The sequence below is a fragment of the Rhizobium sp. 007 genome, from assembly GCF_015353075.1.
GTDB lineage: Bacteria > Pseudomonadota > Alphaproteobacteria > Rhizobiales > Rhizobiaceae > Rhizobium.
Genome location: NZ_CP064189.1, coordinates 173,015 through 230,685, shown reverse-complemented (window position 1 = coordinate 230,685; position 57,671 = coordinate 173,015). Strand labels below are relative to the sequence as shown.

Annotated in this window: 11 protein-coding genes and 6 pseudogenes (2 of these 17 running past the window's edge); 14 read left to right on the top strand and 3 right to left on the bottom strand. The window is 63.5% G+C overall.

Annotated features, from left to right (window positions below; genetic code table 11):
• From ISN39_RS37730 to asnB, 12 genes and pseudogenes are all read left to right on the top strand, one after another.
• Positions 1-4,638, top strand: a pseudogene (locus ISN39_RS37730) (amino acid adenylation domain-containing protein); its annotated part reaches 11,180 nt to the left of the window's first position; the annotation flags it as partial.
• Between the two features lie 57 nt (positions 4,639-4,695).
• Positions 4,696-21,844 (top strand): annotated as a pseudogene (locus ISN39_RS38080) (amino acid adenylation domain-containing protein); the annotation flags it as partial.
• 97 nt (positions 21,845-21,941) lie between these two features.
• The gene (locus ISN39_RS38075) at positions 21,942-22,244 is read left to right on the top strand and encodes a hypothetical protein (RefSeq protein ID WP_348652031.1); all 303 of its coding nucleotides are present in this window, start codon (positions 21,942-21,944) and stop codon (positions 22,242-22,244) included.
• Positions 22,220-30,418, top strand: coding sequence for a non-ribosomal peptide synthetase (locus ISN39_RS38070; RefSeq protein WP_194732117.1), 8,199 nt, complete (start codon positions 22,220-22,222; stop codon positions 30,416-30,418). The genes ISN39_RS38075 and ISN39_RS38070 overlap by 25 nt, the downstream gene beginning before the upstream one ends.
• A 16-nt stretch (positions 30,419-30,434) precedes the next feature.
• A pseudogene (locus tag ISN39_RS32615) lies at positions 30,435-44,327 on the top strand (amino acid adenylation domain-containing protein); the annotation flags it as partial.
• Complete coding sequence (locus ISN39_RS32610) at positions 44,324-45,859, top strand: hypothetical protein (RefSeq protein ID WP_194732116.1); 1,536 nt, start codon at positions 44,324-44,326, stop codon at positions 45,857-45,859. The pseudogene ISN39_RS32615 and the gene ISN39_RS32610, both read left to right, overlap by 4 nt.
• Positions 45,860-46,029: 170 nt before the next feature.
• Positions 46,030-46,431: a ParB N-terminal domain-containing protein gene (locus ISN39_RS32605; protein WP_022719483.1), complete on the top strand. Its 402-nt coding sequence runs from the start codon at positions 46,030-46,032 to the stop codon at positions 46,429-46,431.
• Positions 46,432-46,713: 282 nt separating this feature from the next.
• A complete protein-coding gene (locus ISN39_RS32600; RefSeq protein WP_028740323.1) occupies positions 46,714-47,373 on the top strand; it encodes a hypothetical protein in 660 nt (219 codons plus the stop codon).
• A 62-nt stretch (positions 47,374-47,435) separates the two neighbouring features.
• On the top strand, positions 47,436-48,140 hold the full coding sequence (locus tag ISN39_RS32595; RefSeq protein ID WP_194732115.1) for an IS6 family transposase: 705 nt from the start codon (positions 47,436-47,438) through the stop codon (positions 48,138-48,140).
• Between the two features lie 327 nt (positions 48,141-48,467).
• The gene (locus ISN39_RS32590) at positions 48,468-49,655 is read left to right on the top strand and encodes a 3-deoxy-7-phosphoheptulonate synthase (protein WP_194732114.1); all 1,188 of its coding nucleotides are present in this window, start codon (positions 48,468-48,470) and stop codon (positions 49,653-49,655) included.
• 135 nt (positions 49,656-49,790) lie between these two features.
• Positions 49,791-49,949, top strand: coding sequence for a hypothetical protein (locus ISN39_RS37055; RefSeq protein WP_246763547.1), 159 nt, complete (start codon positions 49,791-49,793; stop codon positions 49,947-49,949).
• The gene (asnB, locus tag ISN39_RS32585) at positions 49,946-51,643 is read left to right on the top strand and encodes an asparagine synthase (glutamine-hydrolyzing) (RefSeq protein ID WP_246763546.1); all 1,698 of its coding nucleotides are present in this window, start codon (positions 49,946-49,948) and stop codon (positions 51,641-51,643) included. The genes ISN39_RS37055 and asnB overlap by 4 nt, the downstream gene beginning before the upstream one ends.
• A gap of 187 nt (positions 51,644-51,830) precedes the next feature.
• Here asnB and ccrA read toward each other — a convergent pair.
• Positions 51,831-53,113 (bottom strand): annotated as a pseudogene (gene ccrA / locus ISN39_RS32580) (crotonyl-CoA carboxylase/reductase).
• Positions 53,114-53,652: 539 nt separating this feature from the next.
• Between ccrA and ISN39_RS32575 the strand changes: the two are divergent.
• The gene (locus ISN39_RS32575; protein ID WP_194731190.1) at positions 53,653-55,026 is read left to right on the top strand and encodes an ISNCY family transposase; all 1,374 of its coding nucleotides are present in this window, start codon (positions 53,653-53,655) and stop codon (positions 55,024-55,026) included.
• 9 nt (positions 55,027-55,035) lie between these two features.
• Here ISN39_RS32575 and ISN39_RS32570 read toward each other — a convergent pair.
• Positions 55,036-55,766: pseudogene (locus tag ISN39_RS32570) on the bottom strand (hypothetical protein).
• A gap of 416 nt (positions 55,767-56,182) precedes the next feature.
• Here ISN39_RS32570 and ISN39_RS32565 point away from each other — a divergent pair.
• Positions 56,183-56,506 (top strand): annotated as a pseudogene (locus ISN39_RS32565) (helix-turn-helix domain-containing protein); the annotation flags it as partial.
• Between the two features lie 398 nt (positions 56,507-56,904).
• Here ISN39_RS32565 and ISN39_RS32560 read toward each other — a convergent pair.
• Positions 56,905-57,671, bottom strand: partial view of a sulfatase-like hydrolase/transferase gene (locus ISN39_RS32560; RefSeq protein WP_194732112.1) — the 3' portion only. The gene runs 712 nt beyond the window's last position; 767 of the gene's 1,479 nt are visible here — the last part of the coding sequence; its start codon lies beyond the right edge, outside the window — the gene reads right to left on this strand; its stop codon occupies positions 56,905-56,907.

The following is a 57,671-nucleotide window of genomic DNA, read 5'->3' as shown; positions in this document are numbered from 1 at the left end:
TACCTACACGCCGAGATCGTCGTCCGTGGTTTCCTCTTCACTGGCCTTCGACGCCACGGTGAACAGCCTGTTTGCCCCTCTGCTTCATGGGGGCCATGCCCTGCTTACCAAGGAGGGAGATGAGGTTGACGGATTAAAGGCAGAGATCGTCTCTCCGCGCGGGCTCGTCAATATCACCCCGAGCCATCTGGATGTGCTTGGGCAACAGCTATTGTCGGCTTCGGACACCAGCCAGGTTGGCCTGTTCGTCATCGGCGGCGAGGCGCTGTCGAGTTCGACGGTGGCAATGTGGCGCGGGATCCAGCCGCAGGTGCGAATGGTCAATGAGTATGGCCCGACCGAGACCGTGGTGGGCTGCGCCTTCTACGACATTCCGGAGGAGCTTTCCGGATCGATGAACGTCCCGATCGGCCGTCCGATTGCCAATACGCGGGTGTATCTTCTTGACGGTCATGGTGCGCCCGTTCCGTATGGAGCGGTCGGGGAGTTGTATATCGGGGGTGCCGGTGTAGCGCGTGGCTACCTCAACCGCCCCGAGCTGACGGCGGAGCGTTTCCTGGCCGATCCGTTCAGCGATGAGGCAGGGGCCCGGCTGTACCGGACCGGCGACCTGGGGCGCTATCTGCCGGACGGCAATCTGGAGTTCCTCGGCCGTAACGACGAGCAGGTGAAGATCCGCGGCTTCCGCATCGAGCCGGGCGAGATCGCCGCACGGCTTGGCGAGCATGCCTGGGTGCGCGAGGCGGTGGTGGTGGCGCGCCAGGACCGTGCCGGCGACAAGCACCTTGTCGCCTATGTCGTGTGTGGACCCGAGGCAGGATCGGACGACGACGATGGAGGCGGGCTTGCCGGCGCCTTGCGGGCGCATCTGAGCGGGCGGCTGCCGGACTACATGGTGCCGTCGGCGTTCGTGCGGATCGAAGCACTGCCCTTGACGCCGAACGGCAAGCTCGACCGCAAGGGGCTGCCTTCGCCGGAGGACGACGCCTATGCGCACCGCACCTATGAGGCGCCGCGCGGCGAGATCGAGACGGCGCTGGCAGAGATCTGGGCGGAACTGCTCGGTGTCGAGCGGATCGGCCGCCACGACCACTTCTTCGAACTCGGCGGACATTCCTTGCTGGCGGTGCAGCTGATGGAGCGGCTGCGGCGGCTGTCGCTCGGGGTGGAGGTGCGCACCCTGTTCGCCAGGCCGGTGCTGGCCGATCTTGCCGCCAGCCTTGGCAGCCATCACGAGGTGGCGGTGCCTGCCAACCTGATCACCAAGCAGAGTACGGCGATTACGCCGCAGATGCTGCCGCTCGCCGAATTGACCCAGCCGGAGATCGATCGGATCGTGGCGACGGTTCCCGGTGGCGTCGGCAATATCCAGGACATTTATGGCCTGTCGCCGCTGCAGGACGGCATTCTGTTCCACCATCTGCTGGCAACCCGGGGCGATCCCTATCTGCTGGTCTCGCAGATGGCGTTCGCCGACCGTGGCCTGCTTGAGCGCTATCTTGGCGCGGTTCAGCAAGTCGTGGCCCGGCACGACATTCTGCGCACCGCCTTTGTCTGGGAAGGGCTGTCCAACCCGGCGCAGGTGGTCTGGCGCACTGCACCGCTGGATGTGGTCGAGGTTGAGCTGGATGCAGATGGGGGTCCTGGCCATGAGCAGTTGAAGCGCCGTTTCGATCCACGTCAGCATCGTATTGATCTCGGCCGGGCGCCATTGATGCGGTTCGTGATCGCCGTCGAACCAGATAGTGACCGTTGGCTGCTGCTGGAGCTGCAGCATCATCTGATCGGGGATCACACGACGTCGGAGGTGCTGCATTCCGAGGTCGAGGCGGTGCTGGGGGGCCGAGGGCATGAGCTGGGCACGCCGCAGCCGTTCCGCAATCTGATCGCACAGGCCCGACTGGGGGTCGGTGTGGAGGCGCATGAGCAGTTCTTCCGATCGCAGTTGTCGGATATCGACGCGCCGACGACGCCGTTTGGGCTGAGCGAGGTCTATGGTGATGGCATCGGGTCTCACGAGGCGCGGCGGATGTTGCCGCAGGCGCTGCACGACCGGCTGCGCAGCCAGGCACGACGGCTCGGGGTGAGCCTTGCGAGCCTTTGCCATCTGGCCTGGGGGCAGGTGGTGGCGCGTGCAAGCGGCCGTGAGCAGGTGGTGTTCGGCACGGTGCTGTTCGGCCGCATGCATGCGGGTGCCGGCGCCGACCGGGCGATGGGCCTGTTCATGAACACCCTGCCATTGCGTCTGGATCTGGACGGGACGGGGGTCGAGGCGAGCGTTCGGGCCACACATGCGCGGCTGGCTGAGCTTCTGGCGCACGAGCATGCCTCGCTGGCGCTGGCACAGCGCTGCAGCGGGGTTGCCGCACCGGCGCCGCTGTTCAGCGCGCTGCTGAACTACCGCCACAATGCGCCGGCGGCCGTGTCGGGTGCTGCCGCTGCGGTGGCTGATGTTCTGTCCGGCGCGGAATGGCTGGGCGGCGAGGAGCGCACCAACTATCCGCTGACCCTGTCGGTGGAGGATTACGGCCAGTCGTTCGGTCTGACGGCGGAGGCGGCCGAGCCGATCTCTGCGGATCGGGTCTGCGGTTATATGCAGCAGGTGCTCGAGCATCTGGCCGATGCGCTGGAGCGGACGCCGGACATGCCGGTGCGGGAACTGGAAGTTCTGTCATCCGACGAGCGGTCTTATCTGTTGGAGGATCTGAACCGGACGGCGGCGGCCTATCCGTCGGAGCGGTGCATCCACGAGCTGTTCGAGCAGCAGGTGCAAAAAGCGCCGGAGGCGGTGGCGGTGGTCCATGAGGACGAGCGCCTGAGCTATGGCGAGCTCAACGCGCGGGCCAACCGGCTGGCCCATCACCTGATCGGGCTGGGTGTCAGGCCGGATCAGCCGGTGGCGATCTGCCTGGAACGCAGCCCGGCGATGGTGGTGGGTCTTTTGGCGATCCTCAAGGCGGGCGGCGCCTATCTGCCGCTGGATCCGGCCTATCCGTCGGCGCGGCTGCGGCAGGTGCTCGAGGATGCCGCGCCGCGGCTGTTGCTTTGCGATGCCGCCGGACGCGCAGCACTCGGCCCGGAGGCGACGGCCGATCTGACGGTGATCGATCTGGAGACGGCGACCCCGGCCTGGGCCGAACTGCCGGCCTCGGACCCAGACCCGAGCGCCCTTGGCCTGAGCCCGCGCCATCTCGCCTATGTCATCTACACCTCAGGCTCCACCGGAACCCCAAAGGGCGTCATGGTCGAGCATGCCAGCACCGTCAACCTGCTGCATTGGAGCAGCGGCGTGTTTGCGGAGTCAGAGATCAGCCGCACGCTGTTTTCTACCTCGATCAGTTTTGATTTGTCCGTCTATGAGTGCTTCGTTCCGCTGTCGCAAGGAAGCACGCTTTATCTTGTCGAGGATGCACTGGCGCTGGCGCAGACGCCCTTGGATGTCTCCTTGATCAACACGGTCCCCTCGGCGATCGCCGCTCTGGTCGACAAGCAAGCCGTGCCGGCTTCGACAAGCGTCATCAATTTGGGGGTGAGCGGCTGAAGGCAGATCTGATCGAGAGGGTCTTCGAGAGCAGTGGCGTAGAGAAGATCTGTAATCTGTACGCTCCATCCGAGACGACGACGTACTCGACCTGGATTTGCATGCCGAGGGGAGAGGCTGTCGTTGAGACGATTGGCCGTCCGATTGCCAACACGCGGGTGTATCTGCTGGACGGTCATGGTGCGCCGGTTCCGTATGGAGCGGTCGGGGAGTTGTATATCGGGGGTGCCGGTGTAGCGCGTGGCTACCTCAACCGCCCCGAGCTGACGGCGGAGCGTTTCCTGGCCGATCCGTTCAGCGATGAGGCAGGGGCCCGGCTGTACCGGACCGGCGATCTGGGGCGCTATCTGCCGGACGGCAATCTGGAGTTCCTCGGCCGCAACGACGACCAGGTGAAGATCCGCGGCTTCCGCATCGAGCCGGGCGAGATCGCCGCACGGCTTGGCGAGCACGCCTGGGTGCGCGAGGCGGTGGTGGTGGCGCGCCAGGACCGTGCCGGCGACAAGCAGCTTGTCGCCTATGTCGTGTGTGGACCCGAGGCAGGATCGGACGACGACGATGGAGGCGGGCTGGCCGGCGCCTTGCGGGCGCATCTGAGCGGGCGGCTGCCGGACTACATGGTGCCGTCGGCGTTCGTGCGGATCGAAGCACTGCCCTTGACGCCGAACGGCAAGCTCGACCGCAAGGGGCTGCCTTCGCCGGAGGACGACGCCTATGCGCACCGCACCTATGAGGCGCCGCGCGGCGAGATCGAGACGGCGCTGGCAGAGATCTGGGCGGAGCTTCTCGGGGTCGAGCGGGTCGGCCGCCACGACAACTTCTTCGAGCTCGGCGGACATTCCTTGCTGGCGGTGCAGCTGATGGAGCGGCTGCGGCGGCTGTCGCTCGGGGTGGAGGTGCGCACCCTGTTCGCCAGGCCGGTGCTGGCCGATCTTGCCGCCAGCCTTGGCAGCCATCACGAGGTGGCGGTGCCTGCCAACCTGATCACCAAGCAGAGTACGGCGATTACGCCGCAGATGCTGCCGCTCGCCGAATTGACCCAGCCGGAGATCGATCGGATCGTGGCGACGGTTCCCGGTGGCGTCGGCAATATCCAGGACATTTATGGCCTGTCGCCGCTGCAGGACGGCATTCTGTTCCACCATCTGCTGGCAACCCGGGGCGATCCCTATCTGCTGGTCTCGCAGATGGCGTTCGCCGACCGTGGCCTGCTTGAGCGCTATCTTGGCGCGGTTCAGCAAGTCGTGGCCCGGCACGACATTCTGCGCACCGCCTTTGTCTGGGAAGGGCTGTCCAACCCGGCGCAGGTGGTCTGGCGCACTGCACCGCTGGATGTGGTCGAGGTTGAGCTGGATGCAGATGGGGGTCCTGGCCATGAGCAGTTGAAGCGCCGTTTCGATCCACGTCAGCATCGTATTGATCTCGGCCGGGCGCCATTGATGCGGTTCGTGATCGCCGTCGAACCAGATAGTGACCGTTGGCTGCTGCTGGAGCTGCAGCATCATCTGATCGGGGATCACACGACGTCGGAGGTGCTGCATTCCGAGGTCGAGGCGGTGCTGGGGGGCCGAGGGCATGAGCTGGGCACGCCGCAGCCGTTCCGCAATCTGATCGCACAGGCCCGACTGGGGGTCGGTGTGGAGGCGCATGAGCAGTTCTTCCGATCGCAGTTGTCGGATATCGACGCGCCGACGACGCCGTTTGGGCTGAGCGAGGTCTATGGTGATGGCATCGGGTCTCACGAGGCGCGGCGGATGTTGCCGCAGGCGCTGCACGACCGGCTGCGCAGCCAGGCACGACGGCTCGGGGTGAGCCTTGCGAGCCTTTGCCATCTGGCCTGGGGGCAGGTGGTGGCGCGTGCAAGCGGCCGTGAGCAGGTGGTGTTCGGCACGGTGCTGTTCGGCCGCATGCATGCGGGTGCCGGCGCCGACCGGGCGATGGGCCTGTTCATGAACACCCTGCCATTGCGTCTGGATCTGGACGGGACGGGGGTCGAGGCGAGCGTTCGGGCCACACATGCGCGGCTGGCTGAGCTTCTGGCGCACGAGCATGCCTCGCTGGCGCTGGCACAGCGCTGCAGCGGGGTTGCCGCACCGGCGCCGCTGTTCAGCGCGCTGCTGAACTACCGCCACAATGCGCCGGCGGCCGTGTCGGGTGCTGCCGCTGCGGTGGCTGATGTTCTGTCCGGCGCGGAATGGCTGGGCGGCGAGGAGCGCACCAACTATCCGCTGACCCTGTCGGTGGAGGATTACGGCCAGTCGTTCGGTCTGACGGCGGAGGCGGCCGAGCCGATCTCTGCGGATCGGGTCTGCGGCTACATGCAGCAGGTGCTCGAGCATCTGGCCGAGGCGCTGGAGCGGACGCCGGACATGCCGGTGCGGGAACTGGAAGTTCTGTCATCCGACGAGCGGTCTTATCTGTTGGAGGAGTTGAACCGGACTGCGGCCGATTATCCGTCGGACGTTTGCGTCCACGAACTGTTCGAGGCGCAGGTGCAGCGTGCGCCGGATGCCGTGGCGGTGGTTCATGAGGACGAGACGCTGAGCTATGGGGAACTGAATGCCCGTGCCAACCGGCTGGCCCATCACCTGATCGGGCTGGGTGTCAGGCCGGATCAGCCGGTGGCGATCTGCCTGGAGCGCAGCCCGGCGATGGTGGTGGGACTGCTGGCGATCCTCAAGGCGGGCGGCGCCTATGTTCCGCTGGACCCGGCCTATCCGTCGGCGCGGCTGCGGCAGGTGCTCGAGGATGCCGCGCCGCGGCTGTTGCTTTGCGATGCCGCCGGTCGCGCAGCACTCGGCGCCGAGGCGCTGGCGGCCGTGAGTGTGGTCGACGTGGATGCGGCAATACCCGCCTGGGCGGATGCGCCATCTTCCGACCCCGACCCGCAGGCGCTCGGCCTGACCGCACGCCATCTCGCCTATGTCATCTACACATCCGGTTCAACCGGAACACCAAAAGGCGTCATGATCGAGCATGGAAACTTGGTGAATTTCTTCCATGCTCTTTCACATGTAATGAGCATCTCAGAGCAGGATTCGTTCCTAGCTATCACGACCATTTCGTTTGATATCGCGGGGCTGGAGCTCCATCTTCCATTGAGCACGGGAGCCACTGTCGTCCTAGCTAGCAGCAAGGATACTACGGATGCCATGGCGTTGCAGCGTCTTCTTGCTCATCACAAGATTTCTGTAATGCAGGCCACCCCAGCGACGTGGCGCATACTACTGGATGCCGACTGGCAAGGGACACCGCACTTAAGAGCGCTGTGTGGAGGTGAAGCGTTACCCGCCAATCTGTCGTCGCGTCTTGGTAGAGGAGTGAAGTCTCTTAAAAATCTTTACGGTCCCACCGAAACAACGATCTGGTCATCCAGTTTTCCTATTGACGTAAGGATTGGGGTACCTCAGCAAAACGTTCCGATCGGCCGTCCGATTGCCAATACGCGGCTTTATGTTCTTGACGGCCATGGTGCGCCCGTGCCGTTCGGGGCGGTGGGCGAGCTTTACATCGGCGGGGCAGGCGTAGCACGTGGCTACCTGAACCGCCCCGAGCTGACGGCGGAGCGTTTCCTGCCTGATCCGTTCTGCGGCGCGGCTGGGGGGCGGATGTACCGGACCGGGGATCTGGGGCGGTATCTGCCGGACGGCAATCTGGAGTTCCTCGGCCGCAACGACGAGCAGGTGAAGATCCGCGGCTTCCGCATCGAGCCGGGCGAGATCGCCGCGCGGCTTGGCGAGCATGCCTGGGTGCGCGAGGCGGCGGTGGTGGCGCGCCAGGACCGCGCCGGCGACAAGCAGCTTGTCGCCTATGTCGTGTGCGCGCCCGAGGCCGGATCGGACGACGAGGATGGAAGCCGGCTGGCCGGCGCCTTGCGCGCGCATCTGGGCGGGCGGCTGCCGGACTACATGGTGCCGTCGGCGTTCGTGCGGTTGGAAGCACTGCCTTTGACGCCGAACGGCAAGCTCGACCGCAAGGGGCTGCCTTCGCCGGAGGACGACGCCTATGCGCACCGCACCTATGAGGCGCCGCGCGGCGAGATCGAGACGGCGCTGGCAGAGATCTGGGCGGAGCTTCTCGGGGTCGAGCGGGTCGGCCGCCACGACAACTTCTTCGAGCTCGGCGGACATTCCTTGCTGGCGGTGCAGCTCTCGAGCCGGCTGTCGCAGGCTGTTGGCGTCGCGCTGCCGCTGACGAGGCTGTTCGCCAGGCCGGTGCTGGCCGATCTGGCGCTGACGATTGCGGCGTTGAGTAGTTCCGATTCACAGCGACAACCGGCCATCGCCCCAATCGGGCGTGATGGGCCGCTTGTGCTGTCGTTTGCGCAGCAGCGGCTATGGTTTTTGGCGCAGCTGGACGAGGGCAGCACCAACTATCACATTCCGCTGGCCTTGCGGCTGCGTGGTGGGCTCGACCGCACCGCCTGGCAGCGCAGCCTTGACCGTTTGTTTGCCCGTCATGAGGCGCTGCGCAGTGTCTTTGTCGCACCGGAGGGCAAGCCCCGGGTTGAGGTTCTGCCGCCGGAGGCGGGGTTGCCGGTGCTGGAGCACGATCTGCAGGGCCGGCCGGATGCTGAGGCGGCGCTTCTGGATCTGTGCCATGAAGAGGCGCGCACGCCATTCGATCTTGCGCGCGGGCCGCTGATCCGCGGGCGTCTGATCCGGATGTCGGATGCGGAGCACGTCTTCCTGCTGACCCAGCATCATATCGTCTCGGACGGCTGGTCGATGGGCGTGCTGATGCGTGAACTCAGTCAGCTTTACCGGGCGTTTGCGGCTGGAGAGGACGATCCTTTGCCGCCGCTGGCGATCCAGTATCCGGATTATGCCGCCTGGCAACGCCAATGGCTGTCGGGGGAACGGCTGCAGAGCCAGGCGCAGTATTGGCGCGACGCCCTGTCCGGCGCTCCGGCCCGACTTGCCTTGCCGACGGACCGTGCGCGGCCGGCCCAGCAGTCGTTTGCCGGGGCCAGTGTGCCTGTTGTCATCGATGCGGACCTGACGCGGGGGCTGAAGCGGCTGAGCCGGCAGCATGGCACGACCTTGTTCATGACGGTGCTGGCGGCCTGGGCGGCGGTGCTGTCGCGTCTGTCGGGGCAGGACGACCTTGTGATCGGCGTGCCGAGCGCCAATCGCGGCCGGCGCGAGATCGAAGAGTTGATCGGCTTCTTCGTCAACACCCTGGCGCTTCGGGTCGACCTGTCGGGCGAGCCTGATGTGTCGGAGCTTCTGGAACGGACGCGGCGCACGGCCCTGGCTGCGCAGGAGCATCAGGACCTGCCGTTCGAGCAGGTGGTGGAGATCGTCAAGCCGCCCCGGCATCTCGATCACACGCCGCTGTTCCAGGTGATGTTGGCCTGGCAGAACAACGCCGTCGGGTCGTTCGACCTTGCCGGGCTGAGCGTGGAGGCGGCCGGGGACGGGCTCGATCAGGTCAAGTTCGATCTGGAGCTGAACCTTGGTGAGCATGGCGAGGTCATCGCCGGGACGTTTGGCTATGCCACGGCGCTGTTCGATGAAGCGACGATCGAGCGGCAGCGTGGTTATCTGCTGGCGCTGCTGCGGGCGATGGTTGCCGATGCCGACCAGCCGGTCGGCCGCATCGACATCCTGCCGGCCGCCGAGCGCAGCTATCTGCTGGAGGATCTGAACCGGACGGCGGCCGATTATCCGTCGGACGGTTGCGTCCACGAACTGTTCGAGGCGCAGGTGCAGCGTGCGCCGGATGCCGTGGCGGTGGTTCATGAGGACGAGACGCTGAGCTATGGGGAACTGAATGCCCGTGCCAACCGGCTGGCCCATCACCTGATCGGGCTCGGTGTCAGGCCGGATCAGCCGGTGGCCATCTGCCTTGAGCGCAGTCCGTCGATGGTGGTGGGACTGCTGGCGATCCTCAAGGCGGGCGGCGCCTATGTTCCGCTGGACCCGGCCTATCCGTCGGCGCGGCTGCGGCAGGTGCTCGAGGATGCCGCGCCGCGGCTGTTGCTTTGCGATGCCGCCGGTCGCGCCGCACTCGGCGCCGAGGCGCTGGCGGCCGTGAGTGTGGTCGACGTGGCTGCGGCAATACCCGCCTGGGCGGATGCGCCATCTTCCGACCCCGACCCGCAGGCGCTCGGCCTGACCGCACGCCATCTCGCCTATGTCATCTACACATCCGGTTCAACCGGAACACCAAAAGGCGTCATGATCGAGCATGGAAACTTGGTGAATTTCTTCCATGCTCTTTCACATGTAATGAGCATCTCAGAGCAGGATTCGTTCCTAGCTATCACGACCATTTCGTTTGATATCGCGGGGCTGGAGCTCCATCTTCCATTGAGCACGGGAGCCACTGTCGTCCTAGCTAGCAGCAAGGATACTACGGATGCCATGGCGTTGCAGCGTCTTCTTGCTCATCACAAGATTTCTGTAATGCAGGCCACCCCAGCGACGTGGCGCATACTACTGGATGCCGACTGGCAAGGGACACCGCACTTAAGAGCGCTGTGTGGAGGTGAAGCGTTACCCGCCAATCTGTCGTCGCGTCTTGGTAGAGGAGTGAAGTCTCTTAAAAATCTTTACGGTCCCACCGAAACAACGATCTGGTCATCCAGTTTTCCTATTGACGTAAGGATTGGGGTACCTCAGCAAAACGTTCCGATCGGCCGTCCGATTGCCAATACGCGGCTTTATGTTCTTGACGGCCATGGTGCGCCCGTGCCGTTCGGGGCGGTGGGCGAGCTTTACATCGGCGGGGCAGGCGTAGCACGTGGCTACCTGAACCGCCCCGAGCTGACGGCGGAGCGTTTCCTGCCTGATCCGTTCTGCGGCGCGGCTGGGGGGCGGATGTACCGGACCGGGGATCTGGGGCGGTATCTGCCGGACGGCAATCTGGAGTTCCTCGGCCGCAACGACGAGCAGGTGAAGATCCGCGGCTTCCGCATCGAGCCGGGCGAGATCGCCGCGCGGCTTGGCGAGCATGCCTGGGTGCGCGAGGCGGCGGTGGTGGCGCGCCAGGACCGCGCCGGCGACAAGCAGCTTGTCGCCTATGTCGTGTGCGCGCCCGAGGCCGGATCGGACGACGAGGATGGAAGCCGGCTGGCCGGCGCCTTGCGCGCGCATCTGGGCGGGCGGCTGCCGGACTACATGGTGCCGTCGGCGTTCGTGCGGTTGGAAGCACTGCCTTTGACGCCGAACGGCAAGCTGGACCGCAAGGGGCTTCCGGCTCCGGAGGGCGATGCTTATGTGCGCCGCACCTACGAGGCGCCGCAGGGCGGGATCGAGACGGCGCTGGCCGGGATCTGGGCGGAGCTCCTCGGGGTCGAGCGGGTCGGACGCCACGACCACTTCTTCGAGCTCGGCGGCCACTCCTTGCTGGCGGTGCAGCTCTCGAGCCGGCTGTCGCAGGCTGTTGGCGTCGCGCTGCCGCTGACGAGGCTGTTTGCCAGGCCGGTGCTTTCCGATCTGGCGGCAAGCATCGTCGAGGCGTTGAGCCGCGCCGGTCCGCAAGAGCTGCCGGCGATTGCGGCCGTGTCGCGTCATGAGCCGCTTGTGCTGTCGTTTGCGCAGCAGCGGCTATGGTTTTTGGCGCAGCTGGACGAGGGCAGCACCAACTATCACATTCCGCTTGCCTTGCGGCTGCGTGGTGGGCTCGACCGCACCGCCTGGCAGCGCAGCCTTGACCATTTGTTTGCCCGTCATGAGGCGCTGCGCAGTGTCTTTGTCGCACCGGAGGGCAAGCCCCGGGTTGAGGTTCTGCCGCCGGAGGCGGGGTTGCCGGTGCTGGAGCACGATCTGCAGGGCCGGCCGGATGCTGAGGCGGCGCTTCTGGATCTGTGTCATGAAGAGGCGCGCACGCCATTCGATCTTGCGCGCGGGCCGCTGATCCGCGGGCGTCTGATCCGGATGTCGGATGCGGAGCACGTCTTCCTGCTGACCCAGCATCATATCGTCTCGGACGGCTGGTCGATGGGCGTGCTGATGCGTGAACTCAGTCAGCTTTACCGGGCGTTTGCGGCTGGAGAGGACGATCCTTTGCCGCCGCTGGCGATCCAGTACCCGGATTATGCCGCCTGGCAACGCCAATGGCTGTCGGGGGAACGGCTGCAGAGCCAGGCGCAGTATTGGCGCGACGCCCTGTCCGGCGCTCCGGCCCGACTTGCCTTGCCGACGGACCGTGCGCGGCCGGCCCAGCAGTCGTTTGCCGGGGCCAGTGTGCCTGTTGTCATCGATGCGGACCTGACGCGGGGGCTGAAGCGGCTGAGCCGGCAGCATGGCACGACCTTGTTCATGACGGTGCTGGCGGCCTGGGCGGCGGTGCTGTCGCGTCTGTCGGGGCAGGACGACCTTGTGATCGGCGTGCCGAGCGCCAATCGCGGCCGGCGCGAGATCGAAGAGTTGATCGGCTTCTTCGTCAACACCCTGGCGCTTCGGGTCGACCTGTCCGGCGAGCCTGATGTGTCGGAGCTTCTGGAACGGACGCGGCGCACGGCCCTGGCTGCACAGGAGCATCAGGACCTGCCGTTCGAGCAGGTGGTGGAGATCGTCAAGCCGCCCCGGCATCTCGATCACACGCCGCTGTTCCAGGTGATGTTGGCCTGGCAGAACAACGCCGTCGGGTCGTTCGACCTTGCCGGGCTGAGCGTGGAGGCGGCCGGGGACGGGCTCGATCAGGTCAAGTTCGATCTGGAGCTGAGCCTTGGCGAGTGCGATGAGGTCATAGCCGGAACGTTTGGTTATGCCACGGCGCTGTTCGATCAGGCGACGATCGAGCGGCAGCGTGGTTATCTGCTGGCGTTGCTGCGAGCGATGGTTGCTGATGCCGGGCAGCCGGTCGGTCGCATCGAGCTGCTGTCATCCGACGAGCGGACCTATCTGCTGGAGGATCTAAACCGGACGGCGGCCGATTATCCGTCGGACGTTTGCGTCCACGAACTGTTCGAGGCGCAGGTGCAGCGTGCGCCGGATGCCGTGGCGGTGGTTCATGAGGACGAGACGCTGAGCTATGGGGAACTGAATGCCCGTGCCAACCGTCTTTCCCATCACCTGATCGGGCTTGGTGTCAAGCCGGACGACCGTGTGGCCATCTGCCTTGAGCGCAGTCCGTCGATGGTGGTGGGACTGCTGGCGATCCTCAAGGCGGGCGGCGCCTATGTTCCGCTGGATCCCGCCTATCCGTCGGCGCGGCTGCGGCAGGTGCTCGAGGATGCCGCACCGCACCTGCTGCTTTGCGATGCGGCCGGCCGCGCAGCACTCGGCCCGGAGGCGACGGCCGATCTGACGGTGATCGATCTGGAGACGGCGACCCCGGCCTGGGCCGAACTGCCGGCCTCGGACCCAGACCCGAGCGCCCTTGGCCTGAGCCCGCGCCATCTCGCCTATGTCATCTACACCTCAGGCTCCACCGGAACCCCAAAGGGCGTCATGGTCGAGCATGCCAGCACCGTCAACCTGCTGCATTGGAGCAGCGGCGTGTTTGCGGAGTCAGAGATCAGCCGCACGCTGTTTTCTACCTCGATCAGTTTTGATTTGTCCGTCTATGAGTGCTTCGTTCCGCTGTCGCAAGGAAGCACGCTTTATCTTGTCGAGGATGCACTGGCGCTGGCGCAGACGCCCTTGGATGTCTCCTTGATCAACACGGTCCCCTCGGCGATCGCCGCTCTGGTCGACAAGCAAGCCGTGCCGGCTTCGACAAGCGTCATCAATTTGGCGGGTGAGCGGCTGAAGGCAGATCTGATCGAGAGGGTCTTCGAGAGCAGTGGCGTAGAGAAGATCTGTAATCTGTACGCTCCATCCGAGACGACGACGTACTCGACCTGGATTTGCATGCCGAGGGGAGAGGCTGTCGTTGAGACGATTGGCCGTCCGATTGCCAACACGCGGGTGTATCTGCTGGACGGTCATGGTGCGCCGGTTCCGTATGGAGCGGTCGGGGAGTTGTATATCGGGGGTGCCGGTGTAGCGCGTGGCTACCTCAACCGCCCCGAGCTGACGGCGGAGCGTTTCCTGGCCGATCCGTTCAGCGATGAGGCAGGGGCCCGGCTGTACCGGACCGGCGATCTGGGGCGCTATCTGCCGGACGGCAATCTGGAGTTCCTCGGCCGCAACGACGACCAGGTGAAGATCCGCGGCTTCCGCATCGAGCCGGGCGAGATCGCCGCGCGGCTTTGCGAGCACGCCTGGGTGCGCGAGGCGGTGGTGGTGGCGCGCCAGGATCGCGCCGGCGACAAGCACCTTGTCGCCTATGTCGTGTGTGGACCCGAGGCCGGATCGGACGACGACGATGGAAGCGGGCTGGCCGGCGCCTTGCGCGCGCATCTGGGCGGGCGGCTGCCGGACTACATGGTGCCGTCGGCGTTCGTGCGGTTGGAAGCACTGCCTTTGACGCCGAACGGCAAGCTGGACCGCAAGGGGCTTCCGGCTCCGGAGGGCGATGCTTATGTGCGCCGCACCTACGAGGCGCCGCAGGGCGAGATCGAGACGATGCTGGCCGGCATCTGGGCGGAACTGCTCGGTGTCGAGCGGATCGGCCGCCACGACCACTTCTTCGAACTCGGCGGACACTCGCTCCTGGCGGTGCGCTCGTTCAGCCGGCTGTCGCAGGCCGTAGGCGTCGAGCTGCCGCTCAGGACGCTGTTCTCCAAGCCGGTGCTGGCCGATCTGGCGCTGACGATTGCGGCGTTGAGTAGTTCCGATTCACAGCGACAACCGGCCATCGCCCCAATCGGGCGTGATGGGCCGCTTGTGCTGTCGTTTGCGCAGCAGCGGCTATGGTTTTTGGCGCAGCTGGACGAGGGCAGCACCAACTATCACATTCCGCTGGCCTTGCGGCTGCGTGGTGGGCTCGACCGCACCGCCTGGCAGCGCAGCCTTGACCGTTTGTTTGCCCGTCATGAGGCGCTGCGCAGTGTCTTTGTCGCACCGGAGGGCAAGCCCCGGGTTGAGGTTCTGCCGCCGGAGGCGGGGTTGCCGGTGCTGGAGCACGATCTGCAGGGCCGGCCGGATGCTGAGGCGGCGCTTCTGGATCTGTGTCATGAAGAGGCGCGCACGCCATTCGATCTTGCGCGCGGGCCGCTGATCCGCGGGCGTCGGATCCGGATGTCGGATGCGGAGCACGTCTTCCTGCTGACCCAGCATCATATCGTCTCGGACGGCTGGTCGATGGGCGTGCTGATGCGTGAACTCAGTCAGCTTTACCGGGCGTTTGCGGCTGGAGAGGACGATCCTTTGCCGCCGCTGGCGATCCAGTATCCGGATTATGCCGCCTGGCAACGCCAATGGCTGTCGGGGGAACGGCTGCAGAGCCAGGCGCAGTATTGGCGCGACGCCCTGTCCGGCGCTCCGGCCCGACTTGCCTTGCCGACGGACCGTGCGCGGCCGGCCCAGCAGTCGTTTGCCGGGGCCAGTGTGCCTGTTGTCATCGATGCGGACCTGACGCGGGGGCTGAAGCGGCTGAGCCGGCAGCATGGCACGACCTTGTTCATGACGGTGCTGGCGGCCTGGGCGGCGGTGCTGTCGCGTCTGTCGGGGCAGGACGACCTTGTGATCGGCGTGCCGAGCGCCAATCGCGGCCGGCGCGAGATCGAAGAGTTGATCGGCTTCTTCGTCAACACCCTGGCGCTTCGGGTCGACCTGTCGGGCGAGCCTGATGTGTCGGAGCTTCTGGAACGGACGCGGCGCACGGCCCTGGCTGCACAGGAGCATCAGGACCTGCCGTTCGAGCAGGTGGTGGAGATCGTCAAGCCGCCCCGGCATCTCGATCACACGCCGCTGTTCCAGGTGATGTTGGCCTGGCAGAACAACGCCGTCGGGTCGTTCGACCTTGCCGGGCTGAGCGTGGAGGCGGCCGGGGACGGGCTCGATCAGGTCAAGTTCGATCTGGAGCTGAGCCTTGGCGAGTGCGATGAGGTCATAGCCGGAACGTTTGGTTATGCCACGGCGCTGTTCGATCAGGCGACGATCGAGCGGCAGCGTGGTTATCTGCTGGCGTTGCTGCGAGCGATGGTTGCTGATGCCGGGCAGCCGGTCGGCCGCATCGATATCCTGCCGGCCGCCGAACGCAGCTATCTGCTGGAGGATCTGAACCGGACGGCGGCCGATTATCCGTCGGACGGTTGCGTCCACGAACTGTTCGAGGCGCAGGTGCAGCGTGCGCCGGATGCCGTGGCGGTGGTTCATGAGGACGAGACGCTGAGCTATGGGGAACTGAATGCCCGTGCCAACCGGCTGGCCCATCACCTGATCGGGCTCGGTGTCAAGCCGGACGACCGTGTGGCCATCTGCCTTGAGCGCAGTCCGTCGATGGTGGTGGGACTGCTGGCGATCCTCAAGGCGGGCGGCGCCTATGTTCCGCTGGACCCGGCCTATCCGTCGGCGCGGCTGCGGCAGGTGCTCGAGGATGCCGCGCCGCGGCTGTTGCTTTGCGATGCCGCCGGTCGCGCAGCACTCGGCGCCGAGGCGCTGGCGGCCGTGAGTGTGGTCGACGTGGATGCGGCAATACCCGCCTGGGCGGATGCGCCATCTTCCGACCCCGACCCGCAGGCGCTCGGCCTGACCGCACGCCATCTCGCCTATGTCATCTACACATCCGGTTCAACCGGAACACCAAAAGGCGTCATGATCGAGCATGGAAACTTGGTGAATTATTCACGGTGGTCAGATGACAGCTATTACCAAGGAGCAGTGAATGGTTCACCCATACTACATTCACTAAGCTTCGACGGCATTATTACAACCCTATTCGGCCCCCTATTGGCGGGTGCCAGACTTCATCTTCTAGAGCCAACTGCTCAACTTGATGCACTTGTCACTATGAAGGATGGCCAACCCTATGATCTCGTTAAACTAACGCCTTCACATCTGAGCATGCTCAACAAGCGCCTTCAGGGGTACGTAGGACCACCGCCGACGAGCGCACTGATGGTTGGTGGTGAAGCGCTGATTCCCGAAGACATAAAGTTTTGGCAAGAGCGCTTTCCAGATGTGCGTCTAATCAATCATTTTGGTCCGACAGAAGCCACGGTTGGATGTGCCACATTCGAAATATCGAATGTTATCAAAGGGCTCAATTCGATCCCGATCGGCCGTCCGATTGCCAACACGCGGGTGTATCTGCTGGACGGTCATGGTGCGCCCGTTCCGTATGGAGCGGTCGGGGAGTTGTATATCGGGGGTGCCGGTGTAGCGCGTGGCTACCTCAACCGCCCCGAGCTGACGGCGGAGCGTTTCCTGGCCGATCCGTTCAGCGATGAGGCAGGGGCCCGGCTGTACCGGACCGGCGACCTGGGGCGGTATCTGCCGGACGGCAATCTGGAGTTTCTGGGCCGCAACGACGACCAGGTGAAGATCCGCGGCTTCCGCATCGAGCCGGGCGAGATCGCCGCCCGGCTTTGCGAGCACGCCCGGGTGCGCGAGGCGGCGGTGGTGGCGCGCCAGGACCGCGCCGGCGACAAGCACCTTGTCGCCTATGTCGTGTGTGGACCCGAGGCCGGATCGGACGACGACGATGGAAGCGGGCTGGCCGTCGCCTTGCGGGCGCATCTGGGCGGGCGGCTGCCGGACTACATGGTGCCGTCGGCGTTCGTGCGGTTGGAAGCACTGCCCTTGACGGCGAACGGCAAGCTCGACCGCAAGGGGCTGCCGGCGCCGGCCGACGAGGCCTATGCGCGGGCGGCCTATGCGGCGCCGCAAGGCGAGATCGAGACGGCGCTGGCCGGGATCTGGGCGGAGCTCCTGGGGCTGGAGCGGGTCGGACGCCACGACCACTTCTTCGAACTCGGCGGCCACTCGCTCCTGGCGGTTCAATTGATGGAGCGGCTGCGGCGGCTGTCGCTGGGGGTGGAGGTGCGCACCCTGTTCGCCAGGCCGGTGCTGGCCGATCTGGCCGCCAGCCTGGGCAGCCATCACGAGGTGGCGGTGCCTGCCAACCTGATCACCGAGGAGAGTACGGCGATTACGCCGCAGATGCTGCCGCTCATCGATCTGACCCAGGAGGAGATCGACCGGATCGTCGCCACGGTTCCCGGCGGTGTCGGCAACATCCAGGACATTTATGGCCTGTCGCCGCTGCAGGACGGCATTCTGTTCCACCATCTGCTGGCCAGCCGGGGCGATCCCTATCTGCTGGTCTCGCAGATGGCGTTCGCCGACCGTGGCCTGCTTGAGCGCTATCTTGGCGCGGTTCAGCAAGTCGTGGCCCGGCACGACATTCTGCGCACCGCCTTTGTCTGGGAGGGGCTGTCCAACCCGGCGCAGGTGGTCTGGCGCACTGCACCGCTGGATGTGGTCGAGGTTGAGCTGGAGGGCTGTGATGGTTCCGGCGCCGATGAGCTCAGGCGGCGGTTCGATCCGCGTCAGCATCGTATTGATCTCGGCCGGGCGCCATTGATGCGGTTCGTGATCGCCGTCGAACCAGATAGTGACCGTTGGCTGCTGCTGGAGCTGCAGCATCATCTGATCGGGGATCACACGACGTCGGAGGTGCTGCATTCCGAGGTCGAGGCGGTGCTGGGGGGCCGAGGGCATGAGCTGGGCACGCCGCAGCCGTTCCGCAATCTGATCGCACAGGCCCGACTGGGGGTCGGTGTGGAGGCGCATGAGCAGTTCTTCCGATCGCAGTTGTCGGATATCGACGCGCCGACGACGCCGTTTGGGCTGAGCGAGGTCTATGGTGATGGCATCGGGTCTCACGAGGCGCGGCGGATGTTGCCGCAGGCGCTCAACGATCGGCTGCGGCAACAAGCGCGGCGGCTGGGGTGAGCCTGGCGAGCCTTTGCCATCTGGCCTGGGGGCAGGTGGTGGCGCGTGCAGCAGCGGCCGTGAGCAGGTGGTGTTCGGCACGGTGCTGTTCGGCCGCATGCATGCGGTGCGGGCGCCGACCGGGCGCTGGGCCTGTTCATCAACACCCTGCCTGTGCGGCTCGACCTCGACGGGACCGGGGTCGAGGCGAGCGTGCGGACACCCATGCGCGGCTTTCCGAGCTGCTGGCGCACGAGCATGCCTCGCTGGCGCTGGCGCAACGCTGCAGCGGGGTTGCGGCGCCGGCGCCGCTGTTCAGCGCGCTGTTGAACTACCGTCACACACGCCGGCGGCCTGTCCGGCTCCGGAACGGACGATGTCCTGTCGGCGTGGAATGGCTGGGCGGCGAGGAACGCACCAACTATCCGCTGACCCTGTCGGTGGAGGATTTTGGCGAGGCGCTCGGCCTGACGGCGCAGGTGGTGGAGCCCGTGTCTGCGGATCGGGTCTGCGGCTACATGCAGCAGGTGCTCGAGCAATTGGCCGAGGCGCTGGAGCATGCCCCTAATAGGCCGGTGCGCGAGCTCGACATCCTGCCGGCCGCCGAACGCAGCTATCTGCTGGAGGATCTGAACCGGACGGCGGCGGCCTATCCGTCGGAGCGGTGCATCCACGAGCTGTTCGAGCAGCAGGTGCAAAAAGCGCCGGAGGCGGTGGCGGTGGTCCATGAGGACGAGCGCCTGAGCTATGGCGAGCTCAACGCGCGGGCCAACCGGCTGGCCCATCACCTGATCGGGCTGGGTGTCAGGCCGGATCAGCCGGTGGCGATCTGCCTGGAGCGCAGCCCGGCGATGGTGGTGGGTCTTTTGGCGATCCTCAAGGCGGGCGGCGCCTATGTTCCGCTGGATCCCGCCTATCCGTCGGCGCGGCTGCGGCAGGTGCTCGAGGATGCCGCACCGCACCTGCTGCTTTGCGATGCGGCCGGCCGCGCAGCACTCGGCCCGGAGGCGACGGCCGATCTGACGGTGATCGATCTGGAGACGGCGACCCCGGCCTGGGCCGAACTGCCGGCCTCGGACCCAGACCCGAGCGCCCTTGGCCTGAGCCCGCGCCATCTCGCCTATGTCATCTACACCTCAGGCTCCACCGGAACCCCAAAGGGCGTCATGGTCGAGCATGCCAGCACCGTCAACCTGCTGCATTGGAGCAGCGGCGTGTTTGCGGAGTCAGAGATCAGCCGCACGCTGTTTTCTACCTCGATCAGTTTTGATTTGTCCGTCTATGAGTGCTTCGTTCCGCTGTCGCAAGGAAGCACGCTTTATCTTGTCGAGGATGCACTGGCGCTGGCGCAGACGCCCTTGGATGTCTCCTTGATCAACACGGTCCCCTCGGCGATCGCCGCTCTGGTCGACAAGCAAGCCGTGCCGGCTTCGACAAGCGTGATCAATTTGGCGGGTGAGCGGCTGAAGGCAGATCTGATCGAGAGGGTCTTCGAGAGCAGTGGCGTAGAGAAGATCTGTAATCTGTACGCTCCATCCGAGACGACGACGTACTCGACCTGGATTTGCATGCCGAGGGGAGAGGCTGTCGTTGAGACGATTGGCCGTCCGATTGCCAACACGCGGGTGTATCTGCTGGACGGTCATGGTGCGCCGGTTCCGTATGGAGCGGTCGGGGAGTTGTATATCGGGGGTGCCGGTGTAGCGCGTGGCTACCTCAACCGCCCCGAGCTGACGGCGGAGCGTTTCCTGGCCGATCCGTTCAGCGATGAGGCAGGGGCCCGGCTGTACCGGACCGGCGATCTGGGGCGCTATCTGCCGGACGGCAATCTGGAGTTCCTCGGCCGCAACGACGACCAGGTGAAGATCCGCGGCTTCCGCATCGAGCCGGGCGAGATCGCCGCACGGCTTGGCGAGCACGCCTGGGTGCGCGAGGCGGTGGTGGTGGCGCGCCAGGACCGTGCCGGCGACAAGCACCTTGTCGCCTATGTCGTGTGTGGACCCGAGGCAGGATCGGACGACGACGATGGAGGCGGGCTTGCCGGCGCCTTGCGGGCGCATCTGAGCGGGCGGCTGCCGGACTACATGGTGCCGTCGGCGTTCGTGCGGATCGAAGCACTGCCCTTGACGCCGAACGGCAAGCTCGACCGCAAGGGGCTGCCTTCGCCGGAGGACGACGCCTATGCGCACCGCACCTATGAGGCGCCGCGCGGCGAGATCGAGACGGCGCTGGCAGAGATCTGGGCGGAGCTTCTCGGGGTCGAGCGGGTCGGCCGCCACGACAACTTCTTCGAGCTCGGCGGACATTCCTTGCTGGCGGTGCAGCTGATGGAGCGGCTGCGGCGGCTGTCGCTCGGGGGGAGGTGCGCACCCTGTTCGCCAGGCCGGTGCTGGCCGATCTTGCCGCCAGCCTTGGCAGCCATCACGAGGTGGCGGTGCCTGCCAACCTGATCACCAAGCAGAGTACGGCGATTACGCCGCAGATGCTGCCGCTCGCCGAATTGACCCAGCCGGAGATCGATCGGATCGTGGCGACGGTTCCCGGTGGCGTCGGCAATATCCAGGACATTTATGGCCTGTCGCCGCTGCAGGACGGCATTCTGTTCCACCATCTGCTGGCAACCCGGGGCGATCCCTATCTGCTGGTCTCGCAGATGGCGTTCGCCGACCGTGGCCTGCTTGAGCGCTATCTTGGCGCGGTTCAGCAAGTCGTGGCCCGGCACGACATTCTGCGCACCGCCTTTGTCTGGGAAGGGCTGTCCAACCCGGCGCAGGTGGTCTGGCGCACTGCACCGCTGGATGTGGTCGAGGTTGAGCTGGATGCAGATGGGGGTCCTGGCCATGAGCAGTTGAAGCGCCGTTTCGATCCACGTCAGCATCGTATTGATCTCGGCCGGGCGCCATTGATGCGGTTCGTGATCGCCGTCGAACCAGATAGTGACCGTTGGCTGCTGCTGGAGCTGCAGCATCATCTGATCGGGGATCACACGACGTCGGAGGTGCTGCATTCCGAGGTCGAGGCGGTGCTGGGGGGCCGAGGGCATGAGCTGGGCACGCCGCAGCCGTTCCGCAATCTGATCGCACAGGCCCGACTGGGGGTCGGTGTGGAGGCGCATGAGCAGTTCTTCCGATCGCAGTTGTCGGATATCGACGCGCCGACGACGCCGTTTGGGCTGAGCGAGGTCTATGGTGATGGCATCGGGTCTCACGAGGCGCGGCGGATGTTGCCGCAGGCGCTCACGACCGGCTGCGCAGCCAGGCACGACGGCTCGGGGTGAGCCTGGCGAGCCTTTGCCATCTGGCCTGGGGGCAGGTGGTGGCGCGTGCAAGCGGCCGTGAGCAGGTGGTGTTCGGCACGGTGCTGTTCGGCCGCATGCATGCGGGTGCGGCGCCGACCGGGCGATGGGCCTGTTCATGAACACCCTGCCATTGCGTCGATCGACGGGACGGGGTCGAGGCGAGCGTGCGGCCACACCATGCGCGGCTGGCTGAGCTGCTGGCGCACGAGCATGCCTCGCTGGCGCTGGCGCAACGCTGCAGCGGGGTTGCCGCCGGCGCCGCTGTTCAGCGCGCTGTTGAACTACCGCCACACGCCGGCGGCCGTGTCGGCTGCGCTGCGGTGGCTGATGTGTCCGCGCGGAATGGCTGGGCGGCGAGGAGCGCACCAACTATCCGCTGACCCTGTCGGTGGAGGATTTTGGCGAGGCGCTCGGCCTGACGGCGCAGGTGGTGGAGCCCGTGTCTGCGGATCGGGTCTGCGGCTACATGCAGCAGGTGCTCGAGCAATTGGCCGAGGCGCTGGAGCATGCCCCTAATAGGCCGGTGCGCGAGCTCGACATCCTGCCGGCCGCCGAACGCAGCTATCTGCTGGAGGATCTGAACCGGACGGCGGCGGCCTATCCGTCGGAGCGGTGCATCCACGAGCTGTTCGAGCAGCAGGTGCAAAAGCGCCGGAGGCGGTGGCGGTGGTCCATGAGGACGAGCGCCTGAGCTATGGCGAGCTCAACGCGCGGGCCAACCGGCTGGCCCATCACCTGATCGGGCTGGGTGTCAGGCCGGATCAGCCGGTGGCGATCTGCCTGGAGCGCAGCCCGGCGATGGTGGTGGGTCTTTTGGCGATCCTCAAGGCGGGCGGCGCCTATGCCGCTGGATCCCGCCTATCCGTCGCGCGGCTGCGGCAGGTGCTCGAGGATGCCGCACCGCACCTGCTGCTTTGCGATGCGGCCGGCCGCGCAGCACTCGGCCCGGAGGCGACGGCCGATCTGACGGTGGTCGATCTGGAGACGGCGCCCCCGGCCTGGGCCGAACTGCCGGCCTCGAACCCGGACCCGAGCGCCCTTGGCCTGACCTCACGCCATCTCGCCTATGTCATCTACACCTCCGGTTCAACCGGAACACCAAAGGGCGTCATGATCGAGCATGCCAGCACCGTCAACCTGCTGCATTGGAGCAGCGGCGTGTTTGCGGAGTCAGAGATCAGCCGCACGCTGTTTTCTACCTCGATCAGTTTTGATCTGTCCGTCTATGAGTGCTTCGTTCCGCTGTCGCAAGGAAGCACGCTTTATCTTGTCGAGGATGCACTGGCGCCGGCGCAGACGTCCTTGGATGTCTCCTTGATCAACACGGTCCCCTCGGCGATCGCCGCTCTGGTCGACAAGCAAGCCGTGCCGGCTTCGACAAGCGTGATCAATTTGGCGGGTGAGCGGCTGAAGGCAGATCTGATCGAGAGGGTCTTCGAGAGCAGTGGCGTAGAGAAGATCTGTAATCTGTACGCTCCATCCGAGACGACGACGTACTCGACCTGGATTTGCATGCCGAGGGGAGAGGCTGTCGTTGAGACGATTGGCCGTCCGATTGCCAACACGCGGGTGTATCTGCTGGACGGTCATGGTGCGCCCGTTCCGTATGGAGCGGTCGGGGAGTTGTATATCGGGGGTGCCGGTGTAGCGCGTGGCTACCTCAACCGCCCCGAGCTGACGGCCGAGCGTTTCCTGGCCGATCCGTTCAGCGATGAGGCAGGGGCCCGGCTGTACCGGACCGGCGACCTGGGGCGGTATCTGCCGGACGGCAATCTGGAGTTCCTCGGCCGCAACGACGAGCAGGTGAAGATCCGCGGCTTCCGCATCGAGCCGGGCGAGATCGCCGCGCGGCTTGGCGAGCATGCCTGGGTGCGCGAGGCGGCGGTGGTGGCGCGCCAGGATCGCACCGGCGACAAGCGGCTCGTCGCCTATGTGGTTGCGAAGACGACGGACGGGTCGGACGAAGCCGATGGCGCCGGACTTGCTGCGTCGTTGCGAGCCCATCTCAGTGGCCTGCTGCCGGACTACATGGTGCCGTCGGCCTTCGTGCGGCTGGACGCACTGCCTTTGACGGCGAACGGCAAGCTGGACCGCAAGGGGCTGCCGGCTCCGGAGGGCGATGCTTATGTGCGCCGCACCTATGAGGCGCCGCAGGGCGAGATCGAGACGATGCTGGCCGGCATCTGGGCGGAACTGCTCGGGGTCGAGCGGGTCGGCCGCCACGACCACTTCTTCGAACTCGGCGGACACTCGCTCCTGGCGGTGCGCTCGTTCAGCCGGCTGTCGCAGGCCGTAGGCGTCGAGCTGCCGCTCAGGACGGTGTTCTCCAAGCCGGTGCTGGCCGATCTGGCGCTGACGATTGCGGCGTTGAGTAGTTCCGATTCACAGCGACAACCGGCCATCGCCCCAATCGGGCGTGATGGGCCGCTTGTGCTGTCGTTTGCGCAGCAGCGGCTATGGTTTTTGGCGCAGCTGGACGAGGGCAGCACCAACTATCACATTCCGCTGGCCTTGCGGCTGCGTGGTGGGCTCGACCGCACCGCCTGGCAGCGCAGCCTTGACCGTTTGTTTGCCCGTCATGAGGCGCTGCGCAGTGTCTTTGTCGCACCGGAGGGCAAGCCCCGGGTTGAGGTTCTGCCGCCGGAGGCGGGGTTGCCGGTGCTGGAGCACGATCTGCAGGGCCGGCCGGATGCTGAGGCGGCGCTTCTGGATCTGTGTCATGAAGAGGCGCGCACGCCATTCGATCTTGCGCGCGGGCCGCTGATCCGCGGGCGTCTGATCCGGATGTCGGATGCGGAGCACGTCTTCCTGCTGACCCAGCATCATATCGTCTCGGACGGCTGGTCGATGGGCGTGCTGATGCGTGAACTCAGTCAGCTTTACCGGGCGTTTGCGGCTGGAGAGGACGATCCTTTGCCGCCGCTGGCGATCCAGTATCCGGATTATGCCGCCTGGCAACGCCAATGGCTGTCGGGGGAACGGCTGCAGAGCCAGGCGCAGTATTGGCGCGACGCCCTGTCCGGCGCTCCGGCCCGACTTGCCTTGCCGACGGACCGTGCGCGTCCGGCCCAGCAGTCGTTTGCCGGGGCCAGTGTGCCTGTTGTCATCGATGCGGACCTGACGCGGGGGCTGAAGCGGCTGAGCCGGCAGCATGGCACGACCTTGTTCATGACGGTGCTGGCGGCCTGGGCGGCGGTGCTGTCGCGTCTGTCGGGGCAGGACGACATTGTGATCGGTGTGCCGACCGCCAATCGTGGCCGGCGCGAGATCGAAGAATTGATTGGCTTCTTCGTCAACACCCTGGCGCTTCGGGTCGACCTGTCGGGCGAGCCTGATGTGTCGCAGCTTCTGGAACGGACGCGGCGCACGGCCCTGGCTGCGCAGGAGCATCAGGACCTGCCGTTCGAGCAGGTGGTGGAGATCGTCAAGCCGCCCCGGCATCTTGATCACACGCCGCTGTTCCAGGTGATGTTGGCCTGGCAGAACAACGCTGTCGGGTCGTTCGACCTTGCCGGGCTGAGCGTGGAGGCGGCCGGGGAGGGGCTCGATCAGGTCAAGTTCGATCTGGAGCTGAGCCTTGGCGAGTGCGATGAGGTCATAGCCGGAACGTTTGGTTATGCCACGGCGCTGTTCGATCAGGCGACGATCGAGCGGCAGCGTGGTTATCTGCTGGCGTTGCTGCGAGCGATGGTTGCTGATGCCGGGCAGCCGGTCGGCCGCATCGATATCCTGCCGGCCGCCGAACGCAGCTATCTGCTGGAGGATCTGAACCGGACGGCGGCGGCCTATCCGTCGGAGCGGTGCATCCACGAGCTGTTCGAGCAGCAGGTGCAAAAAGCGCCGGAGGCGGTGGCGGTGGTCCATGAGGACGAGCGCCTGAGCTATGGCGAGCTCAACGCGCGGGCCAACCGGCTGGCCCATCACCTGATCGGGCTGGGTGTCAGGCCGGATCAGCCGGTGGCGATCTGCCTGGAGCGCAGCCCGGCGATGGTGGTGGGTCTTTTGGCGATCCTCAAGGCGGGCGGCGCCTATGTTCCGCTGGATCCCGCCTATCCGTCGGCGCGGCTGCGGCAGGTGCTCGAGGATGCCGCACCGCACCTGCTGCTTTGCGATGCGGCCGGCCGCGCAGCACTCGGCCCGGAGGCGACGGCCGATCTGACGGTGATCGATCTGGAGACGGCGACCCCGGCCTGGGCCGAACTGCCGGCCTCGGACCCAGACCCGAGCGCCCTTGGCCTGAGCCCGCGCCATCTCGCCTATGTCATCTACACCTCAGGCTCCACCGGAACCCCAAAGGGCGTCATGGTCGAGCATGCGCAAATTGTCCGTTTGTTTGAGGCGACACGGAGCTGGTACGATTTCAACGAGCGCGATGTCTGGTGCCTGTTTCATTCTTTCTCGTTCGACTTCTCGGTTTGGGAGTTGTGGGGAGCGCTGCACTGTGGTGGACGTCTGGTTCTCGTACCGCGGCATATAGCTCGCTCTGCTCCCGACTTTTATACTCTGGTTTGCAAGTCAAGCGTCACGGTGCTCAACCAGACCCCTTCGGCGTTTAAAGCTCTGATCGAAGCCGAGCGTGAGAGTGGAGTTCGCAACCAGCTTCGCTATGTGATTTTTGGAGGCGAGGCCTTGGAGCCTTCCTCTCTGAAGCCGTGGTTCGAACGGCATTTTGAGCATGCCCCACGGCTGATCAACATGTACGGCATCACAGAGACGACTGTGCATGTGACTTATCGGCCTCTTAACAAGTCTGATACGTCCAGCTCATGCGGTCCGATCGGCGAACGGATCCCGGATCTTCAAATATATCTCCTGGACCAATTTGACGCACCCGTCCCGTTTGGGGCGGTTGGCGAGCTTTACATCGGCGGGGCAGGCGTAGCACGTGGCTACCTGAACCGCCCCGAGCTGACGGCGGAGCGTTTCCTGCCTGATCCGTTCTGCGGCGCGGCTGGGGGGCGGATGTACCGGACCGGGGATCTGGGGCGGTATCTGCCGGACGGCAATCTGGAGTTCCTCGGCCGCAACGACGAGCAGGTGAAGATCCGCGGCTTCCGCATCGAGCCGGGCGAGATCGCCGCGCGGCTTGGCGAGCATGCCTGGGTGCGCGAGGCGGCGGTGGTGGCGCGCCAGGACCGCGCCGGCGACAAGCAGCTTGTCGCCTATGTCGTGTGCGCGCCCGAGGCCGGATCGGACGACGAGGATGGAAGCCGGCTGGCCGGCGCCTTGCGCGCGCATCTGGGCGGGCGGCTGCCGGACTACATGGTGCCGTCGGCGTTCGTGCGGTTGGAAGCACTGCCTTTGACGCCGAACGGCAAGCTCGACCGCAAGGGGCTGCCTTCGCCGGAGGACGACGCCTATGCGCACCGCACCTATGAGGCGCCGCGCGGCGAGATCGAGACGGCGCTGGCAGAGATCTGGGCGGAGCTTCTCGGGGTCGAGCGGGTCGGCCGCCACGACAACTTCTTCGAGCTCGGCGGACATTCCTTGCTGGCGGTGCAGCTCTCCAGCCGGCTGTCGCAGGCTGTTGGCGTCGCGCTGCCGCTGACGAGGCTGTTCGCCAGGCCGGTGCTGGCCGATCTGGCGCTGACGATTGCGGCGTTGAGTAGTTCCGATTCACAGCGACAACCGGCCATCGCCCCAATCGGGCGTGATGGGCCGCTTGTGCTGTCGTTTGCGCAGCAGCGGCTATGGTTTTTGGCGCAGCTGGACGAGGGCAGCACCAACTATCACATTCCGCTGGCCTTGCGGCTGCGTGGTGGGCTCGACCGCACCGCCTGGCAGCGCAGCCTTGACCATTTGTTTGCCCGTCACGAGGCGCTGCGCAGTGTCTTTGTCGCACCGGAGGGCAAGCCCCGGGTTGAGGTTCTGCCGCCGGATGCGGGGTTGCCGGTGCTCGAGCACGATCTGCGGGGCCGGCCGGATGCAGAGGCGGCGCTTCTGGATCTGTGCCATGAAGAGGCGCGCACGCCATTCGATCTTGCGCGCGGGCCGCTGATCCGCGGGCGTCTGATCCGGATGTCGGATGCGGAGCACGTCTTCCTGCTGACCCAGCATCATATCGTCTCGGACGGCTGGTCGATGGGCGTGCTGATGCGTGAACTCAGTCAGCTTTACCGGGCGTTTGCGGCTGGAGAGGACGATCCTTTGCCGCCGCTGGCGATCCAGTATCCGGATTATGCCGCCTGGCAACGCCAATGGCTGTCGGGGGAACGGCTGCAGAGCCAGGCGCAGTATTGGCGCGACGCCCTGTCCGGCGCTCCGGCCCGACTTGCCTTGCCGACGGACCGTGCGCGGCCGGCCCAGCAGTCGTTTGCCGGGGCCAGTGTGCCTGTTGTCATCGATGCGGACCTGACGCGGGGGCTGAAGCGGCTGAGCCGGCAGCATGGCACGACCTTGTTCATGACGGTGCTGGCGGCCTGGGCGGCGGTGCTGTCGCGTCTGTCGGGGCAGGACGACCTTGTGATCGGCGTGCCGAGCGCCAATCGCGGCCGGCGCGAGATCGAAGAGTTGATCGGCTTCTTCGTCAACACCCTGGCGCTTCGGGTCGACCTGTCGGGCGAGCCTGATGTGTCGGAGCTTCTGGAACGGACGCGGCGCACGGCCCTGGCTGCGCAGGAGCATCAGGACCTGCCGTTCGAGCAGGTGGAGATCGTCAAGCCGCCCCGGCATCTCGATCACACGCCGCTGTTCCAGGTGATGTTGGCCTGGCAGAACAACGCCGTCGGGTCGTTCGACCTTGCCGGGCTGAGCGTGGAGGCGGCCGGGGACGGGCTCGATCAGGTCAAGTTCGATCTGGAGCTGAACCTTGGTGAGCATGGCGAGGTCATCGCCGGGACGTTTGGCTATGCCACGGCGCTGTTCGATGAAGCGACGATCGAGCGGCAGCGTGGTTATCTGCTGGCGCTGCTGCGGGCGATGGTTGCCGATGCCGACCAGCCGGTCGGCCGCATCGACATCCTGCCGGCCGCCGAGCGCAGCTATCTGCTGGAGGATCTGAACCGGACGGCGGCCGATTATCCGTCGGACGGTTGCGTCCACGAACTGTTCGAGGCGCAGGTGCAGCGTGCGCCGGATGCCGTGGCGGTGGTTCATGAGGACGAGACGCTGAGCTATGGGGAACTGAATGCCCGTGCCAACCGGCTGGCCCATCACCTGATCGGGCTCGGTGTCAGGCCGGATCAGCCGGTGGCGATCTGCCTGGAGCGCAGCCCGTCGATGGTGGTGGGACTTTTGGCGATCCTCAAGGCGGGCGGCGCCTATCTGCCGCTGGACCCGGCCTATCCGTGCGCGCGGCTGCGGCAGGTTGTCGAGGATGCCGCACCGCACCTGCTGCTTTGCGATCCGGCCGGCCGCGCAGCACTCGGCCCGGAGGCGACGGTCGATCTGACGGTGATCGATCTGGAGACGGCGACCCCGGCCTGGGCCGAACTGCCGGCCTCGAACCCGGACCCGAGCGCCCTTGGCCTGACCGCACGCCATCTCGCCTATGTCATCTACACCTCCGGCTCCACCGGAACCCCAAAGGGCGTCATGGTCGAGCATGCCAGCACCGTCAACCTGCTGCATTGGAGCAGCGGCGTATTTGCGGAGTCAGAGATCAGCCGCACGCTGTTTTCTACCTCGATCAGTTTTGATTTGTCCGTCTATGAGTGCTTCGTTCCGCTGTCGCAAGGAAGCACGCTTTATCTTGTCGAGGATGCACTGGCGCTGGCGCAGACGCCCTTGGATGTCTCCTTGATCAACACGGTCCCCTCGGCGATCGCCGCTCTGGTCGACCAGCAAGCCGTGCCGGCTTCGACCAGCGTGATCAATTTGGCGGGTGAGCGGCTGAAGGCAGATCTGATCGAGAGGGTCTTCGAGAGCAGTGGCGTAGAGAAGATCTGTAATCTGTACGCTCCTTCGGAAACGACGACGTACTCGACCTGGATTTGCATGCCGAGGGGAGAGGCTGTCGTTGAGACGATCGGCCGTCCGATTGCCAACACGCGGGTGTATCTGCTGGACGGTCATGGTGCGCCCGTGCCGTTCGGGGCGGCGGGTGAGCTTTACATCGGCGGGGCAGGGGTGGCGCGGGGCTACCTGAACCGTCCCGAGCTGACGGCGGAGCGGTTCATCGCCAGTCCCTTTGTGGACGGCGATCGGCTGTACCGGACCGGCGATCTGGGGCGCTATCTGCCGGACGGCAATCTGGAGTTCCTCGGCCGCAACGACGACCAGGTGAAGATCCGCGGCTTCCGCATCGAGCCGGGCGAGATCGCCGCACGGCTTTGCGAGCACGCCCGGGTGCGCGAGGCGGCGGTGGTGGCGCGCGCGGATGCGGCGGGCGACAAGCGGCTCGTCGCCTATGTGGTTGCGAAGACGACGGACGGGTCGGCCGAAGCCGATGGGGCCGAGCTTGCGAGCGTGATGCGCCATCACCTGAGCGGCCTGCTGCCGGACTACATGGTGCCGTCGGCCTTCGTGCGGCTGGACGCACTGCCGCTGACGGTGAACGGCAAGCTCGACCGCAAGGCGCTGCCGGCCCCCGAGGACGATGCCTATGCGCGTCGGGCCTACGAGGCACCGCGCGGCGAGATCGAGACGGCGCTGGCCGAGATCTGGGCGGAGCTTCTCGGGGTCGAGCGGGTCGGCCGCCACGACAACTTCTTCGAGCTCGGCGGACATTCCTTGCTGGCGGTGCAGCTCTCGAGCCGGATGTCGCAGGCTGTTGGCGTCGCGTTGCCGCTGACGAGGCTGTTTGCCACGCCGGTGCTGGCGGAGGTCGCTCGCGCAACTTCTATCACTTTGATCGAACAGGCGTTTGATCGTCACGAGCTTCTGAAGCTGCTCTCTCTGGAGTCTAGAAATGACAGATTTAATTAGATCCGGGTTGGAAAAACTGGATGCAGAAAGCCTAACTGAGCTTCTCTCCCTTGCCAAAGAGAGAAGCCGGAGTGGCAGCCGAGAAGCTGCGTTGCTACCAAAGGTCGGACGCGAAAGCGTCCTAGTACCATCGTCCGCGCAGCAGCGGCTATGGTTTTTGGCGCAGCTGGACGAGGGCAGCACCAACTATCACATTCCGCTGGCCTTGCGGCTGCGTGGTGGGCTCGACCGCACCGCCTGGCAGCGCAGCCTTGACCGTTTGTTTGCCCGTCATGAGGCGCTGCGCAGTGTCTTTGTCGCACCGGAGGGCAAGCCCCGGGTTGAGGTTCTGCCGCCGGAGGCGGGGTTGCCGGTGCTGGAGCACGATCTGCAGGGCCGGCCGGATGCTGAGGCGGCGCTTCTGGATCTGTGTCATGAAGAGGCGCGCACGCCATTCGATCTTGCGCGCGGGCCGCTGATCCGCGGGCGTCTGATCCGGATGTCGGATGCGGAGCACGTCTTCCTGCTGACCCAGCATCATATCGTCTCGGACGGCTGGTCGATGGGCGTGCTGATGCGTGAACTCAATCAGCTTTACCGGGCGTTTGCGGCTGGAGAGGACGATCCTTTGCCGCCGCTGGCGATCCAGTACCCGGATTATGCCGCCTGGCAACGCCAATGGCTGTCGGGGGAACGGCTGCAGAGCCAGGCGCAGTATTGGCGCGACGCCCTGTCCGGCGCTCCGGCCCGACTTGCCTTGCCGACGGACCGTGCGCGGCCGGCCCAGCAGTCGTTTGCCGGGGCCAGTGTGCCTGTTGTCATCGATGCGGATCTGACGCGGGGGCTGAAGCGGCTGAGCCGGCAGCATGGCACGACCTTGTTCATGACGGTGCTGGCGGCCTGGGCGGCGGTGCTGTCGCGTCTGTCGGGGCAGGACGACCTTGTGATCGGCGTGCCGAGCGCCAATCGCGGCCGGCGCGAGATCGAAGAGTTGATCGGCTTCTTCGTCAACACCCTGGCGCTTCGGGTCGACCTGTCCGGCGAGCCTGATGTGTCGGAGCTTCTGGAACGGACGCGGCGCACGGCCCTGGCTGCACAGGAGCATCAGGACCTGCCGTTCGAGCAGGTGGTGGAGATCGTCAAGCCGCCCCGGCATCTCGATCACACGCCGCTGTTCCAGGTGATGTTGGCCTGGCAGAACAACGCCGTCGGGTCGTTCGACCTTGCCGGGCTGAGCGTGGAGGCGGCCGGGGACGGGCTCGATCAGGTCAAGTTCGATCTGGAGCTGAGCCTTGGCGAGTGCGATGAGGTCATAGCCGGAACGTTTGGTTATGCCACGGCGCTGTTCGATCAGGCGACGATCGAGCGGCAGCGTGGTTATCTGCTGGCGTTGCTGCGAGCGATGGTTGCTGATGCCGGGCAGCCGGTCGGTCGCATCGAGCTGCTGTCATCCGACGAGCGGACCTATCTGCTGGAGGATCTAAACCGGACGGCGGCCGATTATCCGTCGGACGGTTGCGTCCACGAACTGTTCGAGGCGCAGGTGCAGCGTGCGCCGGATGCCGTGGCGGTGGTTCATGAGGACGAGACGCTGAGCTATGGGGAACTGAATGCCCGTGCCAACCGTCTTTCCCATCACCTGATCGGGCTTGGTGTCAAGCCGGACGACCGTGTGGCCATCTGCCTTGAGCGCAGTCCGTCGATGGTGGTGGGACTGCTGGCGATCCTCAAGGCGGGCGGCGCCTATGTTCCGCTGGACCCGGCCTATCCGTCGGCGCGGCTGCGGCAGGTGCTCGAGGATGCCGCGCCGCGGCTGTTGCTTTGCGATGCCGCCGGTCGCGCAGCACTCGGCGCCGAGGCGCTGGCCGATCTGAGCGTGGTCGATCTCTCGGACGGCGAGCGTCCAGGGGCCGGTCAGTCCGCTGACGATCCCGACCCGCATGCCCTCGGGCTGACCCCCAGCCATCTCGCCTATGTCATCTACACATCAGGCTCCACCGGCACGCCTAAGGGCGTCATGGTCGAGCATCGCGGGATGACCAATTATCTATGCTGGGCTCGTGAGACCTACGCTCCCACATCCTCCTCCGTCGTCTCCTCTTCGCTCGCCTTCGATGCCACGATTACCAGTCTGTTTGCGCCTCTAATCTGTGGTGGGCATGAACATCTCATATCCAATGGAAATGAAACCGAAAACCTTAAGGTAGAGCTTGGCTTAGGCCGCAGCCTGGTCAAAATCACTCCGAGCCATCTGGATGTGCTTGGGCAACAGCTATTGTCGGCTTCGGACACCAGCCAGGTCGAGGTGCTCGTCATTGGCGGTGAGGCATTGTCGTCTTCGACGGTCGAGCTATGGCGTCAGATCCAGCCGGCTGCCAGAATGGTCAACGAGTATGGCCCGACGGAAGCGGTTGTCGGTTGTGCTTTCCATGACATCCCTGCAGACCTTTCCGGATCGACGAATGTGCCGATCGGGCGTCCGATATCGAACACGCGGCTTTATGTGCTTGACGACCATGGTCAGCCGGTTCCGTTCGGGGCGGTGGGCGAGCTTTATATCGGCGGGGCGGGGGTGGCGCGCGGCTACCTCAACCGTCCGGAGCTGACGGCGGAGCGGTTCCTGGCGGATCCGTTCAGCGGCAAGGCGGATGCCCGCATGTACCGGAGCGGCGACCTGGCGCGCTACCTGCCGGACGGCAATCTCGAGTTTCTGGGCCGCAACGACGACCAGGTGAAGATCCGCGGCTTCCGCATCGAGCCGGGCGAGATCGCCGCCCGGCTGCTGGAGCATGAGCTTGTCGGCGATGCCGCGGTGGCGGCGCGCGCGGATGCGGCGGGCGACAAGCGGCTCGTCGCCTATGTGGTTGCGAAGACGACGGACGGGTCGGCCGAAGCCGATGGGGCCGAGCTTGCGAGCGTGATGCGCCATCACCTGAGCGGCCTGCTGCCGGACTACATGGTGCCGTCGGCCTTCGTGCGGCTGGACGCACTGCCGCTGACGGTGAACGGCAAGCTCGACCGCAAGGCGCTGCCGGCCCCCGAGGACGATGCCTATGCGCGTCGGGCCTACGAGGCACCGCGCGGCGAGATCGAGACGGCGCTGGCCGAGATCTGGGCGGAGCTTCTCGGGGTCGAGCGGGTCGGCCGCCACGACAACTTCTTCGAGCTCGGCGGCCACTCGTTGTTGGCGGTTCGCGTGCTCGTCCGGCTGACAGAGGCCTTGGCAGTGGAGCTGCCGCTGGCGATCCTGTTCGCCAAGCCAACATTGGCCGATTTGGCGCTAAGTGTTGGCGAAGTGCTGAACGGTTCTGGTGCGCAGACAGCACCGGTCATCATGCCAGTCGGACGTGATGGTGCGCTTCCGCTGTCCTATTCGCAGCAGCGTCTCTGGTTCTTGTCACAGTTGGACGAAGACAGCACGAACTATAACATTCCCCTGGGGTGGCGACTGCAGGGCAGGCTCGACCGTGTCGCCTGGCGGCGCAGCCTTGACCGCCTGTTTGCCCGTCACGAGGCGCTGCGCTGCACGTTCGTCGCCGGAGAGGATGACCCGCAGGTCCAGATTTTGTCCGGGGACAGGGGATTGCCGGTGCTCGAGCACGATCTGCGGGACAGGCCGGATGCGCAAGCCGGGCTTTTGGATCTGTGCCAAGAAGAGGCGCGCACGCCGTTCGATCTGGCGCGCGAGCCGCTGATCCGCGGCCGGCTGATCCGGCTGGCGGATGAGGAGCACGTCTTTCTGCTGACGCAGCATCATATCGTCTCGGACGGCTGGTCGATGGGGGTGCTGGTGCGCGAGCTCAGCAGCCTTTACCGCGCGTTTGCGGCTGGAGAGGACGATCCTTTGCCGCCGCTGGCGATCCAGTATCCGGATTATGCCGCCTGGCAACGGCAATGGTTGTCCGGCGAGCGGCTGCAGCGTCAGGCGCAGTATTGGCGCGACACCCTGTCTGGCGCCCCGGCCCGTCTTGCGCTGCCGACGGACTGGCCGCGGCCGGCACAGCAGTCGTTTGCCGGAGCCAGCGTGCCGGTTGTCATCGATCAGGCTCTGACGCGCGGGCTCAAGCGGCTGAGCCGGCAGCATGGCACGACGTTGTTCATGACGGTGCTGGCGGCCTGGGCTGCGGTGCTGTCGCGCCTGTCCGGGCAGGACGATATCGTGATCGGTGTGCCGACGGCCAATCGTCGTCGCCGCGAGATCGAAGAGTTGATCGGTTTCTTCGTCAACACCCTGGCGGTTCGAATCGATCTGTCCGGCGAGCCGAGCGTGTCCGATCTCCTGGAACGGGCGCGGCGCGCGGCCTTGACTGCACAGGATCATCAGGACCTGCCGTTCGAGCAGGTGGTGGAGATCGTCCAGCCGCCCCGGGCTCTCGATCACACGCCGTTGTTCCAGGTGGGACTGGCCTGGCAGAACAACACCGTCGGGTCATTGGACCTGCCGGGGCTGCGGGTGGAGGCCGCGGGCGAGGGGCTCGATCAGGTCAAGTTCGATCTGGAACTGAACCTGGGAGAGCAGGGCGAGGTCATCGCCGGGACTCTGGGTTATGCGACGGCGTTGTTCGACCGGGCGACGATCGAGCGGCAATGTGGTTATCTGCTGGCGCTGCTGCGGGCGATGGTTGCCGATGCCGAGCAGCCGGTGTCCGAGCTGGACATCCTGCCTCCCGACGAGCGCAGCTACCTGCTGGAGGAGTTGAACCGGACGGAAGCGGACTATCCGTCGGATCTTTGCGTGCACGCGCTGTTCGAGGCGCAGGTGCGCCGGGCGCCGGAGGCAGTGGCGGTGGTCCATGAGAATGAAGAGCTGAGCTATGGCGAGCTGAACGCCGATGCCAACCGGCTGGCCCATCATCTGATCGGGCTCGGGGTCAAACCCGACGAGCGCATTGCGATCTGCGTCGAGCGCAGCCCGGCGATGGTGGTGGGACTGCTGGCGATCCTCAAGGCGGGTGGCGCCTATGTGCCGCTGGACCCGGCCTATCCGTCCGGCCGCTTGCGGCAGGTGCTCGACGATGCCGCCCCGCGGCGGCTGCTTTGCGACGCCGCCGGCCGCGAAGCGCTCGGCGCCGAGGCAATCGCCGATCTGAGCGTGGTCGATCTCGATACGGCCACGCCCGCCTGGGCCGACCAGTCCGCTGACGATCCCGACCCCCATGCCCTCGGCCTGACAGCGCGCCATCTCGCCTATGTCATCTACACATCGGGATCCACCGGCACGCCAAAGGGCGTCATGGTCGAGCATCGCGGGATGACCAATTATCTATGCTGGGCTCGTGAGACCTACGCTCCCACATCCTCCTCCGTCGTCTCCTCTTCGCTCGCCTTCGATGCCACGGTCAACAGCCTGTTTGCGCCTTTGGTTTCTGGCGGCCATGCATTGCTTACGAAAGAGGGGGACGAGGTCGAGGGGATCAGCTCGAGGGTCGGCACGCCGTGCGGACTGGTCAATGTCACCCCGATCCTTCTGGATGTGCTTGGGCAACAGCTATTGTCGGCTTCGGACACCAGCCAGGTCGAGGTGCTCGTCATTGGCGGTGAGGCATTGTCGTCTTCGACGGTCGAGCTATGGCGTCAGATCCAGCCGGCTGCCAGAATGGTCAACGAGTATGGCCCGACGGAAGCGGTTGTCGGTTGTGCTTTCCATGACATCCCTGCAGACCTTTCCGGATCGACGAATGTGCCGATCGGGCATCCGATATCGAACACGCGGCTTTATGTGCTTGACGACCATGGTCAGCCGGTTCCGTTCGGGGCGGTGGGCGAGCTTTATATCGGCGGGGCGGGGGTGGCGCGCGGCTACCTCAACCGTCCGGAGCTGACGGCGGAGCGGTTCCTGGCGGATCCGTTCAGCGGCAAGGCGGATGCCCGCATGTACCGGAGCGGCGACCTGGCGCGCTACCTGCCGGACGGCAATCTCGAGTTTCTGGGCCGCAACGACGACCAGGTGAAGATCCGCGGCTTCCGCATCGAGCCGGGCGAGATCGCCGCCCGGCTGCTGGAGCATGAGCTTGTCGGCGATGCCGCGGTGGTGGCGCGCGCGGATGTGACCGGCGACAAGCGGCTTGTCGCCTATGTGGTTGCGAAGACGACGGACGGGTCGGCCGAAGCCGATGGGGCCGAGCTTGCGAGCGTGATGCGCCATCACCTGAGCGGCCTGCTGCCGGACTACATGGTGCCGTCGGCCTTCGTGCGGCTGGACGCACTGCCGCTGACGGTGAACGGCAAGCTCGACCGCAAGGCGCTGCCGGCCCCCGAGGACGATGCCTATGCGCGTCGGGCCTACGAGGCACCGCGCGGCGAGATCGAGACGGCGCTGGCCGAGATCTGGGCGGAGCTTCTCGGGGTCGAGCGGGTCGGCCGCCACGACAACTTCTTCGAGCTCGGCGGCCACTCGCTCCTGGCGGTGCAGCTGATGGAGCGGCTGCGGCGGCTGTCGCTCGGGGTGGAGGTGCGCACCCTGTTCGCCAGGCCGGTGCTGGCCGATCTTGCCGCCAGCCTTGGCAGCCATCACGAGGTGGCGGTGCCTGCCAACCTGATCACCAAGCAGAGTACGGCGATTACGCCAGAGATGCTGCCGCTCATCGAGCTGGCCCAGCCGGAGATCGACCGGATCGTCGCCATGGTTCCCGGCGGTGTCGGCAACATCCAGGACATTTATGGCCTGTCGCCGCTGCAGGACGGCATCCTGTTCCATCATCTGCTGGCCAGCCGGGGCGATCCCTATCTGCTGGTCTCGCAGATGGCGTTTGCCGACCGTGACCTGCTGGAGCGCTATCTTGGCGCGGTTCAGCAGGTGGTGGATCGGCACGACATCCTGCGTACGGCCTTTGTCTGGGAGGGGCTGTCGAGCCCGGCCCAGGTGGTCTGGCGCACTGCGCCGCTGCAGGTGAGCGAGGTCGAGCTGGATGACTGTGACGGTTCCGGCGCCGAGGAACTCCGGCGCCGGTTTGATCCACGCCGGCAGCGCATCGATCTTGGCCGGGCGCCGTTGTTGCGGTTTGTGATCGCGCGCGAGCCGGGCAGCGGGCGCTGGCTGCTGCTGGAGCTGCAGCATCATCTGATCGGGGATCACACGACGTCGGAGGTGCTGCATTCCGAGGTCGAGGCGGTGCTGGGGGGCCGAGGGCATGAGCTGGGCACGCCGCAGCCGTTCCGCAATCTGATCGCACAGGCCCGACTGGGGGTCGGTGTGGAGGCGCATGAGCAGTTCTTCCGATCGCAGTTGTCGGATATCGACGCGCCGACGACGCCGTTTGGGCTGAGCGAGGTCTATGGTGATGGCATCGGGTCTCACGAGGCGCGGCGGATGTTGCCGCAGGCGCTCAACGATCGGCTGCGGCAACAAGCGCGGCGGCTGGGGGTGAGCCTGGCGAGCCTTTGCCATCTGGCCTGGGGGCAGGTGATGGCGCGCAGCAGCGGCCGAGAGCAGGTGGTGTTCGGCACGGTGCTGTTCGGCCGCATACATGCGGGTGCGGGCGCCGACCGGGCGCTGGGCCTGTTCATCAACACCCTGCCTGTGCGGCTCGACCTCGACGGGACCGGGGTCGAGGCGAGCGTGCGCAGCACCCATGCGCGGCTTTCCGAGCTGCTGGCGCACGAGCATGCCTCGCTGGCGCTGGCGCAACGCTGCAGCGGGGTTGCGGCGCCGGCGCCGCTGTTCAGCGCGCTGTTGAACTACCGTCACACCACGCCGGCGGCCATGTCCGGCTCCGGAACGGACGATGTCCTGTCGGGCGTGGAATGGCTGGGCGGCGAGGAACGCACCAACTATCCGCTGACCCTGTCGGTGGAGGATTTTGGCGAGGCGCTCGGCCTCACGGCGCAGGTGGTGGAGCCCGTGTCTGCGGATCGGGTCTGCGGCTACATGCAGCAGGTGCTCGAGCAATTGGCCGAGGCGCTGGAGCATGCCCCTAATAGGCCGGTGCGCGACCTCGACATCCTGCCGGCCGCCGAGCGCACCTATCTGCTGGAGGATCTGAACCGGACGGCGGCGGCCTATCCGTCGGAGCGGTGCATCCACGAGCTGTTCGAGGCGCAGGTGCAAAAGGCGCCGGAGGCGGTGGCGGTGGTTCATGAGGACGAGCGGCTGAGCTATGGCGAGCTCAACGCGCGGGCCAACCGGCTGGCCCATCATCTGATCGGGCTCGGGGTCAGGCCGGATCAGCCGGTGGCGATCTGCCTGGAGCGCAGCCCGGCGATGGTGGTAGGTGTCTTGGCGATCCTCAAGGCGGGCGGCGCCTATCTGCCGCTGGATCCGGCCTATCCGTCGGCGCGGCTGCGGCAGGTTGTCGAGGATGCCGCACCGCACCTGCTGCTTTGCGATGCCGCCGGACGCGCCGCACTCGGCGCCGAGGCGCTTGTCGATCTGACGGTGATCGATCTGGAGACGGCCACCCCGGCCTGGGCCGAACTGCCGGCCTCGAACCCGGACCCGCGCGCCCTTGGCCTGACCGCGCGCCATCTCGCCTATGTCATCTACACCTCAGGCTCAACCGGAACCCCAAAGGGGGTCATGGTCGAGCATCGGGGGTTGGTGCGTCTGGTGGCGGGCAACGATTTCGTCGAAATCTCGCCGCAGGACATCTTTCTCAATGCCTCCTCGCCGACATTCGACGCGACCACGTTCGAGGTCTGGGGTGCCTTGGCGAACGGCGCCAGGGTTGTGCTCTATCCTGGACGTCACCTCTCGACCGCAACGCTGGCCCAGATCATCCAGGACCAAGGCGTCACCATCGCCTGGATGACTGCCCGGTTGTTCGACGTCTATATCGCGGAGGGGCGGAGCACCAATCTGCTACAGCAACTGCTGGTCGGGGGCGAGGAGGTCTCCATCGCTTCCATCAGGGCATGCCAGAAGCGACATCCGACGCTGCGAATCTCAAATGGCTACGGCCCGACAGAGAACACCACCTTTAGTCTTTGTTATCCGGTGCCTGCTGAGTTCGATGGCCGGCAACGGGTGCCGCTGGGTCGACCAATTCGCAATTCGGTGGCCTATCTGTTGGATCGGTTTGCCCAGCCCGTGCCGTTCGGGGCGGTGGGCGAGCTTTACATCGGCGGGGCAGGCGTGGCGCGTGGCTACCTGAACCGCCCCGAGCTGACGGCGGAGCGTTTCCTGGCCGATCCGTTCAGCGATGAGGCAGGCGCCCGGCTGTACCGGACCGGCGACCTGGGGCGCTATCTGCCGGACGGCAATCTGGAGTTCCTCGGCCGCAACGACGACCAGGTGAAGATCCGCGGCTTCCGCATCGAGCCGGGCGAGATCGCCGCGCGGCTTGGCGAGCATGCCTGGGTGCGCGAGGCGGCGGTGGTGGCGCACGAGGATGGCGCCGGCGACAAGCGGCTCGTCGCCTATGTGGTTGCGAAGACGACGGACGGGTCGGACGAAGCCGATGGCGCCGGGCTTGCTGCATCGTTGCGGGCGCATCTGAGCGGGCGGCTGCCGGACTACATGGTGCCGTCGGCGTTCGTGCGGATCGAAGCACTGCCCTTGACGCCGAACGGCAAGCTCGACCGCAAGGGGCTGCCTTCGCCGGAGGACGACGCCTATGTGCGCCGCACCTACGAGGCGCCGCGCGGCGAGATCGAGACGGCGCTGGCCGGCATCTGGGCGGAGCTTCTCGGGGTCGAGCGGGTCGGCCGCCACGACCACTTCTTCGAGCTCGGCGGACATTCCTTGCTGGCGGTGCAGCTGATGGAGCGGCTGCGGCGGCTGTCGCTCGGGGTGGAGGTGCGCACCCTGTTCGCCAGGCCGGTGCTGGCCGATCTTGCCGCCAGCCTTGGCAGCCATCACGAGGTGGCGGTGCCTGCCAACCTGATCACCAAGCAGAGTACGGCGATTACGCCGCAGATGCTGCCGCTCGCCGAATTGACCCAGCCGGAGATCGATCGGATCGTGGCGACGGTTCCCGGTGGCGTCGGCAATATCCAGGACATTTATGGCCTGTCGCCGCTGCAGGACGGCATTCTGTTCCACCATCTGCTGGCAACCCGGGGCGATCCCTATCTGCTGGTCTCGCAGATGGCGTTCGCCGACCGTGGCCTGCTTGAGCGCTATCTTGGCGCGGTTCAGCAAGTCGTGGCCCGGCACGACATCCTGCGCACCGCCTTTGTCTGGGAAGGGCTGTCCAACCCGGCGCAGGTGGTCTGGCGCACTGCACCGCTGGATGTGGTCGAGGTTGAGCTGGAGGACTGTGACGGTTCCGGCGCCGAGGAGCTCCGGCGCCGGTTCGATCCGCGCCGGCAGCGCATCGACCTTGGCCGGGCGCCGCTGATGCGGTTCGTGATCGCGCGCGAACCGGGCAGCGGGCGCTGGCTGCTTTTGGTGTTGCAGCACCATCTGATCGGCGATCATACGACGGCCGAAGTGATGCATGCCGAGGTCCGGGCCGCGCTGCAGGGGCGCGCGCATGAGCTTGCAGCGCCGCAGCCGTTCCGCAACCTGGTGGCGCAGGCGCGGCTTGGCATGGATGCCAAAGCGCATGAAGCGTTCTTCCGGGAGATGCTGGCCGACATCGACGAGCCGACGCTGCCGTTCGGTCTGAGCGAGGTCTATGGTGATGGCATCGGATCCCGCGAGGCACGGCGGATGCTGCCGCAGGCGCTCAACGACCGGCTGCGCAGCCAGGCACGACGGCTCGGGGTGAGCCTGGCGAGCCTTTGCCATCTGGCCTGGGGGCAGGTGGTGGCGCTGAGCAGCGGCCGTGAGCAGGTGGTGTTCGGCACGGTGCTGTTCGGCCGCATGCATGCGGGTGCCGGCGCCGACCGGGCGATGGGCTTGTTCATGAATACCTTGCCGTTGCGGCTGGATCTGGATGAGACCGGGGTCGAGGAAAGTGTGCGTATCGCCCACGCCCGTCTGGCCGAACTGCTCTCACACGAGCATGCCTCGCTGGCATTGGCGCAACGCTGCAGCGATATTGCCGCACCAGCGCCACTGTTCAGTGCGCTGCTGAACTATCGCCACAACACGCCGGCCATGGCCGGCGTGGGAACAAGCGACGTGCTGTTCGGCATGGAATGGCTGGGGGGCGAGGAACGGACGAACTACCCGCTGACATTGTCGGTGGATGATTTTGGTCAGGAGCTGGGGCTCACGGCGGATGCGGTCGAACCGATCTCCCCCGATCGGATCTGCGGCTACATGCAGCGGGCGCTGGAGCAGCTGGTCGAGGCGCTGGAGCATGCCCCTAATAGGCCGGTGCGCGACCTCGACATCCTGCCGGCCGCCGAGCGCACCTATCTGCTGGAGGATCTGAACCGGACGGCGGCGGCCTATCCGTCGGAGCGGTGCATCCACGAGCTGTTCGAGGCGCAGGTGCGCCGGGCGCCGGACGCAGTGGCGGTGGTCCATGAGAATGAAGAGCTGAGCTATGGCGAGCTGAACGCCGATGCCAACCGGCTGGCCCATCATCTGATCGGGCTCGGGGTGAGGCCGGACCAGCCGGTGGCGATCTGCCTGGAACGCAGCCCGGCGATGGTGGTGGGTCTTTTGGCGATCCTCAAGGCGGGCGGCGCCTATGTTCCGCTGGATCCCGCCTATCCGTCGGCGCGGCTGCGGCAGGTTGTCGACGATGCCGCACCGCACCTGCTGCTTTGCGATGCCGCCGGACGCGCCGCACTCGGCCCCGAGGCGCTTGTCGATCTGACGGTGGTCGATCTGGAGACGGCCACCCCGGCCTGGGCCGAACTGCCGGCCTCGAACCCGGACCCGCGCGCCCTTGGCCTGAGCCCGCGCCATCTCGCCTACATCATCTACACCTCGGGCTCCACCGGAACGCCCAAGGGCGTCATGGTCGAGCATGCGAGTGTTCTCAATGTTCTACACGCTTTTTTGGATGTATCCGGCCTCACAGCGCAGGATTCACTCCTCGCGATAACGACGATCTCTTTCGACATTGCGGGGCTGGAACTCTATCTTCCACTGGCCGTGGGAGCTAACGTCGTCCTTGCTCACGGGAGCAATGCTGTTGGATTGGAGCAGCATCTATCGCATCAGAAGATAACGGTGATGCAGGCGACCCCGGCATCGTGGCGCATGCTCTTCGACGCCGGCTGGGAGGGTGCGCCCGATTTACGCGCGTTGTGCGGCGGCGAAGCGTTGCCTGCAGATCTGGCCTCGAACCTCGGCGGAAGGGTAAAATCTCTCAGGAATCTCTATGGTCCGACGGAGACTACAATTTGGTCGACCACCTTCCTTGCCGACACGGGGATTGAGGCGCCTTGCCGGAATGTCCCGATCGGCCGTCCGATATCGAACACGCGGGTGTACCTGCTGGACGCTCATGGCCAGCCGGTTCCGTTCGGGGCGGTGGGCGAGCTTTATATCGGCGGGGCGGGGGTGGCGCGCGGCTACCTCAACCGTCCGGAGCTGACGGCGGAGCGGTTCCTGGCGGATCCGTTCAGCGGCAAGGCGGATGCCCGCATGTACCGGAGCGGCGACCTGGCGCGCTACCTGCCGGACGGCAATCTCGAGTTTCTGGGCCGCAACGACGACCAGGTGAAGATCCGCGGCTTCCGCATCGAGCCGGGCGAGATCGCCGCCCGGCTGCTGGAGCATGAGCTTGTCGGCGATGCCGCGGTGGTGGCGCGCGCGGATGTGACCGGCGACAAGCGGCTTGTCGCCTATGTGGTTGCGAAGACGACGGACGGGTCGGCCGAAGCCGATGGGGCCGAGCTTGCGAGCGTGATGCGCCATCACCTGAGCGGCCTGCTGCCGGACTACATGGTGCCGTCGGCCTTCGTGCGGCTGGACGCACTGCCGCTGACACCGAACGGCAAGCTCGACCGCAAGGCACTGCCGGTCCCCGACGACGATGCCTATGCGCGTCGGGCCTACGAGGCACCGCGCGGCGAGATCGAGACGCTGCTGGCCGGGATCTGGGCGGAGCTTCTCGGCGTCGAGCGGGTCGGGCGCCACGACAACTTCTTCGAGCTCGGCGGCCACTCATTGTTGGCGGTGCGCCTGCTGGCCCAAGCGTTAGCCCTTGGGATGAAGGTCAGCGCCAGCAACATTTTTGATGCCCCGATCCTCAAAGACCTCGCTCCGAAGATCGAGTTGGATTCATCCCATTATACACCCGGTGTGCTACCGGTTCGCACGATAGGGTCTCAAGCGCCAGTCTTCTTTGTTCCGACAGGTTATGGCGACTGCTCATATGTGTTCCCCTTAGTCAGAGAGATGGACATAGATTGCCCTGTCTACGCTTTGCCTTGGCCGCCATTTGAGGAAGCTCGTCGATCAAGCCTTGAAGAGATTGCAACAAAAGTAACGCACGCAGTACGCAAAGTGCAGCCACGGGGACCATATCGATTTGCCGGGTATTCCTCTGGGGCTGTACTGGCGTATGCAATCGCCGAGCGCCTGCTCTATCTCGAAGAAACTGTTTCATTTATGGCATTCATCGATGTGCCAATACCGGCGATGTCGCCTGCGATGACGGATACAGAAATCGCTTTGCAAATGATCTTTGAACCTCTGGAGTCGCTGGGTGATGAGGGGTTTGAGGTGCTGCGCCAATCGGCCGGGCAGAGTTCCGTTGAGCAGTTGTTTGAGAAAGCGCGACAAATCGGTGCGGTCGTCGGTAGACCAGATCTCTACTATGACGCCATCAGATACGCGCAATTTCACCAAGCTGTGCATTCGTATGAGATGCCATCACTGCCAGTCAGCGTGCACCAATTTTATGCTCTGGAGCACTCTCTTAGCCGAAGGGCGCGACTTCCGGCAGCGCCGGACGCAAATTCACCAATGCGCGGCTGGGATCGAATTTTGGGCGCGGAGTTTATCCAGGCTGTGCCCGTTCCAGGCGATCACGTGACGATGATGGCTGTTCCGGAAAACCGGCGGGTCTTGGCGCGCCAACTGTCAGCAGCCTTAAACAATTCGCCGACTACCCACCCGAACAGCAATCTGGATGTCAAATGACAGAGCGGCTATCCCACCTGAATACTCATCTTCCTTCGACCGCTGAGTTGTTAACCTTGGGGGGTGACGAGCGGATCGAACTTGATGCTGGCCAAATGACAAATAAGTACGGGCGTAAACCACTTCCCGACAGGGAAATATTCTCATTTGGTTCCGCAACCGCATCTACGATTTCTGACATCGGATTTTCAGCTGCGGAAAGACTGCGCCAAAGGATATTACAGACCCTGCATGGACGGGCACCGGAAGAAATTTATCTAGAAGAGATCGGCAGTCTTCGCAACGAATTCATCGGCTTATGCCGTTTGGAACAAATCCGAGGGCTGGAAGTCATCGTTTCCCCTTCTGGCACCGACGCTCACATGCTCGCCTCCAAATTGGTCGCAGGAAGCTCCCCCGCGAAGACTTTGGCAATTATGGTCCAATCGGAAGAGACGGGGAGTGGGGTCGGGCATGCTTTGGCTGGCGGTATGCACTCTCCGCACCGCGAGAGTGGTGGAATAACGGTTAATCCTGCGGATCCAATTGATGTTAGATCGATAGCAGTTCGCATGGAAGATTCCAGTCTCCGACCTATTGCGGCCGTCGATGATGAACTCGAGGCAATAGTAACTGCTGCGATAACGCGATACAGTCGTATTTTGATTGTGTTGACTGACGTTTCGAAAACCGGAGTACTGGCCCCAACTCCGAGCAAGGCGCTGGATCTCAGGCGTCGCTGGCCTGATAGTGTTGATATTCTCATCGATGCATCTCAGTTTCGATTGGCACCGAAGACGCTGCAAACCTATCTTACCATCGGCTGCTTGGTGATAGTTACTGGATCCAAGTTTTTGGGAGGTCCAGCCTTTTCGGCAATGCTCTTGGTTCCTGAGTCGCTGGCATGCCGTTTGAAGAAACGGCCACTACACCCTATACCCGGAGCGAAGTCTTGCCGGGCAGACTGGCCCCGAAATTGGGCAGGCGCTCAGTCACTCCCGGAAGCCAGTAATTTTGGTTTACTTTTGCGATGGGAAGCTGCGCTCGTGGAGTTGCGTGCTTTCCGTAGTGTTTCAGAGGAAGATGTCCAAAGCGTCGTGTTTGACTTTCATAAGGAGGTTACCTCCTGGCTGAACAATGCGCCTAATTTTCAGCTGTTAGAGCAACCGACGTTACAACGCCATCTGCCAGTCACCCACAATTCTTGGGACCAGCTACCGACTATTTTTCCTTTTATACTGTTTCACGTAAGTCGACGTGCGGGGAGAAATCCGCTGGCTGTCCCGCAAACCAAGAGGATCTATGATCATTTGTGCCAGGATTCGACCGTGAAAGCCAAGATGCCCGGTGACTCAATGTTGTCAGTTCGTTGCGAAGTTGGACAACCGGTTCCTTGCGGCGAGCTTGAGGGCGTCCAGGTTGCCGCGTTGCGGCTTTGCCTTAGTGCACGCCTGATTGTGGAAGCGATCAACGCAGGCGAACGAGGCATGAAGCATTTGTTCGATCGAAGTCTGATGGTCTTGGAAAAAGTCGCCTTCCTCACCAGAAACTGATCTGCATTCTGATAAGGCATCATCGCCGGAGCCTGGAAAAGTCATGCCGGAATGAAGAAGCTTTATTTGTCTTTGAACCCGCGTGATCCATCGGAACTTCGCACGCCATCACTAAGAAATCGAGGTTCCGGCTACACATTAGGTATTTTACTATCGGAGGTTATACGCGAATGCGCTACTATCTCTTACAGCCCAACGATTTGACTCCGACCGAAGAGGTTGATTACCGACAAGTTCTTGAGCTTGAAGAAGAGATTCTCCAAGCCAAATTCTGGAAGACTCCAATTGCAGTCCATAAGGGAGAGCTTTTCGTAATGGATGGCCATCATAGACTGGCTGTCGCCAAGCGGCTTCAATTGAGGATATTGCCAGCAATGTTACTAGACTACCACGGTGTTCGGGTAGAAGCTTGGCGTCCGGGAGAGGTAGTTACTCCCGAGATCATTTTTGCTATGGCTCGGAGCGGACGGAAGTTCCCTGCCAAGACAACCAAACATGTCTTCGACCCTCAGTTCCCCGAATGTAAAATCCCATTGAGTGATCTCGGATATGATCGGGACAATGGTTCCTGAAGGGTGCGAATTCCGACTTGAAACCGGTCGCTCGTCCCATGCAAGAGCGGTAGGTTTTCGAAACTAATCTTTCCTCTGGGTTAGCGACTTTGGGTTCAAGTCGCAATTGAGGTCGGCATAGAAAAAGCTCCGGACTGGGGCGCAACTGGTTAAAATGATTCAGGTGACACAGGTTTTGCGCGAGATAGAAGAATGAGCTTAAAGGTATCCTCATTACGGGAACGGCCCGATCTGATTCCCTCAGTTTTTTCACCGAAATTCGATGGTCTTTGGCCCAACTTCATGCGCCAAAATCAAACTGCAAAGCTGTATTTTGGGAAGGCCGTGTTTTTTGACTACCTTGACTATGCCTTTGTAGGACTTATCGATGAGGAGGTCGTTGCTCGAGCTTTCGGCGTGCCGTTTGCACTGAACGTTGATGGGCGTGCCGAATTGCCTGACGGCGGTTGGGACCAGGTTATCCGCTGGGCGCATGAGGATAAACTTATCGGTCGCAAACCAAACACGATGAGTGCACTCGAAATCACATTAGCGCCCAGAGCACGAGGTATTGGCAATGCACTGGCAATGTTGGGCGCATTGAAGACCTGTGCCAGGAATGTTGGCTTCGACGAATTGTCTGTGCCGGTTCGTCCAAATCAGAAGCAACGAGACCCGCGGCTACCAATGGATGAATACATCAAATTACAGCGTGCTGACGGCTCCCCGTTGGATTCCTGGCTGCGAACTCACATAGCCGTCGGTGGCAGAATCTTAAAAATAGCACCTTATTCCATTACCATTGCTGGGACAATTACCGAATGGTCAAGTTGGACAGGAATAGCGTTTGAACGTTCGGGCATGGTGGAAATTGATGGTGCACTAGTGCCGATGCTTGTGTCGATTGAGCACAATTACGGCATATATGCCGAACCGAACGTGTGGGTTCGACACGCGCTATGATCTATTTTCTTGGTACTGTCACATTGATTGAGCGGTAAGGAAATTGAGGTAGCAGCGCACCCATGACCGTGAGTGCACCGACCTACAAGAACCACCGCTATCCGATCGAAATCGTAGCCCGTGCTGTCTGGCTCTACTTTCGCTTTAATCTGAGCCTGCGCGATGTCGAGGAAATGCTGCTCGATCGCGGGATCGTCGTTTCCTACGAGACCATCCGCCGATGGTGCCGAAAGCATGGCCTTGATTATGCGCGCCGCATACGCCGCAAGGCGCCGACGAAAGGCGATGTCTGGCACCTCGATGAAGTCGTGGTGCGCATCAACGGTCAGAAATGCTGGTTGTGGAGAGCGGTTGATCAGGACGGATATGTGCTCGACGAGATCGTCCAGACGCGCCGTAACACCAAGGCGGGCAAGCGCCTGCTGACGCGACTTCTGAAGAAGCAGGGCATGCCGCCAAAGCGTATAATCACCGACAAATTGCGCTCCTACGGGGCGGCCAAACGCCAGGTCATGCCGAACGTGGAACACCGCTCGCATAAAGGCTTGAACAACCGGGCGGAGAATTCTCACCTGCCGTTGAGAAAACGGGAGCGAACGCGACAGGGTTTCCGGTCGGTTGGCTCATTGCAACATTTCGTGTCGATCTTCTCCGCCGTCCGAAACCTCTTCGTCCCATCCCAGACCAACCGCTCCGCAGCACAAATTCGAACCCATCGACGCCAGGCAATGGCCGCGTGGGAAGCTGTGAGTGCACGGCCTGCCTGAAAAGCGCAGGGTCGGCCTCACGTGGCCACATTCAAACAACGTGACAACGCCAGTGGATCGAGCATCAGAGCGGACAGTCGACGCTCCATATTCATCATTGCGCAATCTGGGATTACCGGGAACAAGCCCGGAGCCGGGGCGTCGAACTCACCCTTAAGGCGCCTTGCGAATATTGCGTGCCCGCCACAACGGCCATGATCACCAACAAAGGGCTCCATGCCTCCCACGAGTTGATCGAGGGCGATAACGGACGCGGGTGCAAATGGACGGCGTCTCAGGTTCGATCCTGATTAACGATATTGAACAACGGACAATTTGGAGTTTGCGATGACGCAGTATTTTCAACTGCAAGGCAGCTTCTTCGATGCTGCCGCCCAATCTGAATTCGCGCATCTTGTCGCTCATCAGCAACCGGATTGGCCCAATAGAAAGGCGCTCGCGACCAAGCTTGCGAGCCTTTCGTCCGATGGGCTCGTGAGCGAACACTCCGTTCAGGCCCTGCGAACAGAACTCGCCCAGCTCGGGAAGGACGGGCTGATCCTCCAACTTGGAGATTGCGTGGAAGATCTTGAGCTCGACGTCCGGGCCGACACCCTCAAAAAGCTGCGCTTCATAGATGCTGGCCGCACCCAACTCGGGGCGCGCACCGGAAAGAGCGTCACTGCAATTGGCAGGATTGCAGGACAATATGCCAAACCGCGCTCCGTAGACACCGAGCAGATCGATGGTCTCCAGCTTCCTGTCTATAGGGGTCCCATCGTTAACTCCGCTGAACCCACGATGGAAGCCCGACTGCCTGATGTCGGCAGAATCGAGCGGGCGCATGTGGCCTTGCGAGTCGCGCATCGGGTGGTTGCTGACTACAATCGGACGAGTGGCGAAAACGGCCATGTGTGGACCAGCCATGAGATGCTGCTTCTCGACTACGAACTTCGCTTTCTGGCTCGAGGGAGCCGGGGCCGCCATCTCGCCACGACGCATTGGCCCTGGATCGGAGCGCGAACGCGCCAGCTGGGCGGTGCCCATGTCGCGGTGGCCGCCAGGCTCAGCAATCCCGTTAGCGTGAAGATCGGACCTGATACGGACCCAACCGAGGCTGTGGCCCTGGTGAGAAAGCTCAACCCGCTTGATGAGCCCAGCAAGCTCGCGTTCGTGATCCGCATGGGCTTTGAGCAAATCGGAAAGCTCCGGCCGATCGTTCGGGCCGTGCGCCGAGAATTTGAGAACGTCCTCTGGATCAGTGACCCCATGCACGGCAATACCGTGAAAGCGCGGTCCGGCCTCAAAACCCGGCACCTCGCCCACATCATTTCCGAGTTGCAGGATTTCCAAAAGATCCTTCAGGAAGAGAAGCTGATTGCCTCCGGCCTGCATCTCGAAGCCACACCAGACGACGTCTACGAGTGCGCGGATGATTTCGTCGAACCCGACGCAACTCACCGGTACACATCCTTGCTCGACCCTCGCCTTAATCCCGAGCAGACGGCCCGTGTTCTAGACTCGTGGTTTGTCTGACCGTTCAAACTGATCCAAATGCCGCGAGCTATGCCGGAAAGGCTGAAGCGTGGCATCAAGTGTTGCGTCTCTGGCCTGAAGAACGAACCGGGCGGCTAATCCACCACTGAATGCATCTGATCGAAGGAAAACAACATGTGCGGGATTGCAGGATGGATAGATTTTGCCGGACTACCGTCCAACGCGGATCAACTTGTAGAAACCATGAACAATGTGCTGGCGCGGCGCGGTCCCGACGAAGCGGTGTCTGGCGATCGGAATTCGCCTGTCTTGGCCATCGCCGACTTTCCGTGATCGACCTCGAGGGAGGAGCCCAGCCTATGGAGCTCTCCCGTGAGAGGGGCAGCATCACGCTCACCTACAATGGTGAGATCTACAACTACCGGGAACTCAGGCAGGAACTGCTTGCCCGTGGCCACACATTTAAAACGCAAAGCGATACTGAGGTTCTGCTCGCCGCCTGGTCCGAATGGGGATATGAGTCCTTGGGACGGCTGAACGGAATGTTTTCGTTTGCCCTATGGGATGCCAGTCGTGAGGAGCTGTGGCTCCTGCGGGACCATCTCGGCATCAAGCCGCTTTATTATCACTGGCGAGGCTCCAGTCTCCTCTTCGCTTCAGAGGTGAAGGCTCTCTTTGCCCATCCATCCGTTCATGCAGTAATCGATGCTGAAGGCGTCGCTCAACTGCTTCTGCCGCTGATCAAATTCCCTGGCGCCAACCCGTACAAGGATGTCTTCGAAGTTCTTCCAGGAAGCGCAACTGTGTTCTCGCGAAACGGGCTCCGCTCAATTCGCTACTGGAATCTGGAGGAAATCATCTCCCGGGCTCCACCACGGATCGAAATTACGCAAGCAGGAGCATCCCTGCGTGGACTTCTGATTGACACGATAGAACGTCAAACGATCGCCGATGTTCCGCTTTGCACACTGTTGTCCGGCGGTCTGGATTCATCCGCGATCACAGCTGGGGCCCAGAAAATCCAGACGGGGAACAGCAAGGTTAGGTCCTTTTCCGTCGATTTTAACGACGCGGCAGATTCCCAAACCTCCCGCTCAGCACTGGATCGGAAATTTGCCCATGAGGCGGCAGCGTTCATCGGGTCGGAACATCGTAACATCGTCCTGGACACCTCGCTCCTGGCAGCGCCTGAAACCAGAGACGCTTGCGTTGCCGCACGTGACCTTCCGAACGGGATCGGCGACCTTGACTTAAGCCTTTTGCTTCTGTGTAGGAAAGTCAGAGAACACGCGACCGTCGCTCTTTCAGGTGAGTCTGCCGACGAGCTTCTCGCAGGGTATCTCTGGTTCCAAGAGCCAACCGCAGTCTGGGCGGATACGTTTCCGTGGCTGGCGGACAGTCCCGCTCACGGATATCTTCACCAACGAATCCTCAACGCATTCCAACCGGCCTTGCTTGCTGAGCTGCAGCTCGAGGAATATCTTCAGGACCATTACTCTGCAGCTTTGAGCAAGCTCGATTTGGATCCCGGGTTGTCTGCGGCGGACCGGCGTCATCGCGAGATCATGTATCTCGCGGTGACGCACTTTCTGCCGACACTCCTGGATAGAAACGATCGCCTGAGCATGGCAACCGGGCTGGAAGTGCGTGTTCCCTTTTGCGATCACCGCATCGTCGAACACCTGGTGACCTTGCCGGCAGCCGTCCACACGGCCGATGGCCGAGAAAAGTCCGTGTTGAGACAAGCTGCGAAAGATATGCTGCCGGTCGGTGTCCTCGAAAGGAAGAAGTCGCCTTATCCCTCTGTGCCCGATCCAACCTATTCTTCGCAGATCGCAAGCCAGATCGACGCGCTGACGAGCGATCAGCGCGCTCGGCTGCGCGATTTTTTCAGCCCTTCAATCCTCGACGGACGAGGCGCCGCCGGCATGACAGCGTCGCATGGTCTGATAAGCAACATAGAGGGGGAGCTTGTTTTGAATTTTGCGTCCTGGTTTACGCAATACAATGCGCAAATCGCGACCTGACAATGATGCCCGGACGTTCCAACAGCGAGGACAAAACATCATCAAGGAATTGGCCGTGCAGCGCATCGTCAGGATGGCGGTAACGACGTCTGCGAACGCCCCCGCGCGGATATCCGGCGGAGCGAATCTCGATGAGGGCGCAGAAGGAAGCTCGAAGCCACGCCGCAGGCGCAACGATTGTTGCTGGTTAGGCGCTGGCCGCGTTGACGATGTCCTCGAAGTTGCGCAGGCCAACGCGTGGCGCATTGACCAGCACCGCCATATTCCCCGGCTTGTGCTGGTTCTTCCACATCTTCGTGTGGGCTTTGGCGATTTCATCCCATGGAAAAACCTTGCTCATGCAGGGGGCGATGCGGCGATCGATCACTAACCGGTTCGCCGCGCTGGCCTGTTTGAGGTTCGCGAAGTGCGAGCCCGGATTCGCTTCTGGCGTATCCAGACGTATCGGGCATCGAACGTGATATTGAGCCCTGTCGTGCCGCCGCAGAATACCACCATGCCCCCGCGCTTAGCGACCAGAGTTGAGACTGGGAATGTCTGTTCGCCTGGATGCTCGAAAACGATGTCGACGTCGCGGTGTCCAGTGATATCCCGGATCGACTTGCCGAACCGCCGAGCTTCCTTGATCCAGGTGTTATACTGGGGCGAATTTACTGTGGGCATGGCGCCCCAGCAGTCGAATTCGTTGCGGTTAATGACCCCATTGGCGCCCAGCGCCAACACGTACTCAGCCTTACTGGCGTCCGACACGACGCCAATCGCGCTGGCGCCGGCCTCGGCGGCCAGCTGCACCCCAAACACCCCAAGCCCACCCGAGGCTCCCCACACCAGCACGCTATCGCCCGGCTTGAGGATGTGCGGTTCATGCCCGAACAGCATGCGGCAAGCTGTGGCGAGGGTTAGTGGGTAGCACGCGGCCTCCTCCCAGGTGAGGTGCTCCGGTTTTGGCATCAGCTGCCGCGATTGCACACGGCAGAACTGGGCGAACGAGCCGTCAGGGGTTTCGTATCCTCAGATCCGCTGGGAGTGTGAGAGCAGCGGCTCGCCGCCGTTGCACTCCTCGTCATCGCCGTCGTCTTGGTTGCAGTGGACGACAACCTCGTCTCCGACCTTCCAATGCCGCACCTTGGCGCCCAGCGCCCACACTACTCCGGCCGCGTCTGAGCCGGCAATGTGGTAAGGGGCATTATGCACGTCAAACGGCGACATCGGATGACCTAGCCCGGCCCACACCCCGTTGTAGTTGACGCCACCCGCCACTACGAACACCAGTACCTCGTCGTCCGCTATAGGCCAGGTCGGTACCACCTCGACGAGCATCGAGGTCTCCGGCGGCCCGTGACGCTCTCGGCGTATGGCCCAAGCGTACATGCGTTCAGGAACGTGTCCGAGCGGGGGAATCTCCCCCACTTCGTAAAGCCCCTTCCGAGCGGGGGCTATCGGTGACGTTTCGAGAGCAGCGGCTCCCATGGTGACCTCCTAGTAATCTATAGTCATTTTCTCAGATGCTGACGGTCCTGCCCCTAGCGCTTGACCACCCCCGCCTCGACCGTGGCGCAAAAATCACAGGCGCTAGCCCTCCCACGACACATACGTACGCGGCCCCGGTCGAATGCCATTGGCTGCCAAAACCCAAAGTTGGTAGTGGAGCAAAACGCACGAACTTACCGCACGAAAGGCATCTGACTGGCTTCAGCCTCGAGTTCGCATAGATGCTCCAGCATCTCATCGTGGCGGCCGAGGCCCGTCGCGGCAAGCCCTCCTTTTTGCAAGCAGTCGCATGAGTCTGTCAGGCTGGGGAGTTCATGTGTCCAGGATGAGGTGCAACCGAGCCGTTTCCATTCGTACCGGAATTAACCAGTGATGATATACTGTCCTTTAATATCAATCATTTAGTTCCATAATATCTATTATGCAACAGTTATTTGTAGCCGCAAAGTTAAAGTGTCCTGATTCTGCAAAGTTGGAATGTCACACTCCCCGCGTTTTGATGACCTGGGAGATTGCGGATGGGACTGATTGCGATGAGCGAGCGTGATCTGCAGCGGATCGAGGTTTTGTCGAAGGTCGTTGACGGCCGGATGACGATAGTGTCGGCGGCGCATGTGCTTGATCTGAGTACGCGCCAGGTGCGTCGTCTGCTGGAGCGGATCCGCGCTGATGGTGCGGCATCAATCCGGCACAAGGCGATCGGCCGGCCGTCGAACAACCGGATCAGTGACGGTGTCCGGGATTACGCCGTGACGCTGGTTCGCGAACGGTATGCGGACTTCGGTCCGACGCTGGCGGCCGAGAAGCTTGCTGCCCGAGATGGATTGCGTGTGTCGCGCGAGACATTGCGCAGCTGGATGGTGGATGCTGGCCTGTGGCGATCACGCAAGCAGCGGCGGACGTTTCATCAGCCGCGCTTGCGGCGCGAAGCCTATGGCGAACTGGTACAGATCGATGGCAGCGAGCATCGCTGGTTCGAGGATCGTGGCGATCCGTGCTCGCTGCTGGTGTTCGTCGACGATGCGACGGGCAGGTTGATGCAGTTGCGCTTTGTCCGCTCGGAAAGCGCGTTCAGCTACTTCGATGCGCTGGCGCTATACCTCAAGTGTCACGGTGCACCAATTGCCTTTTATTCCGACAAGCATTCGGTGTTCCGGGTGGCGAAGAAGGACGCAAAGGGCGGCCAGGGCATGACCCAGTTCGGACGTGCGCTTTGCGAGTTAAACATCGAGATTCTCTGCGCAAATTCGAGCCAGGCCAAGGGTCGTGTCGAGCGGATGAACCGGACGTTGCAGGATCGGCTGGTCAAGGAACTACGGCTGGCCGGGATCGATGACATAGAAGCGGGTAATGCGTTTTTGCCGGGCTTCATGGAGGACTACAATGCGCGGTTTGCGATCGTCCCTGCCCGGTCTGAAGACCTGCATCGTCCGATGAACCTGGCGCCGGATCGACTGACGGAGATCCTGTGCAAGCGCGAGCAGCGTTATGTCGGATCGCAGCTGACGTTTTCGTTTGAACGCAAGCGGATCATGCTGAAGGAGACCGAGGTGACGCGCGGTCTGGTTGGCCGTTATGTCGAGACCTATGCCTATGCGGATGGTCGCCTGGATGTGCGCTGGAAAGGGTATTCCCTGCCCTACACGGTGTTCGACAAGGACCAGCGTGTGACGCATGCGGCGATCACCGAGAACAAGCGGCTTGGCGATGTCCTGTCCTATATCAAGGAGCGCCAGGACCAGCAGGACAAGCCGACCGTAAAGAGCAACAGCGACAAAAATGGCTACGTGAAACGCGCTCGCGGCCCGGGCCGGAGGAAAGATTTCATGGGCGATCCAAAGGTCGTTGCGCGGCGAGAGAACGCGTTGTTGAGGCAACCGGCTGCCGAATAAAAGTCGTCGTCAATGCATGCTGATTGAGGCCTGCTTATCCGACGCCAGTTTCAGACAGGCCTCCCACAAGGGTGTCTTGCGGTAGGTACCGTCCTGCCAGATAGTCAGTCCTTCGCGCTCTTCGTGTAGCAATCCCAGCCAGCACAGCGGCTGGATGACGTCGTAGCGGAGCGACGATCGTTCCATTACGGTTTCGACCGTCATCTCTGCTGGCGCTGGATACGCTTCGCTCGGATATAGCTCGTTCGCCAGCTCTTCGAGAGAACAAGGCATATCTGCTTTCATATTGATAAGATTGAGAAAGACGTGCCACCAACGTATCCGGTTGCGCACATCTTCCTGCGTCTGCCCATGATGGATATAAGATAATCCGTGGCGATCAGATCGAAGAAGGCTCTCGGTCTCGCCAAGAAGTCCCGACCACGTTTGGTTGGCAGCAGGTTGTCCTTATTCCAGCGAAGAAGTTTGAGGTGATGAAGCATGTCGCGCACGGGCCAAAGCGGCGGCATGTCGCTTTCGTTGAGCACCTTGTTCATGCTGTAGAGGTCTTCGGCTGTGAAGCCGGGCCACTGGAAGTGCGTGGCGGCCCAATGCACAAACTTGCGGTTCATGGCGCCAGTCGCGGTCAACCCGATGCCGCCCTGACTGCCGGCGTAGGAAACCGAAAGGATCATCCCGCGAAGAAGTGGCGAGAGAGCGGCGACATCGACGTCACCCACCAGCTTGATTTCCGGAAGCATCGTGCCACTCTGATCCCTGCCCTGCAACATACTGCCGACAATAGTACAACCGGCGACCGAACAATTGCTACTGAGAAAGCTAAAGCCCGAAGGGGTGCCTCTCACCCGCCCCCTCCCTTCCCTTGCAACCCGGCCCAGCCGGTCCGGTCGGGGGCTTGCCTCAGCGCAAGTGGAGATGTCGAGTGTCGCATTTCTAAATGGCTGAAGACGCCGCCCAAAGTGACATTTTAACTTTGCGCAGAAGCGGACATTCCAACTTCCCCGCCACATTATTTGTAAGGGCTATTTAGTAATGCGACAGTTGGGCCAGTTAGAGATGCGACAGTCTCGCCTCTCGACGCACTGGTCAAAGCCAACGTTGGGAGCAAGGATGACGACCTTCAGCCTGGTCGAGACCATGAGCGGTCGGAGTCGTCATGTCCTGTTTGATCACCATGTCGCAGAAAGAATTGCATCGCCTCGAAGTCATCCAGAAGATCCGTGACCTACGCCTGAGCGTTGTCCAGGCTGCCGAACTACTCGGGCTCAGTCGAAGTCAGGTCCATCGGGTGCTGCAGGCCTATGACCGGGATGGTCCAGCCGGCCTCGTTTCGAAGAAGCGATCGCAGCCGAGCAACCGGCGCCACAGCGAGGAGTTTCGCAATGCAGCGCTGGATCTGATCCGCGAGCATTATGTCGATTTCGGTCCGACGCTGGCGCGAGAGAAGCTGATCGAGTTGCACCGGATCTCTGTTGCCAGGTTCGAATCCTCACCGTGAAGCCGAGCCATTCCGCGGCGGTCCATTTTCTCTGAAGGAGAAAGGTTCAGGGAGCACGATTTTCCGCCTCGATGTGCGCGATGCGGGGACCGTGTTAGAGAGGGCTCTTACTGCCGGAGCCGCCATTCGCAATACGGTTGAACTTGCCGAGGACGGCCGTCGCATTGCAGCGTTCTTCGATCCTTTCGGGCACATATGGGCCTTGCATGAGAAGTTCGTCGCAACGAACCGGCGAGCCGCGTAGCGCAGTATCAATCCTGTCGCAAACGATAGCCGCGAGATTTTCGCGAACATTTTTTGCGGCAGGATCCCCCGATATGCAAGGACCGTCATTGACGGACCGACATAGTCCTGGCCATTACGCTGTAGCGAAGGCTTGTCTAGTAATCCTCGATCCTTTCCGGACCGGATCCACTGCGAAGCATCATCGCGGAAAAGCTGCTCTGCACAAGACCGGCTTTCAACTCCCTATGATCGGGGCTATCCCAAAGGTCATAATGCTCGTTGGGATCCTCCTGATGATCGAAAAGCTCTCCTATCCCAACATCATGATACATGTTCAGTTTGTGGCGGCCATCGAAGTACATCGATGCCCGGGAGCCCCGGCTTCCGCGGAAACGCAGCGAATTGTAATACTCGCTGACGACGTATGGCTTGTGATGGTTAAGCGGGGATTTGCCCAGCAGAATTTGATCGAGCGACAGCCCCTGCATAGCCTCGGGGACCTCAAGCCCTGACAGCGACAGCAACGTCGGCGCAATGTCAACCAGCTCAACAAGCGCCTTCGAAACCGACCCATGTACCGGGCTGTCGGGCACGGAAATCACAAGTGGAACATGCACGATGCCCTCATAAAACCGGCAGCCTTTGTAGAGCAGACCGTGGTCGCCCATCATATCGCCATGGTCGCTCATGAAGACGATGATGGTGCGATCGAGCTGCCCCGTTTCCGTCAGAATATCGAGTATCCGGCCGACCAGATCATCGACCTGCGCCACTTCCGCATGGTAGGCCGCTCTCATCTCCCATATATTGAACGCGGTCGGCGGAGCCTCGTGCGTGGGTCCTGCCAATTCATCATTGTCGGACTCACCCACGTCCGTGGCCGCGCGCCAGGGGTCGATCGCACACTTCGCTTGCTGATCCA

Excerpts from the sequence above, each read along its gene's own strand:
- ISN39_RS32610 (WP_194732116.1), top strand. The coding sequence starts at position 44,324 with ATGACAGAGCGGCTATCCCACCTGAATACTCATCTTCCTTCGACCGCT.
- ISN39_RS32605 (WP_022719483.1), top strand. The coding sequence starts at position 46,030 with ATGCGCTACTATCTCTTACAGCCCAACGATTTGACTCCGACCGAAGAG.
- ISN39_RS32600 (WP_028740323.1), top strand. The coding sequence starts at position 46,714 with ATGCGCCAAAATCAAACTGCAAAGCTGTATTTTGGGAAGGCCGTGTTT.
- ISN39_RS32595 (WP_194732115.1), top strand. The coding sequence starts at position 47,436 with ATGACCGTGAGTGCACCGACCTACAAGAACCACCGCTATCCGATCGAA.
- ISN39_RS32590 (WP_194732114.1), top strand. The coding sequence starts at position 48,468 with ATGACGCAGTATTTTCAACTGCAAGGCAGCTTCTTCGATGCTGCCGCC.
- ISN39_RS37055 (WP_246763547.1), top strand. The coding sequence starts at position 49,791 with ATGTGCGGGATTGCAGGATGGATAGATTTTGCCGGACTACCGTCCAAC.
- ISN39_RS32575 (WP_194731190.1), top strand. The coding sequence starts at position 53,653 with ATGGGACTGATTGCGATGAGCGAGCGTGATCTGCAGCGGATCGAGGTT.